Origin of the sequence: Alloalcanivorax marinus (assembly GCF_016906305.1) — a bacterium.
Lineage (GTDB): Bacteria > Pseudomonadota > Gammaproteobacteria > Pseudomonadales > Alcanivoracaceae > Alloalcanivorax > Alloalcanivorax marinus.
Genome location: NZ_JADDOL010000015.1, coordinates 57,672 through 109,633 on the forward strand (window position 1 = coordinate 57,672; position 51,962 = coordinate 109,633).

51 protein-coding genes are annotated in these 51,962 nt (G+C 66.8%); 25 read left to right on the forward strand and 26 right to left on the reverse strand.

The annotated features are described in order from the left end of the window. Positions 1-86 precede the first annotated feature (86 nt). The 4 genes from hemW to metX all read right to left on the reverse strand — a co-directional run bounded on the left by hemW (position 87) and on the right by metX (position 3,716). Positions 87-1,226: a radical SAM family heme chaperone HemW gene (hemW, locus tag IM760_RS13105; protein WP_204430030.1), complete on the reverse strand. Its 1,140-nt coding sequence runs from the start codon at positions 1,224-1,226 to the stop codon at positions 87-89. 85 nt (positions 1,227-1,311) lie between these two features. Beyond that, positions 1,312-1,917 carry an RdgB/HAM1 family non-canonical purine NTP pyrophosphatase gene (gene rdgB, locus IM760_RS13110; protein WP_204430037.1) on the reverse strand — a complete coding sequence of 202 codons (606 nt, stop codon included), beginning with the start codon at positions 1,915-1,917 and terminating at the stop codon, positions 1,312-1,314. 16 nt (positions 1,918-1,933) lie between these two features. Beyond that, positions 1,934-2,569, reverse strand: coding sequence for a methionine biosynthesis protein MetW (gene metW, locus IM760_RS13115; RefSeq protein ID WP_204430039.1), 636 nt, complete (start codon positions 2,567-2,569; stop codon positions 1,934-1,936). Then, a complete protein-coding gene (gene metX, locus IM760_RS13120) occupies positions 2,562-3,716 on the reverse strand; it encodes a homoserine O-succinyltransferase MetX (RefSeq protein WP_204430042.1) in 1,155 nt (384 codons plus the stop codon). The genes metW and metX overlap by 8 nt, the downstream gene beginning before the upstream one ends. Positions 3,717-3,886: 170 nt before the next feature. Here metX and IM760_RS13125 point away from each other — a divergent pair, with 170 nt between their 5' ends. After that, positions 3,887-4,459 (forward strand): type 1 glutamine amidotransferase domain-containing protein, encoded by a 573-nt coding sequence (locus IM760_RS13125; RefSeq protein ID WP_204430044.1) that lies wholly within the window; start codon positions 3,887-3,889, stop codon positions 4,457-4,459. Positions 4,460-4,505: 46 nt separating this feature from the next. On the opposite strand, the gene IM760_RS13130 is transcribed toward IM760_RS13125, so the two are convergent. After that, positions 4,506-5,021: a hypothetical protein gene (locus IM760_RS13130; RefSeq protein WP_204430046.1), complete on the reverse strand. Its 516-nt coding sequence runs from the start codon at positions 5,019-5,021 to the stop codon at positions 4,506-4,508. A 112-nt stretch (positions 5,022-5,133) separates the two neighbouring features. Here IM760_RS13130 and IM760_RS13135 point away from each other — a divergent pair, with 112 nt between their 5' ends. Further along, the gene (locus IM760_RS13135) at positions 5,134-6,465 is read left to right on the forward strand and encodes an MFS transporter (protein WP_204430048.1); all 1,332 of its coding nucleotides are present in this window, start codon (positions 5,134-5,136) and stop codon (positions 6,463-6,465) included. A gap of 1 nt (position 6,466) precedes the next feature. On the opposite strand, the gene IM760_RS13140 is transcribed toward IM760_RS13135, so the two are convergent. Beyond that, the gene (locus IM760_RS13140) at positions 6,467-7,060 is read right to left on the reverse strand and encodes an exopolysaccharide biosynthesis protein (RefSeq protein WP_338021400.1); all 594 of its coding nucleotides are present in this window, start codon (positions 7,058-7,060) and stop codon (positions 6,467-6,469) included. 151 nt (positions 7,061-7,211) lie between these two features. On the opposite strand from IM760_RS13140, the gene IM760_RS13145 reads away from it, so the two are divergent. Continuing rightward, the gene (locus IM760_RS13145; RefSeq protein WP_204430050.1) at positions 7,212-7,808 is read left to right on the forward strand and encodes an outer membrane beta-barrel protein; all 597 of its coding nucleotides are present in this window, start codon (positions 7,212-7,214) and stop codon (positions 7,806-7,808) included. 6 nt (positions 7,809-7,814) lie between these two features. Here IM760_RS13145 and trmB read toward each other — a convergent pair whose 3' ends face one another. The 11 genes from trmB to IM760_RS13200 form a co-directional block, all read right to left on the reverse strand. Then, positions 7,815-8,534 (reverse strand): tRNA (guanosine(46)-N7)-methyltransferase TrmB, encoded by a 720-nt coding sequence (gene trmB / locus IM760_RS13150; RefSeq protein WP_204430053.1) that lies wholly within the window; start codon positions 8,532-8,534, stop codon positions 7,815-7,817. A 25-nt stretch (positions 8,535-8,559) separates the two neighbouring features. Beyond that, positions 8,560-9,339, reverse strand: coding sequence for a thiazole synthase (locus IM760_RS13155; protein ID WP_204430062.1), 780 nt, complete (start codon positions 9,337-9,339; stop codon positions 8,560-8,562). 197 nt (positions 9,340-9,536) lie between these two features. Then, the gene (gene thiS / locus IM760_RS13160; RefSeq protein ID WP_204430065.1) at positions 9,537-9,737 is read right to left on the reverse strand and encodes a sulfur carrier protein ThiS; all 201 of its coding nucleotides are present in this window, start codon (positions 9,735-9,737) and stop codon (positions 9,537-9,539) included. Positions 9,738-9,781: 44 nt separating this feature from the next. Beyond that, positions 9,782-10,150, reverse strand: a complete 369-nt coding sequence (locus IM760_RS13165; RefSeq protein WP_204430067.1) for a DUF423 domain-containing protein — start codon at positions 10,148-10,150, stop codon at positions 9,782-9,784. Between the two features lie 144 nt (positions 10,151-10,294). After that, positions 10,295-11,161: an RNA polymerase sigma factor RpoH gene (rpoH, locus tag IM760_RS13170; RefSeq protein ID WP_204430069.1), complete on the reverse strand. Its 867-nt coding sequence runs from the start codon at positions 11,159-11,161 to the stop codon at positions 10,295-10,297. Positions 11,162-11,422: 261 nt separating this feature from the next. After that, on the reverse strand, positions 11,423-12,412 hold the full coding sequence (ftsX, locus tag IM760_RS13175) for a permease-like cell division protein FtsX (protein WP_204430071.1): 990 nt from the start codon (positions 12,410-12,412) through the stop codon (positions 11,423-11,425). Next, the gene (gene ftsE / locus IM760_RS13180; RefSeq protein ID WP_239549823.1) at positions 12,402-13,133 is read right to left on the reverse strand and encodes a cell division ATP-binding protein FtsE; all 732 of its coding nucleotides are present in this window, start codon (positions 13,131-13,133) and stop codon (positions 12,402-12,404) included. The genes ftsX and ftsE overlap by 11 nt, the downstream gene beginning before the upstream one ends. 168 nt (positions 13,134-13,301) lie before the next feature. Then, complete coding sequence (gene ftsY, locus IM760_RS13185) at positions 13,302-14,522, reverse strand: signal recognition particle-docking protein FtsY (protein WP_204430073.1); 1,221 nt, start codon at positions 14,520-14,522, stop codon at positions 13,302-13,304. Between the two features lie 112 nt (positions 14,523-14,634). Beyond that, on the reverse strand, positions 14,635-16,218 hold the full coding sequence (locus tag IM760_RS13190) for a DHA2 family efflux MFS transporter permease subunit (protein ID WP_204430082.1): 1,584 nt from the start codon (positions 16,216-16,218) through the stop codon (positions 14,635-14,637). Positions 16,219-16,244: 26 nt separating this feature from the next. Continuing rightward, positions 16,245-17,483, reverse strand: a complete 1,239-nt coding sequence (locus tag IM760_RS13195; protein ID WP_204430087.1) for an HlyD/EmrA/EmrK family protein — start codon at positions 17,481-17,483, stop codon at positions 16,245-16,247. Positions 17,484-17,499: 16 nt separating this feature from the next. After that, positions 17,500-19,023, reverse strand: coding sequence for an efflux transporter outer membrane subunit (locus IM760_RS13200; RefSeq protein WP_204430088.1), 1,524 nt, complete (start codon positions 19,021-19,023; stop codon positions 17,500-17,502). 101 nt (positions 19,024-19,124) lie between these two features. Between IM760_RS13200 and IM760_RS13205 the strand changes: the two genes are divergently transcribed. The 10 genes from IM760_RS13205 to IM760_RS13250 all read left to right on the forward strand — a co-directional run bounded on the left by IM760_RS13205 (position 19,125) and on the right by IM760_RS13250 (position 30,350). After that, positions 19,125-19,841 carry a CerR family C-terminal domain-containing protein gene (locus tag IM760_RS13205; protein WP_204430089.1) on the forward strand — a complete coding sequence of 239 codons (717 nt, stop codon included), beginning with the start codon at positions 19,125-19,127 and terminating at the stop codon, positions 19,839-19,841. Positions 19,842-20,006: 165 nt separating this feature from the next. Then, a complete protein-coding gene (locus tag IM760_RS13210) occupies positions 20,007-21,368 on the forward strand; it encodes a M16 family metallopeptidase (protein ID WP_204430091.1) in 1,362 nt (453 codons plus the stop codon). After that, positions 21,365-22,765 carry a M16 family metallopeptidase gene (locus tag IM760_RS13215; protein ID WP_204430093.1) on the forward strand — a complete coding sequence of 467 codons (1,401 nt, stop codon included), beginning with the start codon at positions 21,365-21,367 and terminating at the stop codon, positions 22,763-22,765. Before IM760_RS13210 ends, IM760_RS13215 begins: the two co-directional genes overlap by 4 nt. Further along, positions 22,740-23,327: a 16S rRNA (guanine(966)-N(2))-methyltransferase RsmD gene (gene rsmD, locus IM760_RS13220; protein ID WP_204430095.1), complete on the forward strand. Its 588-nt coding sequence runs from the start codon at positions 22,740-22,742 to the stop codon at positions 23,325-23,327. Before IM760_RS13215 ends, rsmD begins: the two co-directional genes overlap by 26 nt. Positions 23,328-23,448: 121 nt before the next feature. Further along, positions 23,449-24,441 carry a calcium/sodium antiporter gene (locus tag IM760_RS13225; protein WP_204430104.1) on the forward strand — a complete coding sequence of 331 codons (993 nt, stop codon included), beginning with the start codon at positions 23,449-23,451 and terminating at the stop codon, positions 24,439-24,441. Positions 24,442-24,479: 38 nt separating this feature from the next. Next, complete coding sequence (locus tag IM760_RS13230; RefSeq protein WP_204430106.1) at positions 24,480-25,574, forward strand: AI-2E family transporter; 1,095 nt, start codon at positions 24,480-24,482, stop codon at positions 25,572-25,574. A gap of 30 nt (positions 25,575-25,604) precedes the next feature. Beyond that, positions 25,605-26,396, forward strand: coding sequence for a hypothetical protein (locus IM760_RS13235; protein ID WP_204430108.1), 792 nt, complete (start codon positions 25,605-25,607; stop codon positions 26,394-26,396). Positions 26,397-26,472: 76 nt separating this feature from the next. Beyond that, a complete protein-coding gene (locus IM760_RS13240; RefSeq protein ID WP_204430110.1) occupies positions 26,473-27,579 on the forward strand; it encodes a patatin-like phospholipase family protein in 1,107 nt (368 codons plus the stop codon). 73 nt (positions 27,580-27,652) lie between these two features. Then, positions 27,653-28,912, forward strand: a complete 1,260-nt coding sequence (gene codB / locus IM760_RS13245; protein WP_204430112.1) for a cytosine permease — start codon at positions 27,653-27,655, stop codon at positions 28,910-28,912. A gap of 94 nt (positions 28,913-29,006) precedes the next feature. Next, positions 29,007-30,350, forward strand: a complete 1,344-nt coding sequence (locus IM760_RS13250) for an MATE family efflux transporter (RefSeq protein WP_420838125.1) — start codon at positions 29,007-29,009, stop codon at positions 30,348-30,350. A 26-nt stretch (positions 30,351-30,376) separates the two neighbouring features. On the opposite strand, the gene fghA is transcribed toward IM760_RS13250, so the two are convergent. Together fghA and IM760_RS13260 are read right to left on the reverse strand one after the other, a co-directional pair. Then, complete coding sequence (gene fghA, locus IM760_RS13255; RefSeq protein WP_275579297.1) at positions 30,377-31,234, reverse strand: S-formylglutathione hydrolase; 858 nt, start codon at positions 31,232-31,234, stop codon at positions 30,377-30,379. A 138-nt stretch (positions 31,235-31,372) separates the two neighbouring features. Then, on the reverse strand, positions 31,373-32,482 hold the full coding sequence (locus tag IM760_RS13260) for an S-(hydroxymethyl)glutathione dehydrogenase/class III alcohol dehydrogenase (protein WP_204430114.1): 1,110 nt from the start codon (positions 32,480-32,482) through the stop codon (positions 31,373-31,375). 105 nt (positions 32,483-32,587) lie between these two features. Here IM760_RS13260 and IM760_RS13265 point away from each other — a divergent pair, with 105 nt between their 5' ends. The 3 genes from IM760_RS13265 (at position 32,588) to IM760_RS13275 (ending at position 35,523) form a co-directional block, all read left to right on the forward strand. Beyond that, a complete protein-coding gene (locus IM760_RS13265) occupies positions 32,588-33,466 on the forward strand; it encodes a LysR family transcriptional regulator (RefSeq protein ID WP_204430116.1) in 879 nt (292 codons plus the stop codon). Positions 33,467-33,541: 75 nt separating this feature from the next. Beyond that, the gene (gene dkgB / locus IM760_RS13270; protein ID WP_204430118.1) at positions 33,542-34,351 is read left to right on the forward strand and encodes a 2,5-didehydrogluconate reductase DkgB; all 810 of its coding nucleotides are present in this window, start codon (positions 33,542-33,544) and stop codon (positions 34,349-34,351) included. Positions 34,352-34,491: 140 nt separating this feature from the next. After that, complete coding sequence (locus IM760_RS13275; protein ID WP_204430119.1) at positions 34,492-35,523, forward strand: AraC family transcriptional regulator; 1,032 nt, start codon at positions 34,492-34,494, stop codon at positions 35,521-35,523. A gap of 207 nt (positions 35,524-35,730) precedes the next feature. Here IM760_RS13275 and IM760_RS13280 read toward each other — a convergent pair whose 3' ends face one another. From IM760_RS13280 to IM760_RS13310, 7 genes are all read right to left on the reverse strand, one after another. After that, on the reverse strand, positions 35,731-36,624 hold the full coding sequence (locus IM760_RS13280; RefSeq protein WP_204430120.1) for an alpha/beta hydrolase: 894 nt from the start codon (positions 36,622-36,624) through the stop codon (positions 35,731-35,733). Positions 36,625-36,698: 74 nt separating this feature from the next. Continuing rightward, complete coding sequence (locus tag IM760_RS13285) at positions 36,699-37,643, reverse strand: DegV family protein (RefSeq protein WP_204430121.1); 945 nt, start codon at positions 37,641-37,643, stop codon at positions 36,699-36,701. A 103-nt stretch (positions 37,644-37,746) separates the two neighbouring features. Next, positions 37,747-38,574 (reverse strand): methylenetetrahydrofolate reductase [NAD(P)H], encoded by an 828-nt coding sequence (metF, locus tag IM760_RS13290; protein ID WP_204430122.1) that lies wholly within the window; start codon positions 38,572-38,574, stop codon positions 37,747-37,749. Positions 38,575-38,667: 93 nt separating this feature from the next. After that, positions 38,668-40,056 (reverse strand): adenosylhomocysteinase, encoded by a 1,389-nt coding sequence (ahcY, locus tag IM760_RS13295; RefSeq protein ID WP_204430123.1) that lies wholly within the window; start codon positions 40,054-40,056, stop codon positions 38,668-38,670. A gap of 56 nt (positions 40,057-40,112) precedes the next feature. Further along, a complete protein-coding gene (locus tag IM760_RS13300) occupies positions 40,113-40,457 on the reverse strand; it encodes a four helix bundle protein (protein WP_204430125.1) in 345 nt (114 codons plus the stop codon). An 81-nt stretch (positions 40,458-40,538) separates the two neighbouring features. Beyond that, positions 40,539-41,687, reverse strand: a complete 1,149-nt coding sequence (gene metK / locus IM760_RS13305) for a methionine adenosyltransferase (protein ID WP_204430126.1) — start codon at positions 41,685-41,687, stop codon at positions 40,539-40,541. 152 nt (positions 41,688-41,839) lie between these two features. Further along, positions 41,840-42,823, reverse strand: a complete 984-nt coding sequence (locus IM760_RS13310) for an ArsR/SmtB family transcription factor (RefSeq protein ID WP_204430129.1) — start codon at positions 42,821-42,823, stop codon at positions 41,840-41,842. Positions 42,824-42,992: 169 nt separating this feature from the next. Here IM760_RS13310 and tkt point away from each other — a divergent pair, with 169 nt between their 5' ends. The 9 genes from tkt to IM760_RS13355 all read left to right on the forward strand — a co-directional run bounded on the left by tkt (position 42,993) and on the right by IM760_RS13355 (position 51,876). Continuing rightward, complete coding sequence (tkt, locus tag IM760_RS13315; protein WP_204430130.1) at positions 42,993-44,999, forward strand: transketolase; 2,007 nt, start codon at positions 42,993-42,995, stop codon at positions 44,997-44,999. A 26-nt stretch (positions 45,000-45,025) separates the two neighbouring features. Then, positions 45,026-46,051, forward strand: a complete 1,026-nt coding sequence (locus tag IM760_RS13320) for a type I glyceraldehyde-3-phosphate dehydrogenase (RefSeq protein WP_338021401.1) — start codon at positions 45,026-45,028, stop codon at positions 46,049-46,051. Positions 46,052-46,155: 104 nt separating this feature from the next. After that, positions 46,156-47,319 carry a phosphoglycerate kinase gene (locus IM760_RS13325; RefSeq protein ID WP_204430132.1) on the forward strand — a complete coding sequence of 388 codons (1,164 nt, stop codon included), beginning with the start codon at positions 46,156-46,158 and terminating at the stop codon, positions 47,317-47,319. Positions 47,320-47,455: 136 nt separating this feature from the next. After that, complete coding sequence (gene fba, locus IM760_RS13330; protein WP_204430133.1) at positions 47,456-48,520, forward strand: class II fructose-bisphosphate aldolase; 1,065 nt, start codon at positions 47,456-47,458, stop codon at positions 48,518-48,520. A gap of 113 nt (positions 48,521-48,633) precedes the next feature. Then, the gene (locus tag IM760_RS13335; RefSeq protein ID WP_204430134.1) at positions 48,634-49,269 is read left to right on the forward strand and encodes a TetR/AcrR family transcriptional regulator; all 636 of its coding nucleotides are present in this window, start codon (positions 48,634-48,636) and stop codon (positions 49,267-49,269) included. Between the two features lie 162 nt (positions 49,270-49,431). Then, a complete protein-coding gene (locus tag IM760_RS13340; RefSeq protein ID WP_204430135.1) occupies positions 49,432-49,830 on the forward strand; it encodes a hypothetical protein in 399 nt (132 codons plus the stop codon). Positions 49,831-50,002: 172 nt separating this feature from the next. Further along, positions 50,003-50,956 carry an alpha/beta hydrolase gene (locus IM760_RS13345; RefSeq protein ID WP_204430137.1) on the forward strand — a complete coding sequence of 318 codons (954 nt, stop codon included), beginning with the start codon at positions 50,003-50,005 and terminating at the stop codon, positions 50,954-50,956. A gap of 22 nt (positions 50,957-50,978) precedes the next feature. Next, a complete protein-coding gene (locus IM760_RS13350; protein ID WP_204430139.1) occupies positions 50,979-51,278 on the forward strand; it encodes a hypothetical protein in 300 nt (99 codons plus the stop codon). Between the two features lie 262 nt (positions 51,279-51,540). Next, entirely contained in the window at positions 51,541-51,876 is a 336-nt protein-coding gene (locus IM760_RS13355) for a hypothetical protein (protein WP_204430141.1), read from the forward strand. Positions 51,877-51,962: the final 86 nt, after the last annotated feature.

The following is a 51,962-nucleotide window of genomic DNA, read 5'->3' on the forward strand; positions in this document are numbered from 1 at the left end:
GTGGGGGGACGTCGTTCCCTGGAGGTCGGTGTTATTCCCTTACAACGTAAAATCTGACCGCGAGCATACGACAGCGTGGCGGGATATTAAACCAGCCGTTCGAACAGACGTTCCAGAACGGTATCCAGATGGCGCAGGCCCAGCGCCGTGCACGCGGCCTGATCAACGTTCTCGACCAGCAACCCTTGCGCCCGGAATGGCGCCAGCGCGTCCTGAATGGTCGCCGCCGTCTCGCCGCTGCGGGCCGCCAGGGCGTCGACGCTCACACCGTCGAGCAACCGCAAACCGTTGAGCAGCGCCTCCTGAAGCGGCGCTTCGATGTCCGTTTCGTGACGGCGGGCCGTCGCCGGGTCGGCCAGGTAGTGGGCCGGCAGACGGGTTTTCTGATAGCGCAGCCGGCGGTCCGGCAGGGTCAGTTTGCCGTGGGCGCCGGCGCCGATGCCCAGATAATCCCCGAAGCGCCAATAATTCAGATTATGACGGCACGCCCTGCCGGGCCGGGCGAACGCCGATACTTCATAGCGCCGGAACCCGGCCTCGGCGAGCAGGGCGAAACCGGCCTCCTCGGTATCGGCCCGGTCATCGCCGTCGGGCTGCGTCGGCGGCGCCCGGTAAAAGGCGGTGTTGGGTTCGATGGTGAGCTCGTACCAGCTCAGATGGGTCGGTTCCAATGCCAGCGCGGCGCGCAGGTCGTCCAGGGCCTGGCCGGTGGTCTGGCCGGGCAGGGCATGCATCAGGTCCAGATTGAAATTGTCGAAGCCGGCGGCCCGCGCCTCCCGCACCGCCGCCCGGGCCTCGTCGGGACCGTGAATGCGCCCCAGTGCTTGCAGATGGGCCGGCTGAAAGCTCTGTACGCCGATGGACAGGCGGTTGATGCCGGCCTCGCGGAAGCCGGCGAAGCGGCCCGCCTCCAGGGTGCCGGGGTTGGCTTCCAGGGTGATTTCCGCGTCGTCGGCCAGGGGCAGGCGCTCACGCAGGCCGGCGAACAGGTCCCGGTAAAAGCGCGCGCTCATCAGGCTGGGCGTGCCGCCGCCGATAAACACCGTTTCCACCGGCCGGCCCGCTAATTGGAACCGGGCCAGGTCCTGGTCCAGGTCCGCCAGCAGCGCGTTCAGATACGCCGGCTCCGGCGGGTCCCCCTCGTGGGAATTGAAGTCGCAATAGGGACACTTGCGCACGCACCAGGGCACATGGATATAGAGGCTGAGTGGTGGTGCTGCGGCCATGGTGTTTCCGGGCTGAGTGCGGTGGTCGGCGCCGGTAGGAGCGATCGTTCGACCACGAAACGCGATCGCGGTCGAACGACCGCTCCTACGGGGTGGGTAGAAAAGCGTTCAGCCGGGCGATCAGTTCCGCCATGGCCCGGCCGCGATGGCTGATGCGATTTTTCTCCGCCGGGTCCAGCTCGGCGGCGGTCTTGCCCAGGTCCGGCAGCAGGAAGTAGGGGTCATAGCCGAAGCCGTGTTCGCCCCGGGGTTCCAGCACGATCTCGCCCTCCCAGCTGCCCTGGCAGATCAGCGGCGTGGGGTCCTCGGCGTGCCGCATCAGCACCAGCACCGCCTGGTAGCGGGCGGTGCGCGGGGCCTCCGGCAGGTCACCCAGCATCTCCACCAGCAAGGCGTTGTTCTTGGCGTCGCTGGCGTCGGCGCCGGAGAAGCGGGCGGAATAAATGCCCGGGGCGCCGTTGAGGGCGTCCACTTCCAGCCCGGAGTCGTCGGCGATGGCCGGCAGGCCGGTGACGCGGGCGGCGTTGCGCGCCTTGAGGATGGCGTTCTCCACGAAGGTGAGGCCGGTTTCCTCGGCCTCGGGCACGTCGAAATCGCTCTGCGGTACCACGTCATGGTCCAGCGGCGCGAGCAGGGCGCGCATCTCTTCGAGTTTCTTGCGGTTGCCGGAAGCCAGCACCAGGGTCGCCATGGTTCTCTCTCCGCGATCAGCGGGTGACACGGTAGACGGCGATCTCGCCGAACAGATTGGGCCAGGCCCGGGTCAGCGCGCCGCTGCGGTGGTGCCGGTTGACCACGGTGCGCTCGATGATACGAATATCGTTGCGCTGACAATGAACCTGGAAATCCTTCACCGTGCACAGGTGAATGTTGGGGGTGTCGTACCATTCGTAGGGCAGCGCCGAGGACACCGGCATGCGGCCCTTGAAGCCCAGATAGGCGCGCACCCGCCAATGGCCGAAATTGGGGAAGGTGATGATCGCCTCGCGGCCGACGCGCAGCATCTCATCGAGAATCGCGTCCGGGCGCAGCACCGCCTGCAGGGCCTGGGTCATGATCACGTAGTCGAAGCGCTCGCTCTGGAAATTACCCAGCCCTTTGTCCAGATCCTGCTCGATCACATTGACGCCTTTCTCGAAGCAGGCGGCGATATTGTCCTGGTCGATCTCCAGACCATAGCCGTTGACGTCGCGCTCCTCGCGCAAGGAGGCCAGCAGGGACCCGTCGCCGCAGCCCAGGTCGAGCACCGTGGCGCCGCGCGGAATCCAGTCGCTGATCAGGCGCAGGTCGTCCCGGCGGGCCGCCGCGCCGCGGGCATTGGCGTCAAGCAGAGCTTCAGGCATGGGCGCTCACCTCGTCCGCCACCCGGCCCAGATAGGCGCCGAACAGCTTGGTGTATTCCGGAATCGGCAGCAGGAAGGCGTCGTGGCCCTTGGGCGTGTCGATCTCCGCGTAGCTCACGTCGCGGCCGGCCTGCACCAGGGCGTTGACGATCTCGCGGCTGCGCTCCGGCGCGAACCGCCAGTCGGAGTTGAACGACATCACCAGGAACTTGCAGCGGGTCTGTTCCATGGCCTTTTCCAGGGAATGCTCGTAGTCCCGGGCCGGGTCGAAGTAGTCCAGCGCCTTGGTCATCAACAGATAGGTGTTGGCGTCGAAGTTGCGCGAGAAGGTCTCGCCCTGATGACGCAGATAGGATTCCACCTGGAACTCCACGTCGAAGCCGAAGTGGAAACGCCCGGAGCGCAGATCCCGCCCGAACTTCATGCGCATGGCATCGTCGCTCAGGTAGGTGATGTGGCCGACCATGCGCGCCAGGATCAGACCCTGGCGCGGGTAGGTGTCGTGCAGATAGTAGCGCCCGCCGTGAAAGTTCGGATCGGTGAGGATCGACTGCCTCGCCACTTCGTTGAAGGCGATGTTCTGCGCGGACAATTTGGGCGCGCCGGCGATCACCACGGAATGACGCAGGCGGTCCGGGAAGTCGATGGCCCACTGCATGGCCTGCATGCCGCCCAGGCTGCCGCCCACCACCGCCGCCCACTGGTGGACGCCCAGGGCGTCCGCCAGGCGGGTCTGGCTTTTCACCCAGTCCTTCACCGTCATCATCGGGAAATCCGGGCCCCACAGCTCGCCGGTCTCCGGATTGCGGGACAGCGGGCCGCTGGAGCCGTGGCAGCCGCCCAGATTGTTCGGGCACACCACGAAGAAGCGGTCGGTGTCGATGGGCTTGCCCGGGCCGATGCAGCTGTCCCACCAGCCGGGCCGCTTGTCGTCGGCGCCGTGATAGCCGGCGGCGTGGTGATGGCCGGACAGGGCGTGGCAGATCAGGATGGCGTTGGACGCCTCCGCGTTGAGGGTGCCGTAGGTTTCGTACACCAGATCGTAGGCGGGCAGTACGCGGCCGCATTCCAGCTCCAGCGGCTGGTCCACATGCAGGGTCTGGGGTTCGACCAGGCCCACGGAGTCCGGGGGAATCGATTCGGGCATTTCGGCTAACCATCCAAAGGTGGGCAAAGTCTATCGGCCACCCCCCGACCGTGCAACGCGGACGGCTTGTTCGGCGTGGTGCGTCTTTTGCAGTTTTTTAGGCGCCGTTGCCGTGCCGGCGCCCCGGAAAGGTCTAGCATGGGGCCTCATGCACGCAACAGGAGTACGTCATGAACACCCAAGCCTTGAACGGTAAGCGGGTGGCGATTCTCGCCACCGACGGTTTCGAGGAATCCGAATTGTCCGTGCCCAAGGCCTCCCTGGCCGGTCACGGTGTCGATGTGGACGTGGTGGCGCCGGAAGGGAAAGCCGACGGCATCCGCGCCTGGGCGGAAACCGACTGGGGCGACACCTACGAGGTGTCACGCACCCTGGATCAGGCCAAGGCCGCCGATTACCACGCCCTGGTGCTGCCCGGCGGCCTGTTCAATCCGGACGCCCTGCGGCTCGACGAGGACGCGCTCAAGTTCGTGCGCGCCTTCTTCGAAAGCGGCAAGCCGGTGGCGGCCATCTGCCACGCGCCCTGGATACTGATCAACGCCGGCGTGGTGGAAGGCCGCAAGATGACCTCCGTGCCGTCCGTGTCCCAGGACCTGAAAAACGCCGGCGCGCACTGGGAAGACAGCGAGGTGGTGGTGGACAACGGTCTGGTCACCAGCCGCACCCCCAAGGATCTGGACGCCTTCTGCAAGCGTCTGGAAGAAGAACTGGCCGAAGGCCGCCATTCCGGTCAGCACAGCTGAACCGGCCCGCCGGACCGGGGCCCTGCCCCGGCCCGCGCCCGGCCACTCAGAAGAACGGGCTGAAGGAGCGCTGGTCGTCCCGCCGCTCGGCCCGCACGCTGGTATCCAGGACGCGGTGAACGCGTTCGCGCTCCGGTTCCGAGTCCACGTCCACCATCAGCAGGTAGAAGCCACGGCGAATGTCCTTCAGATAGGGTTTCAGATGCCGGTTGTTCTGGGAGATGCCCCACATGCCGCCGGTCCAGGCGCCGTGGGCGCCGAAGAACAGCACGCACAGCACCACGCCGAGGAAGCCGATCTGCACGCCCCACGGATCGATGCCACTGAGCGCCCAACCCACCAGCAGGCCCAGCCCGCCGCCGACCAGCGCGCCATAGAAGCCATTGGTCATCAGATTGGTGTCTTCCCAGGGCGTGGTGGCGTGGACGCCCTCGGCCCGCAGCTGGCCGTTGTCGCGGGTCACCACATGGGTGCGGTTGTCGCCGATGCCGGCGCGTTTGAGACCATTCAGAGCAACCTTCACCTGATCCAGGCTGCGTACGAGGTAATACACTCTGTACATGGTGATATCCTCCTTGAGAGCCTCTGACCTCCTGGTTCCACGATGGTCCGGGGGGCGAAGGGGAACAAGGGGTTTTTCAAGGTTTTAAGAGGGAAGGATTCAAGGGGAAACGATGAGCAACCCGACGACCCGGGTGAGGGCCGGCGAGGACCACGCGCCTCTGTCCCGGCTGTATGCCCTGGTGGCCAACGATGAGGACGCGCGCACCTGTACCGACATCAGCGAGGAGGCCTGCCGGGAAGTGCCCGGCAACTTCTTCAAAATTATTCTGGCCAACCTGCTTTCCAAGATCGGCGACTTGCTGATCAATCCCAAAACGGTACTGGCCTGGCTGATCGGCGCGGTGGGCGCGCCCGCCGCCCTGGCCGGCGCCCTGGTGCCGATCCGCGAGTCCGGCTCGCTGATTCCGCAGCTGCTGATCGGCGCCTGGGTGCGCCGCCACCCGGTACGCAAGGGGTTCTGGGCCCTGGGGGCGGTGCTGCAGGGGCTGTGCGTGCTGGGCATGGCGCTGGCGGTCTGGCACTGGCGGGGCCTGGCCGCCGGGCTGGCGATTGTCGGCCTGCTGGTGATCTTCAGTCTGGGCCGGGGCTTCTGCTCGGTGGCCATGAAGGACGTGCAGGGCAAGTGCATTCCCAAGTCCCGCCGTGGCCGCCTGACCGGCCTGGCCTCCACCCTGTCCGGGCTGGCGACCCTGGCGGTGGGGGTGCTGCTGTTCGGCCGCGACCAGGAGCCGGGCCTGCTGTTCTATTCCGTGCTGCTGGCGGCGGCGGGGCTGGCCTGGTGGCTGGCGGCGGCGGTATTCGCCAGCGTCGACGAGTTCAAGGGCGAGACCGCCGGGGGCGGCCACGCCCTGCGGGAGGCCCTGGCCAGCCTCAATCTGCTGGTTACCGACGCGCCTTTCCGCGACTTCGTCATCACCCGGGCCCTGCTCATGGCCTCCGCCCTGGGCTCGCCGTTTCTGGTGGTGCTGGCCCAGAAACAGGGCCAGGGGGCGGCGCTGCTGGGCGGCTTTCTGGTGGCGTCCAGTCTGGCCAGCACCCTCAGCGCCAGTGTCTGGGGCTACATGGCCGACGCCTCCAGCCGCCAGGTGATGATGCGCGGCGGCGGCCTGGCGGCCCTGGTCTGTCTGGGGGTGGCGGCGGTGGCGCTGCTGGCGCCGGAGGCCGGGTGGCTGGCGGCGTTTTATCCGGTGGCTTTCTTCGTGCTGTCGGTGGCCCACTCCGGGGTGCGCATCGGCCGCAAGACCTACCTGGTGGACATGGCCGGCGGCACCAAGCGCACCGACTACACGGCGGTCAGCAACACGGTGATCGGCGTGCTGCTGCTGGTGGTGGGCGGCATCAGCACCGGCGTTTCGGTGGTCGGCGCCCAATGGGCGCTGGTGTTCCTGGGCCTCATGGGTGCCCTCGGCACCTTCTGGTCCTGGCGGCTGAAAGAGGTGTGATCTAGAAAATCGGCCAGAACCACACCGCCGCGGCCAGGGCGGCGATCATCGCCGCCAGCCCCAATACCGCCAGCACCCCGTCGTGGGCGGCCAGCGCCAGGGCGTACAGCAGAATGATCAGCGCCGGGATGGCGGCCGCGAACGGCACCAGTTCCAGGGGAATCATGGCCATCGCCAGCAGCAGACAGGCCAGCGCCCCCACCCGGTTGAAGGGCCACCGCGTCAGCCAGGCCAGCCGGGGTTTGAGCAGGCGGTCCAGGCGTTCGGTCCAGGGCCGGGCCTTGTCGACCATGGCGCGGAAGCGATCACGGTCGAAATCCACCCGCCGCAGCCGGGCCGGCAACCAGGGGACGCGACGGCCGACCACCAGCTGGCCGGCCACCAATACGATCAGAAGTGCGCACAGGGTGGGCACGCCGGGAAGGGCGCCGGTGGGCAGCACCACGATCAGCGCCGGCACCAGCAACAACGGCCCGAAACCGCGCCCCTGCATGGTGTCCACCAGCGTCACCAGCGATAACCGGCGGGTGTCCGGCCGGTCGGCCAGTTCCTGAAGAATGTCGGTAAGGCCCAGGGCCGGTTCGGAATCGCGCACGGGATCCTCCTTGATGCGCCGCCGCTGAGGCGATCCAGGGTGACGCAATCGCCCCCGCGACGGCCAGCGGCGGAACAGAGGATTTACCTTTTATAACGTTCTTGTGTAAATTCCAGCGCTCTTAATAAAAAACCATGTTGGAGGGATCCCAATGAAAAAATCACTTTTGCTTGCCACCACCGCCGCCCTGGCCTTCTCGCCGCTGGCGGTTCAGGCCGATACGGGTTTTCTGGTCGGGGCGTCCGTCGCCCGGGATCAGAGCAACGCGGACGACTTTTTCGAGGACGCGGTGAACAACGTGGCTGACGCCGACTCCGCGGACGCGGAAATGGGCGGGGATGTGTACGTGGGCCTGGCGGCCAACGAGATCTTCACCTTCCGGTTCGGTTACCGGAAATTCGGCGACGCGGAAGCCGATGTGCTGGGTGGCATCGGTAAGTTCGAGGTGGAGACCGACGGTTTCTACGTGGCCGCCGACGCCATGTTCCCCCTGACCCCGTCGTTCTACGTGGGCGGTACCCTGGGGATCCAGGACGCGGACATCACCTTCCGGGTGCGAGGGCCGGGCGGCTCCGACAGCATGGACGACGACGCCCGGGACTTTTTCTACGGCCTGCGGGCGGCCTGGCTGCTGAGCGAACAGGCCGGGGTGACCGCCTCCTACAGCCGTTACGCCTTCGAGGCGGACGATGTCAGCGAGGACCTGGAATACGACAGCCTGGCCGTGGGCCTGGAATACCGCTTCTAAAGCGTTCTAGGGGACCTTCTCGAAGAGCAGGTCCCAAACGCCGTGGCCCAGACCGGCGCCACGGCGTTCGAATTTGGTCTCCGGCCGCCACGCCGGCCGTTCCGCGAACCGCCCGGCCCCGGCCCGGTTTTCAAAACCGGACGCCCCGGCCATCACTTCCATCATGTGCTCGGCGTAGTTTTCCCAGTCCGTGGCCATGTGCAGCACCCCGCCGGGGCGCAGCTTGCGGCCCACCAGCGCCACCCAGTCCGGTTGCACGATGCGCCGTTTGTGGTGCTTCTTCTTGTGCCAGGGATCGGGAAAGTACAGCTGCACCCGCTCCAGGCTGCCGTCGGGAATGCACAGCTTGAGAATATCCACCGCGTCGTCGCAGTAGCTGCGCACATTGCCCAGCCCGCGCTGTTCGATCTCGATCAGCAGCGCGCCCACGCCGGGGCGGTGCACCTCGATGCCGATAAAATCCTTGTCCGGCTCCGCCTCGGCCATGGCCGCCAGGGAGGCGCCCATGCCGTAGCCGATCTCCAGCACCCGGGGCGCGTCCCGCCCGAACACCGCCACCGGGTCCAGCGGACCCTGGTCCCGCTCCAGGCCGAAACGCGGCCACAGGGTGTCCAGGGCGCGGCGCTGGCCGGCGGTGAGGCGGCCCTCGCGCAGCACGAAGCTGCGCACCCGGCGCATCACCTTGCCGGTTTCCGGGTCCTTGTCCTGGTGCAGAAAATCGAGCATGTCGTGCGAATCCTTGGTTCGAGGCTCAGGACACCAGGCCTTCGGAAGGCGAGGACGGGTTGGCGAAGGCGCGCTTGGGCATGCGCCCGGCCAGCAGGCCCTCGCGGCCGGCTTCGATGGCTTTTTTCATGGCGCTGGCCATCAGCACCGGGTTGCGGGCATGGGCGATGGCGGAGTTCATCAGGATGCCGTCGCAGCCCAGCTCCATGGCCAGGGTGGCGTCGCTGGGCGTGCCCACGCCGGCGTCGACGATGATCGGCACCTTGGCTTCTTCCATGATCAGCAGAAGGTTGTGCGGGTTGAGTACGCCGAGGCCGGAGCCGATCAGCGAGCCCAGCGGCATCACCGACACGCAGCCCATGTCTTCCAGCTCGCGGGCCACGATCGGGTCGTCGTTGGTGTAGACCATCACGTCGAAGCCGTCGTCCACCAGCTGTTGGGCAGCGCGCACGGTGTGGGCGATGTTCGGGTACAGGGTTTTCTGGTCGCCCAGCACTTCCAGTTTCACCAGCTTGTGGCCGTCCAGCAGTTCCCGGGCCAGCTTGCAGGTGCGCACCGCGTCCTCGGCGTTAAAGCAGCCGGCGGTATTGGGCAGGATGGTGTACTTGTCCGGGGTGACGAAGTCGAGCAGATTGGGCTCGCCGGGCTCCTGGCCCAGGTTGGTGCGGCGCACCGCCACGGTGACGATCTCCGCGCCGCTGGCCTCCACGGCCTGGCGGGTTTCCTCGAAGTCCTTGTATTTGCCGGTGCCGATCAGCAGCCGGGACTGGTAGGTTTTGCCTGCGATGTGAAGCGGGTCGGACATGGTGGTTTCCAGCGTTGGGTCGGTGATTCGGTGGTGTTCATTGTGGCGGGCGCGCGCCCGGTGTTCCCGGCGTTGTGGTTGTCCATTCTATCAGGCCGTGCCCGCCATCCCTGGCGCGGCGCCGTGCCAATCCGAGCGCCCGGCCCGGACTTCCTGTCCGGTCGTTCGCACGCTGCGAAGCGGTGCTTCGGTCGTGCTCACCCACCCCCGATGGCGTGCACGATTTCCACCACGTCGCCGTCGTAGAGGCGGTGCTGGCCGTGTTCGCTCTTGGGCACGATGTCCCGGTTCACCTCCACCGCCAGCCTGCGGCCCTGCAGCTGCAGTTGGGCCACCAGATCCGCGACGGTGGTGCCTTCCAGGGTCATGGGGTCGCCGTTGACGGTCAGGGAAGTCATGGTCGTGCTCGCTATCCGTGGGTGAAGGTCAGCGTGGGTGCGTGTCAGCCGTGGGCGCGCCACAGGGACCAGGCCAGCCACAGCCAGCCCACGATCAGGGCGGTGCCGCCCAGCGGTGTGATCGCGCCGAGCCATTTCTGGCCGCTCAGCACCAGCGCGTAAAGGCTGCCGCTGAACACCAGGGTGCCGGCGAACAGAATCCAGCCGGCGGTCACCGCGCCGGCGCCGGCCTGGCGCGCCAGCAGGCCCACCAGCAGCAGTGCCAGCGCGTGATAGAAATGATACTGGCTGGCGGTGCTCCAGACGTCGAGCATGGCCGCGTCGACGCGGTTTTTCAGCCCGTGGGCGCCGAACGCCCCGAGCGTGACCGCCAGGGCGCCATTCAGGGCACCCAGCACAAGCAGGTATTTCATGGTCACCGGTGTGTTGGTCCGTGGAGACCCGATTGTACTGGAAATCGGTCCACGACGGGCGCCCTTCAACCCCGGGTTCGCGGATAAAAAAAGCCCCGGCAGGGGGGCGCCAGGGCAAGGGGTAGTCGGCTTCGCGGTATCGCCTCAGGCGGCGATGGCGTTGCGAAGTTTCTTCAGCGCGTTGTTTTCAAGCTGGCGGATCCGCTCGGCGGAGACGCCATATTCATCGGCCAGTTCCTGCAGGGTGGCCTTCTGGTCGGCCAGCCAGCGACGCTCGAGAATGTCGCGGCTGCGTTCGTCCAGGGTCATGATCGCGGAACCCAGCTGGCGGGAGCTGCGTTCCTGGTAATCTTCCTCGGCGACCAGATCCGCCGGGTCGCTGTTGTCGCTGTGCAGGTAGGCCGCCGGCGACGGAATGGCGTTGTCCTCGTCGTCGTTGGTGGGGCCGTCGAAGCTGGCATCGAAGGCGCCGAGGCGGCCTTCCATTTCCTTCACCTGGGCCGGGGTCACGCCCAGATCGTCGGCCACCCGCTGCGCTTCCTCGGTGGTCAGACGGCCGAGGCGCTTTTTCTGGCCGCGCAGGTTGAAGAACAGCTTGCGCTGGGCCTTGGTGGTGGCGACTTTGACGATGCGCCAGTTCTTGATCACGTATTCGTGAATCTCGGCCTTGATCCAGTGCACCGCGAAGCTCACCAGGCGCACGCCTTTGTTCGGATCAAACCGTTTCACCGCCTTCATCAGGCCCACGTTGCCTTCCTGGATCAGGTCCCCCAGGGGCAGGCCGTAGCCGGTGTAACTGCGGGCGATGTGCACCACGAAGCGGAGGTGGGCCAGCACCATGTTACGGGCGGCGTCCAGGTCCTCTTCAAAATACAACCGCTCGGCCAGCTGACGTTCCTCGTCGACGCTGAGCACCGGCACCGAGTTGACCGCGCGGATGTAGGCATCCAGGTCGTCGCCCGGAACCGCCAGCGGCAACGCCTGGACCTGTTGCAGTTGTTGGGTGGTCATTTCCCTTCTCCCTGTTTGGAATGGGATGGATATTAGCACTCGGGTTATAGGAGTGCTAATAGCCGGAATAGTTCCCCGCCATTCGTTTTGCCAATGGTGGCGCCGGGACCAGCATCCACCGGCGAGGGCACGGTCGGGTTGACGCCCGTCAACCTGTACGCGTCAACGGTGGACTCTGGATCCCGGGAGGAATTCCCACTGTAGGGGAAAAGGGCGCGGGGAAAGGGTAAAGAAACGAAAAAGCCGCCCGGGCGGGCGGCCTCAGAATTGCGGCTCGATGTCTCCCAGGTGCCGGCTGACCGCCAGCCAGGCGCCGAGCAGGCCCAGGGTGCCGCTGAACAACGGCAACACCAGCACGGTGGACGGGTTCATGCCGGTAAGCGAGTGCTCACTCTCATAGAGGCGCAGCAGTTCGTCGATGGGGCCGCCCAGCCACCACAGGGCAACGCTGATCAGAATCAGCGCCAGCACGCCGCCGGCGAAGCCGACGCAGAAACCGCTGTACAGGAAAGGCCGGCGCACGAAGCCGTCGGTGCCGCCGACGATCTTGATCACCACGATCTCCTCCCGGCGGCTCTCGATGGCCAGCCGAACGGTGTTCACCACCACCAGCACCACCGCCAGGGCGAGCCCCAGGGTGAGCACGCTGATCATGCGGTCGCCCAGCTCGATGATGGCGTGCAGACGGCGCACCCAGGCCACGTCCAGCTGGGCGTTGTCCACCTCGGGCAGGTTGTCCAGGCGGCGTTGCAGGGCCTCCACCTGACCCGGCGCCACGTCCTTCGGATACACCACGATCAGCGGCGGCAGCGGGTTGTCCGGCAGCGCCTCCAGCACGTCGCCGAAACCGGACAGGGATTTGAATTCCTCCAGGGCCTGGCCCCGGGTGATCACCTCGGTGCGGGCCACCGTGTCGAAGCCGTCCCACTCCCGGGCCAGGGCGCGCTGGCGCTCCTCGGCGGTGTCCAGCTTCAGAAACACGGACAGGTGGGCCTGGCCGTCCCAGCCCTTGGTGATGGCGCGGGCGTTGTCCATCAGCACCGCCAGCCCGGCGGGCAGCGCCAGGGCGATGGCGATCACCAGCACCGTCATCAGCGCGGCGGTGGGCGCCCGGGCCATGCGGCCCAGGGCGTCCCACAGGGAATCCCGGTGATGCTGGCGCCAGGCGGTAAGGCGGTCGCCCACGGAGGTGCGCGCGCTGCGCGCGCCGGCGGGGCGGCGCTGACGGGGTGGGCGGGTGTTACGGGCCACGGCGGTCCTCCCGGGGGCGGGCGTAAAGGGCCAGGTCCTGGTCGCGCTGGGACACCCCTTCCTCGCCGTCGTGAATCAGGCGGCCCTCGCGCAGGGTCAGCAGGCGGTGCCGGTAGCGGGCGATCAGCGACAGGTCGTGGGTGGCGATCAGCACCGCCACGCCGACCCGGGCGAAGTCATGGAACAGGTCCATGATCTCGGCGCTGAGCGCCGGGTCCAGGTTGCCGGTGGGCTCGTCGGCGAGCAGCAGCGGCGGCTTGTTGACCACCGCCCGGGCGATGCCGATGCGCTGCTGTTCACCGCCGGAAAGCATGATCGGGTTGAGCTTTTCCTTGTCCAGCAGACCGACCTTGTCCAGGGCGGCGCGCACCCGCTTGCCGATGTCGGCGCGGGCAAAGCCGGCGATCACCAGCGGCAGGGCCACGTTGTCGAACACACTGCGGTCGAACAGCAGCTGATGGTTCTGGTGCACCATGCCGATCTTGCGGCGCAGGAAGGGAATATGGCGGCTGCCCACGCCGGTCAGGTTCTGGCCTTCCACGAACACCTGACCCTGGGTGGGGCGCTCGATCATCATGATCAGCTTCAGCAAGGTGGACTTGCCCGCCCCGGAGTGCCCGGTCAGGAAGGTCAGTTGCCCGGCGGGTAGCTCGAAGCTGATCTGCCGCAGGGCGTCCTTGCCGTTCGGGTAGCGTTTGCCGACCCGGTCGAATTTGATCATGTAGGTCCTTTGGACAGTTGAAAGTTACAAGTTAAAAGTTACAACGCGAGGCAATGACGTAGCGCTCTCAAACGTTTCGGCTCCGCGCCGCGAGCGGGCGCGGGCACAGGCTTTCCGACCCGGTCGCCATCCCCCGCGCCTTGTAACTTTTAACTTTCAACTTGTAACTCACCCGGCCACATCCTCGAACAGCGCCTGCACGAACTCCTCGGCGTTGAAGGGGCGCAGGTCCTCCAGCCGTTCGCCCACGCCGATAAAGCGGATCGGCAGGCCGGTGCGTTTGGCCAGAGCGAACAGGATACCGCCTTTGGCGGTGCCGTCGAGCTTGGTCAGCACCAGGCCGGTGACGCCGGCGGTGTCGCGGAATTCCTGGGCCTGGTTGATGGCGTTCTGGCCGGTGCCGGCATCCAGCACCAGCAGCACCTCATGGGGCGCCTCCGGGGACAGCTTCTTCATCACACGGGTCACCTTGGAGAGCTCCTCCATCAGGTTGCCGCGGGTGTGCAGGCGCCCGGCGGTGTCGGCGATCAGCACGTCGGCGCCCCGGGACTGGGCCGCCTGCACCGCGTCATAGACCACGCTGGCGGAGTCGGCGCCGGTATGCTGGGCCACCACCGGAATGTCGTTGCGTTCACCCCATACCTGCAATTGCTCCACGGCGGCGGCGCGGAAGGTATCGCCGGCGGCCAGCATCACGCTGCGGCCCTCGGCCTTGAAGCGGCAGGCCAGCTTGCCGATGGTGGTGGTCTTGCCGACCCCGTTCACGCCCACCATCAGAATCACGTAGGGCTTCTTCGAGGTGTCGATTTCCAGCGGGCGGTCCACCGGCACCAGCAGATTGCGCAGTTCTTCCTGCAGGGCTTCATAGAGGGCGTCGGCGTCCACCAGTTCCTGGCGGCCGACCCGTTCGGTGAGATTGCCGATGATGGTGTCGGTGGCTTCCACGCCCACGTCCGCCACCAGCAGCTGGGTTTCGATCTCCTCGAAGATCTCGTCGTCGATCTCCTTGGCGCCCACCAGCAGGTCCGCCAGGCCCTTGCCCAGGTTCTTGCTGGTCTTGCTCATGCCCTGCTTCATGCGCGACCAGAAGCCGCCGCCTTCGCCGGCGGGCTCCGGAGCGGGGGCCGCCGCCGGCTGCTCGGCCGGCGCCGGCGGGGTGGCCGGTTCGGCGCGCACGGGTTCGGGCGGGGCCGGCTCGGAGGGCGCGGGCTCGGCGGGGGCCGGTTCCGGTGACCCGGGTTGCGCCGGCGTGTCGCTATCGGGCTCCGAGCGGTCGCTGGACGGCGCCGGCTCCGGCTTGTCCTCGGGCTTGCGCCGGAACATGCGCGAGAAGAAGCCGCCTTTCTGCGCTTCTTCGTTGCGATCGTCGTCGCGGGCGTCGTCGTTCATCGGGTCGGATCCTGTGGGGTCGAATGCGGGGCGGTCGGTATCCTACCACCGCCGGGCGGCGCGAAAAAACGCCGCGCGCACGGCACGGCCGGCCGGCGCGCGGTACGAACGGTCAGTGCGCCCCGGCCGGCGCCCCCTGGCCGGCCACGCCACGGCGGATAATGAACACCAGCGGCACCATGCACAGGAAAAGAATCGCCATGAATTTGAACACGTCCAGGTAGCCCAGCATGCTGGCCTGGTTGAGCAGGTCCTGATACAGCATACCGTGGCTGGCCAGGTCGCCGGCGCCGGTGGCCTGGCCGATTTGATGAATCTGGTCCTGGTAGGCCGGGTTGTAGGGCGTGATCTCCTCCGCCAGCCGCGACTGATGGAACTGGCTGCGCCGGGCCAGCAGGGTGGTGGCCAGCGAGATGCCGATGCTGCCGCCCAGGTTACGGGCCAGATTGATGATCGCCGAGGCGTCGTTGGATTTCTCCATGGGCAGGCCGTCGTAGGCGGCGGTGCTGATCGGAATGAACAGGAAACCCAGCGCCGAGGCCTGCAGCACCCGGGCCAGCATGATGGTGTTGTAGTCCGCCTCCAGACTGAAGCCGGTCATGGTGTACAGCCCGATGCCGCTGACCAGGAAGCCGAAGCCGATCAGGTAGCGGGTCTGCACCTTGCCCACCAGCCGCCCCACCAGAGGCATCAGGCAGATGATGGCGATGCCGCCGGGGGTCAGTACCAGGCCCGCCTGGGTGGCGGTGTAGCCCATCAGTTCCTGCACATAGAGCGGCAGCACCGCGGTGCTGGCCAGCAGCACGAAGCCCAGGATCATCATGAACAGGTTGGCCACCGCGAAGTTGCGGTTGCGGAACAGGTGCACATCGACGATCGGGTCCTTGTCGTACCACTCCCAGATCAGGAAGGCGATCAGCCCCACCGCCGCCAGGCAGGTCATGGCCAGAATAAAGCCGGAGTGCCACCAGTCGTCCTGCTGGCCCCGGTCGAGCATGATCTGCAGGGCGCCCAGGCCCACCACCAGCAGGCTGAAGCCGATCAGGTCCACCCGGGGCCGTTTGCCACCGCGCTTGTGGCGCGCTTCCTTCATGTAATCCGGGTCGCGGATCAGCGCCTGCACCAGGGGAATCAGAATCAGCCCCACCGGCAGGTTGATCAGAAACACCCAGCGCCAGGAGAAATGGTCGGTGATCCAGCCGCCCAGGGTGGGCCCGATGGCCGGCGCGAACACCACGGCGATGCCGTACATGGCGAAGGCCATGCCGCGCTTGGCCGGCGGAAAGGCGTCCGACAGGATCGCCTGGGACACCGGCTGCAGGCCGCCGCCGGTGATGCCCTGCAAGCAGCGGAACAGGATCAGCGTGCCCAGGGTGGGCGCCAGCCCGCAGGCCAGGGAGGTGAGCGTGAAGCCGGCGATGCAGATCATGAAGAAGCGCTTGCGGCCGAGTACGTTGGACAGCCAGCCGCTGATCGGCAGCACCACCGCGTTGGTCACGGTGTAGGAAGTAAGCACCCAGGTGGCTTCATCCTGGGTGGCGGACAGCCCGCCGGCGATGTGCAGCAGGGCCACGTTGGCGATGGAGATGTCGAGCACCTCCATGAAGGCGGCGATGGCCACCACCGGGGCGATCACCCAGGGGCTCACGTTCTTGCGCGCCCCCGGGGTGCCGGCGCGGGCGGAATCAACGGCCATGACGGTTCTCCTCGTGGGCGCCGGACTCAGGAGGCGCGGTCATCGCCGCCCCGGTTGGCGGCCACGATCTCGGCGATCAGCGCGTCCACCTCGCTCTGGTCGCGCCGGTACACGCCGGTTTCGAAGCGGGCGCCGGACACCGGCGCCTCGGCCAGGGTGCGGCCGTCCCGGTCGCGGGTTTCCACGGTGACTTCCATGGACAGTCCCACCCGCAGCGGGAAATCGCGCAGGTCGTCGCCGTCCAGGCGGATGCGCACCGGCACCCGCTGCACCACCTTGATCCAGTTGCCGGTGGCGTTCTGCGCCGGCAGCAGCGCGAAGGCATTGCCGGTGCCGGCGGCCAGCCCGGCCACCTTGCCGTGGTAGACGTGGTCGTCGCCGTACAGGTCGGCGGTCAGTTCCACCGGCTGGCCGATGCGCACGTGGGTGAGCTCGGTTTCCTTGTAGTTGGCGTCCACCCACACCTGGTCCAGGGGCACCACCGCCATCAGCTTGCCGCCGGGCTGCACCTCCTGGCCCACCTGTACGCCGCGCTGGGCCACGTAGCCGTCGGTGGGCGCCAGAATGCGGGTGCGCTGCAGGCGCAGCCAGGCCTGGCGCAGCTCCGCTTCCGCGCGCAGCACCTGGGGATGATCCTCCAGGGTGGTGCCGGCCACCGCGGCGCGGCTGGCGGCCAGTTGATGGAGGGCTTCCTGATAGGAGGCGCGGGCGGTTTCCAGCTCGGTCTCCGCGTGCTGGAAGTCCTGAGTGGAGATTCCGCGCACCTGCTTGAGCTCCCGGGCCCGCTGATAGTCGCGGCGGGCCTGCTCCAGGGAGGCCTTGCGCAGGGTCACGGTGGCGTCCAGCTGGTCGGCCTGGTCGAACAGCCGGCGCACCTCGCGCACGGTCTGCGCCAGGTTGGCCTTGGCCTGTGCCAGGGCCACGCGGGCGTCGGTGTCATCCAGGGTGACCAGCAGATCGCCGGCGGCCACCCGGTCGGTGTCCTCGGCGTGGATCGACACCACGGTGCCGTTCACCTGGGGCGAGACGCTGACCACGTTGCCGCCCACGTAGGCGTCCTCGGTGGTGATGTGGAAGCGGCCCCACAGCAGCCAGTAGGCCAGGTAGCCGGCGGCGGCGATCACCACCACCAGAGCGAGAATCAGGAGCAGGCGTTTGCGTTTGCCGCCGTTATTGTCGTCGGGGTTGTCATTGTTGGCGGGGCTGTCGCCGGACGGTTGAGGCGCGGTGTGGTCCGGGTGGGTGGAGGTGTCGTGCTCGGCCATGAAAGGTCTCCGGCGTTCAGGGGGCGGTCGGCGCGGCGGCCGTCCGGTCGTTCCGTTCGGGGGTGGCGCTCCACCAGCCGCCGCCCAGGGCGTGGTAGAGCGCGGCGGTGTCCACGTAGCGCTGGCGCACCGCGTCGATGCGCGACAACAGCGCCTGGTTGTAGCGTTGCTCGGCGCTGAGCACGTCCAGATAGCCGGCGGCGCCGGCCCGGTACTGCTTGCGCACCAGCGCCAGGCTGTCGCGGTTGGCTTCCAGGGAGTGGTCGCGGGCGCTGAGGCCTTCGGCGTCGCGCTGGATCGCGTCGAGCACGTCGGCCACCTGCACGAAGGCGCCCAGCACGGTGTCCCGGTAACGGGCGTATTCCGCTTCCCAGGCGGCCTGGGCGGCCTTTTTATTGGCGCGCAGGGTGCCGCCATGGAACAGCGGCGCGGTGAGATCGGCGCCCAGGCTCCAGACCTTGGCGGCGGGCTCGAACAGGGCGTCGCCGTGGTTGGCCACGGAGCCCAGGCTGGCGGTGAGATTCAGGTTGGGATAGAGGCGCGCGGTGGCCAGGCCCACCTGGGCGTTGGCGGCGTGCAGTTGTTCTTCCGCCGCCAGGATGTCGGGGCGCTGGCGCACCAGTTCCGAGGGCAGGCTGACCGGCAACTCCGCCGGCAGATTCAGGTCCGCCAGTGACAGCGGCGGTGCCCGGAAGGTGGCCGGGTCGGCGCCCACCAGCCGGGCCAGGGCATGCTCGGTGGTGGCCAGATCGTGGCGCAGGGTGGGCAGTTGCGCCTGGCTGTCGGCCAGCTGCGCGCGGGCGCGCAACACGTCGGCAAAGGCCACCGAGCCGGCCTGTTCCTGCTCGCTCAGCAGCTGCGCCTGGTCTCGCTGCAGGCGCACGATGGCCTCGCTGGCGGCGAGCCGGTCGCGCAGGGCGGCCAGCCGCACCGTGGTCACCACCACATTGTCCACCAGGGTCAGCATGCTGCCGCGCAGCAGGTTTTGCGCGTACGCCACCTGGGCCGCCTGGGCTTCGGTCTCCCGGTCCGAGGCGCCGAACAGGTCCAGGTCGTAGCTCAACGCCAAGCGCGCCTCGTAGAGGTTGAAGACGTTGTTGAACATGGGGTTGTCCTGGCCGATCTGCGCGCCGTTGGAGCGCTGGCGGGTGGCACCGCCGGACAGGTCCAGGTCGGGCAGGTCCGAGCCGGACACCGCCTCCAGTTGATGGGCGGCCTGGCGCAGGCTGGCCTGACTGGCGCGCAGCGACGGGCTGTTCTCCATCGCCTGGCGGATCAGCGCGTCCAGCGCCGGGGATCCGAACAGCCGGTACCAGTCGGCGGCGATGGGTGCGCTCTCGTTGAACCGCTGGGCGCCGCCGCCGGGGCCGTCGGTGCGGGCGGTCTCGCCGGCCGGCGCGCGCACCTGGTAATCGTCGGCCAGCTCGTCCGCCGGCGATTGGAAGTCCGGGCCCACCGCGCAGGCGCCCAGCGTCAGCGCCAGCAGCGCGACCAGCGTCGGGCGCCGCCAGCGGCGAACGGGGATAAGGGATCGGGGCATGGAACGCCTCCCAATGAAGTCGGGCAACATTCTTGAACAGTCCAATGACAAAATCAATCGATTGAATTAATATTGGCCTTTTCACGCCACCGGAACCGAGCATGGCCAAGCCCGGCACCGGGCCCGCCCCGGGCCCTGAATCCGTCCCCTCCGCGGGGTCTGCCCGCGGCGAATCCGCGCGCAGCGAAGCCACCCGCAAGCGGCTGGTCGACGCCGGCCTGCGCCTGTTCAGCCGCCAGGGCTTCGACGCGGTCAGTACCCGGGCCCTGGCGAATGCCGCCAAGGCCAACCAGGCCGCCATTCCTTACCACTTTCAATCCAAGGAAGGGCTCTACCGGGCGGTGGCCTGGCGCATCGTGGAAACCGTGCGTCCGGCCATGGAGCCCGCCGTGCTGGAGGTGCGCGCCCGTCACGCCGGCGGCGTCACCGACCTGGCCCGGGCCCGCGAGGACGTAGCGTTGCTGGTGGGTGCCCTGCTCGAGAAGATCCTCACTCAGCGTGACAAATACGAGGTCGGCTACTTTCTGTTGCGCGAACAGATGCAGCCCACCGCCGCCATGGACATCCTCTACGACGAACTGATCCTGCCGGTGCACGAACTGCTGGCGCGTTTGGTGGGGCCGCTGCGCGGCAAGCCGGAAACCGACCCGGATGTGATCATCGAAGTGCAGGCGTTGTACGGCGAGGCCATCGTCTTCGGCGTGCACCGCACCACCCTGATCCGTCGCCTGGGGGTGAAGCGCCTGGACGACGATCACCTGGCGCGCATCACCCGGGTGGTGCGTGAAACCCTGTTGCGTCAGTTCCCTTTGTCTTGAGCCGCGGGCGCTTTCTCTAAGCCACCGACCTCTAAGCCACCGACGCCGGAACCTTACCGGCGTGCGGTCAGTCCTACCGGGTTATGGCCGCCGACGGCTCGCGTTGGCGGGGGCTAACCATCATAATCGCCGGTTCCCTGACCCCGGTCGTTCAGAGGAAAGCGCATGAAAAAACTGTGGATCGCCCTGGCATTGAGCCTGGTCGCGATGGCCGCGCGGGCCGACCTGCCCACCCATGAATTTCAGCTCGACAATGGCTTGAAGGTACTGGTGCGCGAGGACCACCGCGCGCCGGTGATCACCGTGATGATCTGGTTCAAGGCCGGCAGCATCGACGAGGCGCCCTACGAAACCGGCGTCGCCCATCTGCTCGAGCACATGATGTTCCGCAACAGCAAGCACCTGGCCCCGGGGGAATTCGCCCGGCTGGTGGCGCGCTATGGCGGCGCCAACAACGCCTTCACCAGCTACGATTACACCGCCTATTTCCAGCAGTACGAGGCGTCGCGCCTGCCGCTGGCCCTGGAGCTGGAAGCCGAGCGGCTCAAGAATCTGCGCATCGAGGACGACGATTTTTATCGCGAGCTGCAGGTGGTGATGGAAGAGCGCCGCCAGCGCACCGACGACCAGCCGTTCGCCCTGGCCCAGGAGAAATTCCAGGCGGTGGCGCGGCCCGGCACCGGTTACGCCCACCCGATCATCGGCTGGCGCGATCAACTGGCCCAGCTCAAGCCGGAGCAAGCGCGCAGCTGGTACCAGCGCTTCTACGTGCCTGGCAACGCCACCCTGGTGATCGCCGGTGATGTGACCGAAGCCCGGGCGCGGCCGCTGGTGGAAAAATTCTTCGGCGACATGCCCGCCGGAGAAATGCCGCCCCGTCCCAAGCCGACCCTGAATCCGCCCGCCGGCGAACGCCGCATGACCCTGCACCTGCCGGTGCGGGTGCCGGCGCTGTTCATGCAATACAACGTGCCGTCGCTGACCACCGCCGAGGACCCGGCCACCTTCTACGCCCTGACCATGCTGGCCGGGGTGCTGGACGGTGGTCTCAGCGCCCGGGTGGAAAGCCACCTGGTGCGCGGCCAGCGCCTGGCCGCCGGCGCCGGCGCCAGTTACGACGGCCTGCAGCGCGGCAACGGTACCTTCAGTTTCTCCGCCTCGCCCAACCCGGGCGTCAGTCTGGAGCAGCTCGAACAGGGCTTCCTGGCGGTTGTGAGCAAGATCGCCGAACAGCCGCCCAGCGCCGAGGAAATGGACCGGGTGCGCGCCGGTGTGCTGGCCGGGCAGGTGTTCCAGCGCGATTCGGTGATGGGCCAGGCCATGGAACTGGGCCGCCTGTCGGTGCTGGGCGTGGACTGGCGCCTGGCCGAACGCTTCGACGAAAACCTGGAGAAAGTCACCCCGGAGCAGGTGCAACAGGCCGCCCGCGACTGGCTGGTGGCCGAGCGCGGCGCCGTGGCCCGGGTGTTCCCGCCGGACGCGCCCGCCGAGGCGCCGCAATCCACTCGCCAGGAGGCGTCGCAATGATCGTCTGGAAACCCTTCGCCGCCGCTCTGTGCGCCCTGGCCCTGGCCGGCTGCGCCAGCTTTCCCACTACCGCCGCCCGGGTCGATCAGGCCAAGCCGGCGGCCCCGGAACTGACCATTCAGTCCTGGACCACCGCGCAGGGCGCGAAAGTCCTGTTCGTGCCCTCCGACGCCCTGCCCATGCTGGACGTGCGCCTGGTGATGAACGCCGGCGGCGCCCGCGACGGCGACCAGCCGGGGCTGGCGTCCATGACCAGCGCGCTGCTCGGCGAAGGCGCCGAGGGCCTGAGCGTGGACGACATCGCCCGGGGCTTCGAGGACCGGGGCGCCAGCTTCTCCACCGGCAGCTACCAGGACATGGGCGTGATCAGCCTGCGCACCCTGTCGCGGCCGGAATGGCGGGACGACGCGGTGAACCTGCTGGCCCGGGTGATCGGCGCCCCCAGTTTTCCCCAGGGCGCCCTGGACCGGGTTCGCACCCGCGCCCTGCAGGGGCTGAAGATGGATCGCCAGGTGCCCGGGCCCCAGGTGGAAAAAGCCTTTCAGCGGGTAGTGTTCGGTGACCACCCCTACGGCCACGCGGACGACGGCACCCTGGAGAGCCTGCCGGGCATCACCCGCGACGACGTGAGCCGCTTCTACCAGCGCTATTACGCCGCCGGCAACGCGGTCATCGCCCTGGTCGGCGACGTCCGCCGCGAGCAGGCGGAAGCCATCGCCGCGCGTCTCAGCGAGGCGCTGCCGGAAGGCGGCCCGGCGACGCCGCTGCCCCGCGCCGAACGCCTCACCGAGCGCACCGTGGAGCACATCGACTTCCCTTCCAACCAGACCCACATTCTGATCGGTAACCAGGCCACCTGGCGGGGCAACCCGGACCATGTGGCGCTGTACGTGGGCAACTACATCCTCGGCGGCGGCGGTTTCGCCTCCCTGCTCACCCAGCAGGTGCGCGAGGAGCACGGCTATGTGTACGGCGTGTCCAGTTACTTCCAGCCGATGGCCGGCGGCGGACCGTTCCGCCTGCAGCTGCAGACCGCCAACGACAACGCCGACCAGGCCCTGGCGCTGACCATGGGCATCCTGCGCGACTTCATCGCCGACGGCCCCACCCAGGAACAGCTGGACAACGCCAAGGCCAACATTCTTGGCCGCCGGGCACTGGAAACCGCCGACAACAGCGATATCATCGGCCAGCTTGGCGCCATCGGTTTCTACGACCTGCCGCTGGATTACCTCCAGCGCTTCAACGAGCAGGTCGAAGCGGTCACGGTGGCGGACATTCGCAACGCGTTTCAGCGTGCCCTGGACGCCGACAAGCTGGCCATCGTCAGCATCGGCCCGCGCGCGCCGGACGTGCCGCAAGGCGCACAGGATGAAATCCAGGGGCAAAACCAGTAAGGGCCAGGTTCGCATCATCGGTGGCGAGCACCGCGGGCACCGGCTGCACTTCGTGGATCAGCGCGGCGACCTGCGGCCGTCCTCGGACCGCATGCGGGAAACCCTGTTCAACTGGCTGCAGGCGGACGTGCCCGGCGCCCGGGTGCTGGACCTGTTCGCCGGCTCCGGCGCCCTGGGCGCCGAGGCCCTCAGCCGGGGCGCGCAACGGGCGGTGCTGGTGGAGCGCAAACGCGAGCGCTGCGCCGACCTGAGCCGGCAGTTGGAGCCGCTGTTCGGCGAACGCCTGCGGGTGCAGTGCGCCGACGCGCTCAAATGGCTGCCGCGTTGCGCGGAACGGTTTGACCTGGTGTTCATCGACCCGCCCTATGATCTGGGGCTGGCGGCGCCGGCCTGCGCGGCCCTGGAAGACCTGGGCCTGCTCGCCGACGACGCCCTGATCTACGTGGAGTCCCGCCGTCAGGCGGACGCCCCGGCGGCGCCGGAAAGCTGGGAGCTGATACGGGAAAAAGACGGCGGCGACGTGCGTGCGCGGCTGTATAGAAAGCAAACGACGACAAGTTAAAAGTTGAAAGTTAAAAGTTAAAACGCGGGTAACGCCGTGCCGGGTCACTGCCGTGCTCGCGTCCGAAGCCGCCCTTTTAACTTTTAACTTTAAACTTTGAACTGTTTTTTGGAGGTCCATCTTGAGTCTTGCCATAGGCGCGGTGATCGTCGGCCTGGTGTTGCTGATCTGGAGTGCCGATCGTTTCGTGGACGGGGCGTCCGCCACCGCCCGCCACGCCGGTATGCCGACCCTGCTGATCGGCATGCTGGTGATCGGCTTCGGTACCTCCGCGCCGGAGATGGTGGTGTCGGCGCTGGCCTCGCTGGACGGCAATCCCGGGTTGGCGTTGGGCAATGCCTATGGCTCCAACATCACCAATATCGCTTTGATTCTCGGGCTCACCGCCGTGATCAGCCCGATCGCGGTGCACTCCACGGTGCTGCGCCGGGAGTTGCCGGTGCTGGCGGTGATCACTCTGGTGTCCGGCTACCAGCTGCTGGATGGCCAGGTGAGCTTCCGTGACGCCCTGGTGCTGTTGGCGGTGTTCGCCGGGCTGATGGGCTGGTCCGTTTACCAGGGCATGAGCGGCAAGGGCGACCCCCTGGGTGGCGAGGTGGGAGCCGGGCAGGAAGCTGAGCCCATGCCCCTGGGCAAGGCCCTGTTCTGGCTGCTGCTGGGGCTGGTGCTGCTGGTGGTCAGTTCGCGGCTGCTGGTGTGGGGCGCGGTGACCATCGCCACCTCCCTGGGGGTCAGTGATCTGATCATCGGCCTCACCGTGGTGGCGGTGGGCACCTCCCTGCCGGAACTGGCCTCCAGCCTGGCGGCGATTCGCAAGAACGAACACGATCTGGCGCTGGGCAATGTGCTAGGCTCGAACCTGTTCAACACCCTGGCGGTGGTGGGCATTGCCGGCGCCATCACGCCGGTGCCCACGGAGCCCGCGTTGCTGTATCGGGACTGGGTGGTGATGGCGGTCCTGACCCTGGCCCTGTTTGTGTTTGGCTACGGCTTCCGGGGCGCCGGCAGCGGCCGCATCAACCGCCTGGAAGGCGGCGTGCTGGTGGCCGCCTATCTGGGCTACACCGGTTATCTGATTTTCACCCTGGTGGTGGCCGCCGGCGCGGCCGCCTGAGCGGTTGCGCAAGCCGGCCGCGCGGATAAGGAGAACCAATGCGTTCGCCGCTTGAACAAAAGTCCTTCCTGGCCTTGTTGCTGGTGGTGAGCATCGGCTTCCTGTGGCTGCTGAAGCCGTTCTTCGCGCCGATTTTCTGGGCCTGCGCGGCGGCGCTGATTTTCTTCCCGATGCAGAAGAAACTGCTGACCAAATGGCCCGGCCGGCACAGCCTGGCGGCCCTGGCCACCCTGCTGGTATGCACGGTGCTGGTGGTGATTCCGGTGCTGGCGGTGGCGACTTCCTTCGTCACCGAGGGCGTGGCCACCTACCAGAAACTGCAGCAAGGCAATCTGGACCCGCAGAAATACATCGACACCTTCCGCACCGGTTTCCCCTCCGCTTACCACCTGCTGGAACGGGCCGGCGTGGAATTCGGCAACCTGGGCCAGCAACTGATCGAAGGCATCAAGAGCGCCGGCCAGTTTCTCGGCAAGCGTGCCCTGGCGGTGGGCCAGAACACCTTCCAGTTCTTCATCGACCTGGGCCTGATGCTCTACCTCACCTTCTTCCTGCTGCGCGACGGCCCCAAGCTGGTGAACATGCTGATCCGGGCGCTGCCCCTGGGCGATGACCGGGAGCGGCTGCTGTTCAAGAAATTCGCGGAAATCACCCGCGCCACCATCAAGGGCAATCTGGTGGTGGCGGCGGTGCAGGGCTTTCTTGGCGGCCTGATTTTCTGGTTTCTCGGCATCCCGGCGGCGGTGCTGTGGGGCGTGGCCATGGCGTTGCTGTCCCTGATTCCGGCGGTGGGCGCCAGCCTGATCTGGCTGCCGGTGGCGCTCTATCTGTATGCCGTGGGCGAGATCGGCGACGCGGTGATTCTGACCCTGTTCGGTGCCCTGGTGATCGGCCTGGTGGACAATCTTCTGCGCCCAATTCTGGTTGGCCGGGATACCAAATTGCCCGATTATGTGGTGCTCTATTCGACGCTGGGCGGCCTGGCGCTGTTCGGCATCACCGGGTTCGCCCTGGGCCCGCTGATGGCCGGCCTGTTCGTGGCGTTCTGGCAGATCTTCATCCAGGAATTCAACACGGAACCGCCGCCGGACCAGGCCGGTCCCAATGAACAACAGCCCAATGAACAACAGTAAGAACAGGGACGCAATCCCGGGAGAACAACCATGAATCTGTTCTATGTCATGCCCATCGTGGTGGCGGCCGCCGTGGCCAGCAGCTGCGGCGACGACGAGGACGGCGGCTTCGGGGGCTCACTGCGTTCCGACGCCTCGGTGTTCTATTACAACCAGATCACCAGTAATGGCGCCGACGACCAGAGCACCCTGACCGCCGATGTCACCCTCTCCGGGGACGACAGTGATAGCGTATCCGGCGTGGGCTATTCCCGGGATGATGAAGGCCCGGAGTTGCGGGTTCGTATCGACGAGGGCAACGACAACGACGACAACAGCGTTTCCCTGGAGGGCGTGAACGGCAGCGGCGGCCGCCTGTTCCGTGCCCGGGTGAACCTGGCCAACAACAGTAACTACACCGCAGTGTCCTACGGCGATACCAGCTTTAATTCCACCGGGGTGGCGATTTTCGAGCAGGACGGCAGCGACGTGGATTCCGGCGCGCGCTTCCGGGTTATCAACACGGTGAACCCGGAAGATTTCAATGCCACCGGTTTTTCTCTGCGTTACAACGATGCGGGCACCGGTACATACTTTGCCACCGGTTTGCGTTTGGGGCAGGCCACCGAATATCAGAGCACCAATGCCGGCAGCCTCAATCTGGTGGTGGCGCGGACCGGCGTCAATCCGGAGGAGCGGTTCGCCCGGGTGGATTGCTCACTCAGCGGTTCCCGCACCTATGATGTGATCCTGGCCTCCGAGGACCCGTTGAATCCGCCGCTCAGCGAGAACGAGGCGGACGGCGCCCTGGTGCTCTATTGTCATCCCCAAGAACGAAATTGAGCGCAACAATTCCCGTCATTGTGTTTCCCGCGCCAGCGGTTAGCATGGCCCGGATCCGTTAGCCGGGGGAAAAGTCTTGCCCGCCATCCATACCCGTGAGCCGGCGCTGGTGCTGCGCGCCGGCGCCCAGGCGCGCCAGCACCTGCTTGACCATGGCCTGCGCGCCGACGACGTGGACATCGTGCCCGGCGCCGCCGGCGGCCCCAAGGCGGTGGGCCTGGCCGGCCTGGACCGGGCCGTGTTCGGTGACTTCCTGCCCCGGGCGCCGCGCCCGCGCACCCTGATCGGCGCCTCCATCGGCAGCTGGCGGTTCGCCGCCGTGGCCGGGGCCCGGGATGGGCGCGATGCCGCCCACCGCCTGGCGCGGCTGGCCGATCTCTATACCTCCCAGCGGTTTCCCAAGGGCGTCACGCCCCGGGAGGTGTCCCGCCGTTGCGAAAAGATGCTGGCGGACCTGCTCGCCGACAGCGACGACCGCATCCTCACCAACCCGGACTACCGGCTGGTGGTGGTGGTGATCCGCAGCCGCCGCCTGATCAGCGGCGACCGGCCCCTGGGTCTGGGCCTGGGGCTGGCCGGGGTGATCGGCGGCAACCTGCTCAGCCGCCGGACCCTGGCCGCCTTCATGGAGCGCGGGCTGGCCTACACCGGCGAGCCGGAACTGCCCCTGGACGCCCTGCGCGACTTCGCCACCCATGCCATTCCTCTGGACGTGCAGAACCTGCGCGCCCTGCTACTGGCCAGCGCCGCCATTCCCATGGTGCTGGAAGGGGTGCGCGACATTCCCGGCGCGCCGCCGGGGGTCTACCGGGACGGCGGCCTGCTCGACTACCACCTGGATCTGCCCTACCGCAGCGACGGCCTGGTGCTCTATCCGCATTTCACCGACCGGGTGATCCCGGGCTGGTTCGACAAGCCGCTGCGCTGGCGCAACGGCGACCCGGGCCGGCTGGCGCGCACCCTGCTGGTGGCGCCGTCGGCGGACTATCTGGCCCGGCTGCCCCACGGCAAGCTGCCGGACCGCACCGATTTCAAGCGGTACCAGGGCGACGACCCGGGCCGCGAGCGCACCTGGCGCCGGGCCATCGACGAGAGCCGCCGGCTGGGTGACGAATTTCTCGAACTGGTGGAAAAGGGCGTGGCTGACCGGCTTCGGCCGCTGGCCGGTGACCGGCGCCGCTGAGACGCATCTGGCCCGGAGGTTGCATCGTCGGCCACCTTCGACCTGTTGTTTTCCAAGAACCCTGGAGCCCGCTATGTCTTCCTCCGACGACGATTACCCGCTGAGCGCGGTGCCGGCGTCCCAGCGCAAGGGCCTGCTGTCCACCTCGGTGGTGCTGCTCGGCTTTACCTTTTTCACCGCCACCATGTGGGCCGGCGGCAACCTGGGCACGGCGTTCTCGTTCCCGGATCTGCTGCTGGTGATCCTGGTCGGCAACCTGCTGCTGGGCGCCTACGCGGCGGCATTGGCCTTTATCGCCTGCCGCAGCGGCCTGAACACCGTGCTGATGGGGCGCTATTGCTTCGGTGAGAAGGGCAGCAAGCTGTCCGACTGCCTGCTCGGCTTCACCCAGATCGGCTGGTACGCCTGGGGCACCGCCACCATCGCCATCGCCCTGGTGCGGATGACGCCGCTGCCGGCCTGGCTGGAGCTGCCGCTGATGGTGGTCTTCGGGTTCGGCTTCTGCCTCACCGCCCTGGTCGGCTACCGGGGGCTGGACTGGCTGTCCCGGTTCGCGGTGCCGGCCATGCTGCTGTTCATCGGTGTCAGCCTCTATCAGGGGCTGGTGGACGTGGGCGGCCTGACCGCCCTGAGCGAGCGCGCCGGCGGAGGCGACATGGGCTTCGCCGCCGCCATCACCGTGGTGATCGGCACCTTCGTCAGCGGCGGCACCATGGCCACCAACTGGAGCCGCTTCGCCCGCAGCGGGCGGGTGGCGGTGATCGCGACCCTGGCGGCGTTCTTTCTCGGCAACGGCCTGATGGTGCTGGTGGGCGCCGTGGGCACGCTGATCTATCAGCAATCCGACATCGTCGACGTGATGATCACCCAGGGCTTCCTGGTGCTGGCCCTGCTGATGCTGTTTCTCAACATCTGGACCACCCAGGACAACACCATCTACAACTTCTCGGTGGCCGGCTGCAATCTGCTGCGCACCGAGCGGCGCCGGCTGGTGACCCTGTCCGGGGCGGCCATCGGCACCCTGCTGGCGGTGTTCGGCATGTACGACCTGCTGGTGCCGTTCCTGATTTTGCTGGGCACCTTTCTGCCGCCCCTGGGCGGCGTGATCATGGCCGACTTCTGGGTGCGCTTCCGCGGCCGCTATCCGGATCTGGAACGGACCGAGCTGCCGGCGTTCCAGTGGTCCGGATTGTGTGCCTACGGTCTCGGCGCCCTGGCCGCCTGGGCCTCGCCGGTGCTGCCGCCAGTGGTGGGCGTGGCGGTGGCGTTCGCCGCCCACGCGCTGCTGTCCCGGTGGTGGCCGGCCCGCGACCCCTTGGCCGAGTCGCGCTGAGCCCGTCCACCCGGATTATCCAGGGTAAGGGTGTGCTACCCTGGCGCACCCTTTTCACCCGGGGCCGGTTGCCCGTTGGCGCGCCGGTCCGCCGATGGCAATGCGAGCCGTGCAGTCCGACAACTCTTCCCTGACCCGTCAAATCTGGCAGCAGACCTGGCCCATGACCCTGGGCGTGATGTCGCTGCTGGGCTTCAATCTGGTGGACAGCGTGTTCGTGGCCCGGTTGGGCACCGAGCCCCTGGCCGCTCAGTCGTTTACCTTCCCGTTGGTGTTTCTCACCATCGGCGTGCAGGTGGGCATGGGCATCGCCATCGCGGCACTGATCTCGCGGGCCATCGGCGCCGGCCAGGAACACCGGGCCGGGCGGCTGGGCGTGCTGGTGCTCACCGGCGGCGGCGCGGTGATGGCGGTGCTGCTGTTTCTGCTGTGGGCCCTGCAGGACCCGGCCTTCGCGCTGCTCGGCGCCAGTGAGCGCATCCGCGAGGTGATCCGGCCGTTCTGGAACGTGCAGGTGCTCGCCTCCTGGACCGGCGCCATGGCCTACTTCGGCTACAGCCTGTTCCGCGCCCACGGCAACACCCGCTTCCCCGGCTCCATGATGGTGATCACCAGCCTGGTGAACCTGGTGCTGGACCCGCTGCTGATCTTCGGCCTGGGCCCGGTGCCGGCCCTGGGCCTGGAAGGGGCGGCCTGGGCCTCGCTGGCGGCGTTCGCCATCGGCGGCGTGATCACCGCGGTGTATCTGCGCGGCCGCGGCTGGCTGGAGCGGGACGGCGTGCTGGCGGAGGTGCGGGCCTCCGCCGGGCCCTTCGCGCACATCGCCGGGCCGGCCATGGTCAGCCAGTTGATGCCGCCGCTGGCGGCCATGCTGGCCACCGGTCTGGTGGCGCGGCTGGGCGAATCGGCGGTGGCCGCCTGGGGGCTGACCAGTCGTTTGGAAAGCTTCTCCATCGTGCTGGTGCTGGGCATGACCATGGCGCTGCCGCCCTGGCTGGGCCGCTGCTACGGCGCCGGGCGCTGGCAGGAGGTGCAGCGGGTGATGGCCGCCGCCGCGCGCATGGTGGTGATCTGGCAGGTGGTGTTGGGCCTGCTGGCGGCCCTGTTCGCCGCGCCGCTGGCGGCGCTGCTGGTGGAGAGCCCGGCGGTGCGCGAAGCGCTCACCCAACTGATCCGCTTTCTGCCGCCCAGCTACGGGCTGCTGGGGGTGTGCATGCTGGTGGTGTCGGCCAGCAATGCCCTGGGCTGGCCGTGGCGAGCCATGATGATTTCCTTCCTGCGGCTGTTCGCCTGCTATTTGCCGCTGCTGTGGCTGGGCGCCTGGCTGGGCGGCCTCACCGGCCTGGCCATCGGCGCCGGTTGCGGCAATCTGCTGGCCGGCGTGATGGCCTGGACGTTCTATAAGAAGGGCCTGCGCCGGCATCTGCCGGCGGCCTGATCGCGGCCGAACGACCGCGATGCCATTCAGGCGCTGCGCAGGTGATGCGCGTGGTAGCGCAGGTGGTCGTCGATAAAGCTGGCGATAAAGAAATAGGAGTGGTCGTAACCCGGCCGCATCTGCAGGGTCAGGCCGATGCCGGCGTCCTGGCAGGCCGCTTCCAGGGCCTCCGGACGCAGCTGGCCGTCCTGGTAGAAGTTGTCCGCGTCGCCCTGGTCCACCTTGATCTCGTCCACCCGGGCCCCGGCGGCGATCAGCTCGCAGGCATCCCATGCCTTCCAGCTTTCCCGGTCGTCGCCCAGGTAGCCGCCGAACGCCTTCTCGCCCCAGGGGCATTGGGTGGGGTTGGCGATGGGCGCGAACGCGGACACCGAGGTATAACGGTCCGGATTCTTGAGCGCGCAGATCAGAGCGCCGTGGCCGCCCATGGAATGCCCGCTGATCGCCTCGCGGCCATTCAGCGGGAAGTGTTCGCGCACCAACGCCGGCAACTCCTCGGTGACGTAGTCGTACATCCGGTAGTGCTTGTTCCAGGGCGCCTGTTCCGCGTTCAGGTAGAAGCCGGCGCCGGAGCCGAAATCGTAGCTGTCGTGCTCGCCGGGCAGGTCGGTGCCGCGCGGGCTGGTGTCCGGGCACACGAACGCCAGCCCCAGCTCCGCCGCCACCCGCTGGGCGCCGGCCTTCTGGGTGAAGTTCTCGTCGGTGCAGGTCAGGCCGGACAGCCACCACAGCAGCGGCACGTCCCGTTCCTCCGCCGCCGCCGGCAGGAAAATGGCGAACACCATCTCGCAGCCCAGCACCTTGCTGTGGTGCTTGTAGCGCTTGAGCCAGCCGCCAAAAGATTTGTTGGCCGAGACGAGTTCCAGTTGATCAGACGTTGTCATGGCGGATCCTTTTGTCGTGTTCGATGGGCGGGCGGCGGCCTTTGGCCGCGATACAGGATGAAGGATACAGGGTGGAGGGATGGCACCGTGCCGGCCCCTGTATCCTTCATCCTGTATCGCAGCCACAGGCTGCTGGTCTCAGTACAGAATGACGGAGCGGATGCTTTTGCCTTCGTGCATCAGATCGAACGCCTTGTTGATGTCATCCAACGGCATGGTGTGGGTGACGAATTCGTCGATCTTGATCTCGCCCTTCATGTAACGATCCACGTAGCCGGGCAGCTCGGTGCGGCCCTTCACGCCGCCGAAGGCGGAGCCTTTCCAGACCCGGCCGGTGACCAGCTGGAACGGGCGGGTGGAGATTTCCTCGCCGGCGCCGGCCACGCCGATGATGATGGATTCGCCCCAGCCCTTGTGGCAGCACTCCAGAGCGGAGCGCATCACGTTGACGTTGCCGATGCACTCGAAGGAATAGTCCACGCCGCCATCGGTGAGCTCGACGATCACTTCCTGGATCGAATTGCTGTATTTGGTGGGGTTGATGAAGTCGGTGGCGCCGAACTGGCGGGCCATCTTCTCTTTGTCGTCGTTGATGTCGATGGCGATGATGCGCTCCGCCTTGGCCATCACCGCGCCCTGGATCACCGACAGGCCGATGCCGCCCATGCCGAACACCGCCACCGTGGAGCCGGGCTCCACCTTGGCGGTGTTGAGCACCGCGCCGATGCCGGTGGTGACACCGCAGCCGAGCAGGCAGATCTTGTCCAGCGGCGCTTCCTTGCTGACCTTGGCCAGGGACACTTCCGGCACCACGGTGTACTCGGAGAAGGTGCTGGTGCCCATATAGTGGTGCAGCATCTTGCCGTTATGGGAGAAGCGGCTGGTGCTGTCGGGCATCAGGCCCTGGCCCTGGGTGGCGCGCACCGCGGAGCACAGGTTGGTTTTGCCGGACAGGCAGAACTTGCACTTGCCGCACTCGGCGGTGTACAGCGGGATCACGTGGTCGCCGGGCTTGACGCTGGTGACGCCCTCGCCCACTTCCTGCACGATGCCCGCGCCCTCATGGCCGAAAATGGACGGGAACAGCCCTTCAGGGTCCTTGCCGGACAGGGTGTAGGCGTCGGTGTGGCAGACGCCGGTGGCGACGATTTGCACCAGCACTTCACCGGCCTTGGGGCCGGCCACGTCCACTTCCTCGATGACCAGCGGCTTGCCCGCTTCCCAGGCTACGGCGGCTCTTGATTTCATGGTGTTCTCCGTTTGTGTCTATATCGCGTTGGTGCCCATGGTAGAGCAGCGCCGGGCCCCGGATTAAGGCATCATGGCGCAATAGATTATTGCTCAGGAGCAACAATGCAGCATTGGGACCGGATCGAGGCCTTCGTGGAGGTGGTACGGCACGAATCCTTCGCCGGCGCCGCCCGCGCCCTGGGTGTCTCCAGTTCCCATGTGAGCCGGCTGGTGGCGCGGCTGGAAACGGAGCTGGGCACCCAGCTGCTCTACCGCACCACCCGGCGGCTGGGCCTCACCGACGCCGGCGCGGTCTATTACGAGCACTGCGCCCAGCTGTTCGACGGCTTCCAGGAAGCGCTCACCGCCATCAGCGACTATCAACAGCAGCCCAAGGGCGTGCTTAAGCTGACCTGCGCCACCACCTTCGGCGAGAAATTCATCGCCCCGGTGGTCAACGATTTCCTGGTTGCCCACCCACAGCTGTCGGTACGCATGGACTTCACCAACCGCCGGGTGGACATCGTCGACGAAGGCTTCGACGTGGCGATCCGCACCGGCGCCCTGCCCGATTCCACGTTGATCGCCCGCAAGCTCTGCCCGCGCCGGGAATACGTGGTGGGCTCGCCGGCCTACTTCGAGCGCCACCCGCGCCCACACACCCTGGGGGAACTGGTCGGCCACAACTGCCTGCTCGGGTCCACCGAGCACTGGGCGTTCGACATCGACGGCCAGCACCGCGCCTGGCGGGTGCAGGGCAACTGGCGGGCCAACTCCGGGCTGGCGCTGCTGGACGCCGCCGCCAAGGGGCTGGGGCTGGTGCAATTGCCGGATTATTACGTGGCGCCGGGCCTGGCGGACGGCAGCCTGGTGTCGGTGCTGGACCAGTACGGCTGTGGCCATACCGCCGTCTGGGTGGTCTATCCGCGCCACCGGCATCTGTCGCCGAAGGTGCGGCAGTTCGTGGACTTTCTGGTGGCGGCCATGGCGGATCGCGGCTGACGCTGGCGGGCCTTGAAAGCCGCTTCACCCGCCGTCAGGTACAACGGTGTTGATGGATTACGGCAAGGAGAGATCATGGCTAAGGCGAACATTCCGGCCCTGGGGCTGGGCACCTTCCGGCTCAAGGGCGAGGAGCTGATGGGCAGCATCCACACCGCCCTGGACCTGGGCTATCGGCACATCGATACCGCCCAGATGTACGACAACGAGGAAACCGTGGGCGCCGCCCTGGACGCCCACGACGTGCCTCGGGATGAGGTGTTTCTCACCACCAAGATCTGGCACGACCGGCTGCGCCATGACGACCTGCTGAAAAGCCTGCAGCAAAGCGTCAACCGGCTGCGCACCGACGCCGTGGATCTGGCCCTGATCCACTGGCCCAGCCCCGACGACGAAGTGCCCATGGACGAATACATCGGTGCCCTGGCGGAAGCCAAGGCGAGCGGTCTGGCGCGCCATGTCGGCGTGTCCAACTTCACCGTGGACCAGCTGGAAAAGGCCCTCAGCGTGCCCGGCGGCGAGCACATCGTCACCAACCAGATCGAGGTGCACCCGTTCCTGACCAACCGCAAGGTGGTGGACGCGGTGAAACGCGCCAACCTGACCGTCACCGCCTACATGCCGTTGGCGGTGGGCAAGGTGATGGAGGACGACACCCTGAAACGGCTGGCCGGCAAGTACGACGTGACCCCGGCTCAGTTGGTGCTGGCCTGGCTGCACCAGAAGGACATCGTGGTGATCCCGTCGTCCACCCAGGAAGCGCACCTGAAGGCCAACAAGGCGGCCCTGGACCTGACCCTGGACGACGACGACATCGCCACCATCGAAAGCCTGGACCGGGGTGAGCGCATCGCCGATCCGGACTTCGCGCCCGCCTGGGACTGAGCCCGCGCGGGTAACCCGCTCCGCATCGACCTCCCTGGCCGGGTTCACGCAAAAAGTGTGAACCCGGTCCAAAACTTGTGCGCGGGCCCACGCCGTGGTACCTGTTTTTGCCTATGTCCGGGTTTTCAGGAGACCACGGGATGGCGACCCCCACGGATCGCGCCGCTACCTTGCCCCACGACCTGTTTCGCGCCGACCAGCTGCCCGAGGCGGACCGTTTTCCGGTCTGGCGGGAGAGCGTGCGCCCGCTGTTCGATTCCCTGCCGGCCACGCCGGAACGGTTCGACGCCTGGGTGGAAAGCTACGACCTGCGCGAAGTGTTCATGGCCCGCTGCGGCTTTTCGCCGCTCACCTTCCAGCGCCGTGCCGGTGACACCGCCGACGGCGGCGACCACTGGCTGGTGCAGCTCTATCTGCAGGGCGGTTACCTCGGTCACAACGGCGGTCGTCCGGTGCGGGTCGGGCGCGGCGACATCGGTCTGCTGGACCTGGGGCGCGCCCTGGAGACCCGGGCGCCGGCCTCCCAGGTGCTGTCGGTGGTGATCCCGCGGGACGTATTCCGTGCCCTGGTGCCCACCGCCACGCCCCGGCACGGCACGGTGCTGGCCGCCGGCCGCCCGGTGACCACCATCCTGACCCACCACCTGACCACGGTCTGGAACAGCCTGCCCGAACTGACCGTGGAGGACCTGGAGGGGGTCAACCGCACCCTGGTGGGCGCGGTGGCCGGAGCCTTCGCCGGCGCCGGCGCGGGGGAAGCGTCCCGGGAGGCGCTGGCCCGGGCCGGCCTGGACGCCATGCTCGCCTGGATTCGCGATCACCTGGACCAGGACCTGACGCCGGAGCGGCTGTGCCGCCGGTTCGGCTGCTCGCGCACCACGCTCTATCGCCTGTTCCAACCCCTGGGCGGCGTCGCCGCCTACGTGCGCGAACAGCGTCTGCTGCGCTGCTACCGGGACCTGCGCCGCGCGGCGGTGACCGGTGAAAAGGTGGTGGACGTGGCGGTGCGCTGGGGGTTCGACAGCCAGAGCCACTTCTGCCGGCTGTTCCGGCGCGCCTTCGCCATGACCCCCAGCGACGTGATCGACCAGGCCCTGGCGCAGCCCGCCGACGGGGTCGACCTGGCCGGGCTGGCCAGCCCCGCCTTCCATCACTGGCTGCGTCACCTTTGATCGGGACGCACGGACAACGGATTCGGGACGGTCGGGCAAGCGTCGTTGCCGGCGCCTGATGCAAAATGATGCGGTGACTGTTTTTGAGCCTGCAAGGGTTGTGAGCAACGCTCTCTGATGGACGGTCACCGGCGCCGGCACCGCTTAACCGTCGCGTCGCCCACCGGGGGGGAGGGCGGCGGGGCGGGCGGCCGGACCGATCGCCGCTCAGTCCGCCCCGGGCGCCGACAGGTGGCGCTCCAGGAACCGCAGCCCCGCCTTCTCCGCGCCGCCGCCGAACAGGAAGGTGGCCACATGGCCCCGCCCTTTCAGCAGATACAATTCCGTGTCCACGCCGTTGGCCCGCAGGGCGTTATAAAAATCCACCGCGTGATCCTCCGGCACGGTGCGGTCCCAGGTGCCGTGATACAGAAATACCGGCGGCGTGTTCGGCGTCACCGAGGTCACCGGCGAGGCGTCGGCGTGGACCGCCGGGATCGCCTCGCGCTCGCCGCCCAGAAATTGCGGCACCAGCTCGCCGCCCTTGAATTTGCGCAGGTCGCTGGGCGTGCCACCGGCCACCACCGCCTTCGGCCGCGTCACCGGGCCGCCGTAGGGCGGGTTCAACGGGTTGTCCGGATCGCTGGCCACGGTGGCCAGCAGCGCCACCAGGTGGGCGCCGGAGGAATAGCCCCAGGCGCCCACCCGGGCCCGGTCGATGCCGTACTCGTCGGCGTGCACGTGCAGCCAGCGCATGGCCATTTGCAGGTCCTGCAGCTGCGCCGGAAAGGTGTAGGCCGGGGCAAAGCGGTATTCGATGTTCACCGCCACCAGGCCGTGCTCCGCCAGCCAGCGGGACAGGTCCGCCATGTCCGCCGGCGAGCGCCGCGCCCAGCCGCCGCCGTGCACCACCAGCACCGCCGGATAGCGGCCCTCGGCCCGGGGGCGGTAGACGCTGGCGTGCAGGGCCCGGGGCCAGTCGTCCGGGGTATAGACGCGGTCGCGGATCTCGGTGATCGGGCCGCTGTCGGGCAGCGCCGCCGGCTCACCGGCGGGGGCGCCGAGATGACGGACACAGCCGCCCAGAGCCAGTAGCAACAGAGCGGGGAGAAGCAGACGCATGGCGTTATCCTTGGCGTTTCCGGCCGTGGGCAAAACGCCATGCTGGCCCGGCCCGGATCAAGGCCGGGTGACGGTCAATCCAGGAAGGTGGGGTCGTCCACGATCATGCCCAGGCTGAGCGCCCCCGGGCCGATGTTCACCGCGCCGGTGAGCCCCATGGTGCTGAGCAGCAGCGCCACGTCGTGGTCGCGGGCCGCCGCCGCCAGTTTGTCGAAGCCGGGCATCTGGCGAATGCGGCTTTCATCGCCGGCGTAGCTGACGCAGATCACCGGCGCGGTGAGGCCGCGCTCGATGCAGCGCACCGCGTGGCGGAAGATCGCCTCCACCCCGGCGTCGAAGCCGCGCATCTTGGCCACCGGAAAGGTTTCGTCCTGACGCGCGCACAGCACCGGCTTGATGTCCAGGGCGTTGCCGAGAATGGCGCCGGCCCAGCTCACGCTTTTGTCGCCGCGCTTCTTGGCCCGTTTGTGCAGGTAGTAGATGTCGGGCACCACCGCGTAGCCGGTGGCCTGGCTGGCCAGCACCTCCACGCTCTGGCGAATCTCGGTGATCTTCATGCCGGACTCGATCAGGCGCACGGTTTCCGCCGCCAGGGCGCCCTGGCCGGCGAACAGCGTCTGGCTGTCGGTGACGCGCAGGGCGAACGGGCCTTCCACGCCGGCGCGTTTGCGGATCGGCTTGTACTCGCGGAGGATGGCGTGGGACGCCTCGGTGGCGTTGGCGAAAATCGGGCTGCGGCTTTTCGGCACGGTCTGCACCAGGGCGTAGTCGAAATCCAGCACCACCCGCTCCAGGAAAAGCGCCTTGATCTGCTCCATGGTGAACGGCACGGATTCGGCGTCGTGGGCTTTTTCCGCCACTTCGGTGGCATAGAACTGGCGGGTGCGCTGTGGGTCCCGGTCGTCGACGATCACCTGATCGCCCAGCCGGATCGAGACCGGCAATACCAACAAACCGTATTCGTCGATAAAGGACTTGGGCAGGTCGCAGCCGGAGTCCACCACCAGGCCGATTCGCATCGTTATTATCCCCCGAGGTGTTTGAATTGAGTCTAACCAAAAACCGGGGGGCTGCAACTGACTTGCGGCAAACGCACGGCGCGCCGAAGCGCGCCGTCGGAGATCAAAGACCCAGGTTGTCGAGCACGCGCAGGATCGGCGTGGCCTGGTTCATGGTGTAGAAGTGCAGGCCCGGCGCGCCCATGGCCAGCAGCCGCTCGCACAGGCGGGTGACCACTTCCTCGCCGAACGCCTTCACCGCCGCTTCGTCGTCCTGCAGGTCGGTGAGGCGGCCGCGCAGCCAGCGTGGAATGTCGGCGCCGCAGTTGTCCGAAAAGCGGAACAGGTTGGCCACGTTGAGGATCGGCATGATGCCCGGGTAGACCGGCGCGTCACAGCCGCGCCGACGCAGCTCGTCCATGTAATAGCCGTAGGCGTCGGCGTTGTAGAAATACTGGGTGATGCCGCTGTCGGCGCCGGCCGCCACTTTTCGTTTGAAGTGGTCGATGTCGTCGCCGAAGCTGCGCGACTGCGGATGGTTCTCCGGGTAGGCGGCCACTTCCAGATGAAAGTGATCGCCGGTCTCGGCGCGGATCAGCGCCACCAGGTCGTCGGCGTACTTCACTTCGCTTTGCGCGTAGCCCATGCCGGAGGGCAGGTCGCCGCGCAGGGCGACGATGCGGGTCACGCCCTTTTCCTTGTAGCCGTTCACCAGTTCCATGATCTCGTCACGGCTCTGGCCGATGCAGCTCAGGTGCGGGGCGGTGTCCGGGTGCTGCTCGCGCAGCAGGTCCACCATCTGTTTGGTGTAATCCCGGGTGGAGCCGCCGGCGCCGAAGGTGCAGGAAAAGAACTCCGGTTTCTTGACCAGCAGTTTTTGCTGGGTGTTCAGCAGTTTCTCCCGGCCCTGTTCGGTTTTGGGCGGAAAGAATTCGAAGCTGATGCGTTTCATAGAAGACTCGCTTCGCGAGGCGTGCACGCCAGCACGCAACACGCTGGCACGCTCTGTTGGCGTGTAGGCGTGTCAGCGTGGCGCGTGCAAGCGTTAGTATTTGTAGTGGTCGGGCTTGAACGGGCCGTCGGTGCCCACGCCGATGTAGTCGGCCTGGTCCTGGGTCAGTTTGGTGATCACGCCACCGAAGCCCTGCACCATGTACTTGGCCACTTCCTCGTCGAGATGCTTGGGCAGCACTTCCACCTTGAGCATCTTTTCCTTCACCGTGTCGGAATGGCCGGCGAAGCCCTGATCGAACAGGTACATCTGCGCCAGCACCTGGTTGGCGAAGGAGCCGTCCATGATGCGGCTGGGGTGGCCGGTGGCGTTGCCCAGGTTGACCAGGCGGCCCTCGGAGAGCAGCAGCAGGAAGTCGGCGTTCTTCTTGTCGCGCCACACTTTATGCACCTGCGGTTTCACCTCTTCCCATTCCCAGGTCTTGCGCATGAAGGCGGTGTCCACTTCGTTGTCGAAGTGGCCGATGTTGCAGACCACGGCGCCTTTTTTCAGCGCCTTGAGCATATTGGCGTCGCACACGTTCAGGTTGCCGGTGGTGGTCACCAGCAGGTCGGTGTTGCCCAGCAGCACCTTGTCGATGGACGCTTCGCTGCCATCATTGATGCCGTCCTTGTAGGCGCTCACCACCTCGAAGCCGTCCATGCAGGCTTGCATGGCGCAGATCGGATCGATCTCGGTGATCTTCACGATCATGCCTTCCTGGCGCAGGGACTGGGCGGAACCCTTGCCCACGTCGCCGTAGCCCACCACCAGCGCTTTCTTGCCGGACAGCAGGTGGTCGGTGGCGCGTTTGATGGCGTCGTTGAGCGAGTGACGGCAACCGTACTTGTTGTCGTTCTTGCTCTTGGTGACCGAGTCGTTCACGTTCACCGCCGGCACTTTCAGGGTGCCTTTCTTGAGCATGTCGTAGAGACGGTGCACGCCGGTGGTGGTTTCCTCGGTGATGCCGTGGATGTTGTCCAGCATTTCCGGGTAGGTGTCGTGGATGTAGGCGGTCAGGTCGCCGCCGTCGTCCAGGATCATGTTGGCGTCCCACAGCTTGCCGTCGCCGTCGCGGCAGGTCTGCTCGATGCACCACATGTACTCTTCCTCGGTCTCGCCCTTCCAGGCGAACACCGGCACGCCGGCGGCGGCGATGGCGGCGGCGGCATGGTCCTGGGTGGAGAAGATGTTGCAGGAGGACCAGCGCACTTCCGCGCCCAGCGCCTTGAGGGTTTCGATCAGCACCGCGGTCTGGATGGTCATGTGGATGCAGCCGATGATGCGGGCGCCTTTCAGCGGCTGCTCGGCGCGGTATTTTTCCCGGATCGCCATCAGCGCCGGCATTTCGGTTTCCGCGATCTCGATTTCCGAACGGCCCCATTTGGCCAGGGAAATGTCCGCGACTTTGTAGTCCTGCAACGCGTCTGCTTTTGCGTTCATTGCTTTCTCCGCTTGCACGCAACACGCTTGCACGCATCACGCTAATAAAAACATCGTCAGCTTAACCGGCGGATCAATGCCGCGAGTTGAGCAAACACCTTGTCGATGGGCTCTCGAAGTAAGCTGATATCGAGATACCCGAGCTCTGAAGCAATCAGAGCCTGCGTTTCCAGTTCGAAAAGCGAACCTCTGGCGATATGGAGAAAGCGACGCAGATCCGCATCACTTCCCCGTCCATACCCTTCCGCGATATTGGAAGGGATGCTCAGCGCGGCGCGCTGCATTTGTTGAGTCAGTACGAATCTTTCCTCAAGAGGAAAGGTTCTCGTGATCTCGTGAGTGGCCAGAACCAGCGTAATGGCTGATTGCCACACTCGAAGCTCCTTATAACGTCGATGCATGGCTCCTCCCTGAGCCTTGTTTTGATCTTTTCTGGCGTGCGCCCCGAAGGGGCGGCGTGCCGCGTGTCGCGTGCTAGCGGTTTACAATGCCGCCTTCAGCGCCTCGGCCTTGTCGGTGTTTTCCCAGCTGAAGCCTTCCCGGCCGAAGTGGCCGTAGCTGGCGGTGGGCCGGTAGATCGGCCGGCGCAGGTCGAGCATCTCGATGATGCCGCGCGGGCGCAGGTCGAAGTGCTCACGCACCAGGGCGGCGATCTGGTCGTCGGGCAGCTTGCCGGTGCCGAAGGTGTTCACCGAAATGGAAGTGGGTTCGGCCACGCCGATGGCATAGCTCACCTGGATTTCGCACTTGCTGGCCAGGCCGGCGGCGACGATGTTCTTGGCCACGTAGCGGCCGGCGTAGGCCGCGGAGCGGTCCACCTTGGAGGGGTCCTTGCCGGAGAAGGCGCCGCCGCCGTGGCGGGCCATGCCGCCGTAGGTGTCGACGATGATCTTGCGGCCGGTGAGACCGCAGTCGCCCATCGGGCCGCCGATCACGAAATTGCCGGTGGGGTTGATGTGGTAGAGCGTCTTGTCGTGCAGCCACTCGGCGGGCAGCACCGGTTTGATGATCTCTTCCATCACCGCTTCACGCAGCTCAGGCAGCTTGATGTCCGGGGAATGCTGGGTGGACAGCACCACCGCTTCCACCGCCACCGGCTTGCCGTTTTCGTAGCGCAGGGTGACCTGGCTCTTGGCGTCCGGGCGCAGCCAGTTGAGGCGGCCGTTCTTGCGCAGCTCCGCCTGGCGTTCCACCAGCCGGTGGGAGAAATAGATCGGAGCCGGCATCAGGGTGTCGGTCTCGTCGGTGGCGTAGCCGAACATCAGGCCCTGGTCCCCGGCGCCCTGTTCCTTGTTGTCCGCTTCGTCCACGCCCATGGCGATGTCCGCGGACTGTTTGCCGATGCCGTTGAGCACCGCGCAGCTGGCGCCGTCGAAGCCCACGTCGGAGCTGTCGTAGCCGATGTCCAGGATCACCTTGCGGACGATGTCTTCCAGTTCCACATAGGTGTTGGTCCGGACTTCGCCGGCGACGATCGCCATGCCGGTTTTGACCAGCGTTTCCACCGCCACGCGGGCGTGGGGGTCGTCGGCGATGATGGCGTCCAGCACCGCGTCCGAGATCTGGTCGGCCATTTTGTCCGGATGGCCTTCGGAGACCGACTCGGAGGTAAAGATGGAATACTCACTCATAAAGGGGTCTCCCGTGATTCGATTGAGCGTTTTTGACCTTGTGGCCACGAGTTGCAAGTTGAAAGTTAAAAGTTGAAAGGGCGGCTTCGAGCGCGGGCACGGCACAGGGCTGGCAAGGCGTCGCTCGCGTTTTAACTTTTAACTTGTAACTTTCAACTGCTCTTTTCAAAACTTCTTACCTGCACCTGAAAACCATTGCGCATGGCCAGAAACAGGCTCTCGCGCAGGCTCAGACCGGCCCGGCCGGCCCAGGCCACCAGATCGGCTTCGTCGAAGCCGAGCCAGAAATCGCCGCAGGCGTCCACCGCCCAGCGTTGATCGTGACGGCATAAATCAGTGACCACCAGCACGCCGCCCTCGTTCAGCTGAGTCGCCGCCGCCTTGAGGGCGCTGGCCGGCGAGGGCAGGTGGTGCAGCACCATATTGAGTACCACCGCGTCCACCGCCGGTAGGCGCTCGCCGTCCTGGGGCCACTCGCCGGCCACCAGGGTCACATTGTCCAATTGCGCCTCGCGCACCCGGCGCCGGGCCAGGGCCAGCATGGCCTCGCTGTTGTCCAGCGCCAGCACCTGCTCGAAACGGGCCGCCAGCGGTGTCAGAAAGCGGCCGTCGCCGGGGCCGATCTCCAGGGCGCGCCGCGCCGGAGCGCCGGCCAGGGCCCGGTCGAGCAGCTCGCAGGCCTGCTCGGCGTACTGATCGTAGTCGGCGATCAGCTCCTGCTGACGCGGCAGATCGTCCGCGTGGCGGGCGAAAAACGCCCGGCTCTGCGCCGCCCGCTGGGCCTGCACCCCGGCCAGTCGCTCGGCGGTGCCGGTATCCAGCAGCGTCTCGTCCAACTCCTCGAACAAGGCGCCGTGCAGCTTTTCGGTGGGCGCCTGGGGCGGCGGCAGCCGCCGCCGGTAGAAAATCGAGTTGCCCTCGCGACGCTTCTCCACCAGCCCGGCCTGGGCCAGCACCTTGAGGTGATGGCTCATGCCGGACTGCTTGATGGCCATGATCTCGCCCAGCTCCAGCACGCCGAAGCTGTTCTGCCCCAGCACTCGCAGCACCTCCAGACGCAACGGATCGCCGGCCGCCTTGAGGAAGGCGGCCAGGGTGTCCAGGGGCTGTTCCAGCGGTGCCGCATCGGTGGTCATAAAGCGCGAGTCTAATGGAAGCGGAAGTCTGCATCAAAGTTTATTGATATAGGTATGGTCGCAGCGTGAGGGCCGCCTGGAACGGCCAGGGTTTGCCCCCATCCCGGGCTTCGGCGACAATAGCGCCCCCTTTTCCCAGCGCTGTTCAAAAATCATCCAGGAGACGTGCATGTCCTCTGCTCCCGCTGCCCGTGATCTCGCCAACGCCATCCGTGCCCTCAGCATGGACGCGGTTCAGAAAGCCAACAGTGGCCACCCCGGTGCGCCCATGGGTATGGCGGACATCGCCGAGGTCCTCTGGCGCGGGTTCCTGAAGCACAACCCGGCCAACCCGCAGTGGGCCGACCGGGACCGCTTCGTGCTGTCCAACGGCCACGGCTCCATGCTGCTCTACAGCCTGCTGCACCTGACCGGTTACGACGTCAGTCTGGACGACATCAAGAATTTCCGTCAGCTCGGCAGCCCCACCGCCGGCCACCCGGAATACGGCGACGCGCCGGGCATCGAGACCACCACCGGCCCGCTGGGCCAGGGCTTCGCCAACGCCGTGGGCATGGCCCTGGCGGAAAAGATGCTGGCCGCCCAGTTCAACCGCGACGGCCATGAGATCGTCGATCACAACACCTTCTGCTTCCTGGGTGACGGTTGCATGATGGAGGGCATCTCCCACGAAGCGGCGTCCCTGGCCGGCACCCTGGGCCTGGGCAAGCTGGTGGCCTTCTACGACGACAACGGCATCTCCATCGACGGCGAGGTGGAAGGCTGGTTCACCGACGATACCGTGGCCCGCTTCCGGGCCTACGGCTGGCACGTGATCCCCAATGTGGACGGCCACAGCCCCCAGGAAGTGAAACTGGCGGTGGAGAACGCGCTGAAGAAGAGCGATCAGCCGACCCTGATCTGCTGCAAAACCGTGATCGGCTTCGGCAGCCCCAACAAGCAGGGCAAGGAAGAGTCCCACGGCGCCGCCCTGGGCGAAGAGGAAATCACCTTGACCCGGGATGCCCTGGGCTGGCACCACGGCCCCTTCGAGGTGCCGGACGATATCTACCAGGCCTGGAATGCCCGCGCCGCCGGCGCCCAGGCGGAGGCCGACTGGCAGGCCCGCTTCGAGGCCTACCGCGCCGAGCACCCGGAGCTGGCCGACGAGTTCCTGCGCCGCCTGGCCGGTGAGCTGCCGGCCACCTTCGAGCAGCAGGCCGACGATTTCATCGCCCAATGCCAGCAGGCCATGGACAAGGTGGCCACCCGCAAGGCCAGCGAACAGGCCCTCAACGCCTACGGCCCCGGTCTGCCGGAACTGACCGGCGGCTCCGCCGACCTGGGCGGTTCCAACAACACCGTGTGGAAAGGCTGTAAATCGATCACCGCCGGTGACGCCAACGGCAACTATATCCATTACGGCGTGCGCGAGTTCGGCATGACCGCGATCATGAACGGCCTGTGCCTGCACGGCGGCGTGCGCCCCTATGGCGGCACCTTCCTGACCTTCATGGAATACGCTCGCAACGCGGTGCGCATGGCGGCGCTGATGCACCAGCCGAACATTCTGGTCTACACCCACGACTCCATCGGCCTGGGCGAGGACGGCCCCACCCACCAGCCCATCGAGCAGATCGCCAACCTGCGCATGACGCCGAACCTGAGCACCTGGCGGCCCTGCGACACGGTGGAAACCGCGGTGGCCTGGAAACACGCCATCCAGCGTGACGACGGCCCCACGGCGCTGATCTTCTCCCGCCAGGGCCTGCCCTGCCAGGAGCGCGACGATGCCGTGCTCGGCAATGTGGCCAAGGGCGGCTATACCCTGCTGCAGACCGGCGAGGGCCAGCCGGAGGCGATCATCATCGCCACCGGCTCCGAGGTGGAGCTGGCGGTGGACGCCGCCCGCGCTCTCGGCGAGCAGGGCCGTAACGTGCGGGTGGTGTCCATGCCCAGCGTCGACGCCTTCCTGTCGCAAAGCGCCGACTACCAGGAGCAGGTGCTGCCCTCCGCGGTGCGTGCCCGGGTGGCGGTGGAAGCGGCCATCGTCGATTACTGGTACCGCTTCGTGGGCCTGGACGGCAAGGTGGTCGGCATGCACGGCTACGGCGCCTCGGCGCCCGCCGGTGACCTCTACAAGCACTTCAACATCACCGCCGAGGCCGTGCAGCAGGCGGTGGACAGTCTCCTCTGAACCGCACCGCGGAGGCGGGGCCCATGATCAACGTGGCAATCAACGGCTACGGCCGTATCGGCCGGTCGTTCGTGCGTGCCCTGGCCGAGCGCGAGGCCGCCGGCGAGCGGCCGCCGTTTCGCCTGGTGGCGATCAACGACCCGGGCCGCGCCGAGGACCTGCTGTACCTGACCCGCTATGACACCACCCACGGTCGCCTGGCGGCGCCGGTGACCCTGGAGGACGGCTGCCTGCGCATCGGCGGGCAGGCGCCCCGGCTGTTCAGCGAGAGGCGCCCGGAAGACCTGCCCTGGGGCGAGCTGGGCGTGGACCTGGTGCTGGAATGCTCCGGCCATTTCCGTGGCCATGCCGACGCCGGCCGCCACCTGAGCGCCGGCGCCGGCCGGGTGATCATCGGCGCGGTGCCCTTCGACCGGGCCGACCAGACCATCGTCTACGGCGTCAATCACCGGGACCTGGACCAGGGCAGCCGGGTGCTGTCGGCGGCCTCCTGCACCACCCATTGCGTCGCGCCGTTGCTGGCGGCCCTGGACCGGGAGTTCGGCGTGCGCCAGGCGCTGATGAAGGAAATCCACGCCTATACCTCGGACCAGACCCTGCTCGACCACGTGCACCGGGACCCGCGCCGGGGCCGGGCCGGGGCGCAGAACATCATTCCCACCACCAGCAGCGCCATCAAGGCGGTGCAGGCGGTGCTGCCGGCGCTGGCGGGCCGCATCGACGGTCACTCCATTCGCGTGCCCACGCTCAACGTGGCGATGGTGGAGCTGACCCTGCTGCTGGAGCGCACCCCGACCCCCGGCGACCTGAACCCCTGGCTGCGGGGCCTGTCCCAGGAACAACCGGAACTGATTGGTTACAATGACGAGCCGCTGGTCAGCGTGGACTTCAACCATCGGCCGGAATCCGCCGTGATCGACGCCACCCAGACCCGGGTGCAGGGCGACATGGTGCAGGTGGTGGCTTGGTACGACAACGAGTGGGGGTACGCCAACCGCCTGCTCGATTGGGTGGCTTATATTGCCGCTGGCACGCAACACGCTTCACGCTGACACGCGGGAGCGCCGCCGGTGGCACGGGTAAAGTTTTGGCGTGCAAGCGTGCAAGCGTGTTACGTGGAGCGTGCCAGCGTTTTTCCAACGAGGTAAGAGGAATCATGAATTTCAAACGCATGACCGACCTGGATCTGCAAGGGAAACGGGTGCTGATCCGCGAAGACCTGAACGTGCCGGTCAAGGACGGCAAGGTGACCAGCGATGCCCGCATCCGCGCCTCGTTGCCGACCATCGAGCAGGCGCTGAACGCCGGCGCCCGGGTCATGCTGCTCTCCCACCTGGGCCGCCCCACCGAGGGTGAGTACGAAGAGCAGTACTCGCTGAAGCCGGTGGCCGAGCACCTGAGCGAACTGCTGGGCCGCCCGGTGCCCCTGGTCAAGGACTGGCTCGACGGCGTGGACGTGGAGCCGGGCCAGGTGGTGCTGTGCGAGAACGTGCGCTTTATCAAGGGCGAGAAGAAGGACGACGAGGCGCTGGCCAAAAAGATGGCCGCCCTGTGCGACGTCTACGTGATGGACGCCTTCGGCACCGCCCACCGCGCCCAGGCCTCCACCCACGGCGTGGCCCGGTTCGCGCCGGTGGCCGCGGCCGGCCCGCTGCTGGCCAATGAGCTGGACGCGCTCAGCAAGGCGCTGCTGGAACCGGCCAAGCCGCTGGTGGCCATCGTTGGCGGCTCCAAGGTGTCCACCAAGCTGGAGGTGCTGGACGCCCTGGCTGACAAGGTGGACCAGTTGATCGTCGGCGGCGGCATCGCCAACACCTTCCTGGCCGCCGCCGGCCATCCGGTGGGCAAGTCGCTGTGCGAGCACGACCTGATCCCGGCGGCGAAAAAGCTGGCCGAGAAGGTCCACATTCCGCTGCCGGTGGATGTGGTGGTGGCCAAGGAATTCGCGGAATCCGCCGAAGCCACCACCAAGGCGGTGAACGAGGTGGCCGACGACGACCTGATTCTGGACGTGGGCCCGCAGACCGCCCATGTGTTCGCGGCCCTGATGAAGGAAGCCCGCACCATCGTCTGGAACGGCCCGGTGGGCGTGTTCGAATTCGACCAGTTCGGTGAAGGCACCAAGGAACTGGCGGAAGCCATCGCCGACAGCGAGGCGTTTTCCATCGCCGGCGGCGGCGATACCCTGGCGGCGGTGGACAAGTACGGCATCGCCGACCGCATCAGCTACATCTCCACCGGCGGCGGCGCCTTCCTGGAATTCGTGGAAGGCAAGACCCTGCCGGCGGTGGCGGTCCTCGAGGAACGGGCGAAAGACTAGACGCTTGCACGCACCACGCTAACACGCACCACGCAAAGCGTGCCGGCGTGAAGCGTGACGCGTGCAAGCGACAACGTAATGGACGCAGTCAAAGCGGTGCGTACCACCGCAAACGGTTAATCGGAGGGAAAACACCATGGCACTGATCAGCATGCGTCAATTGCTGGACCACGCCGCCGAGCGAGGCTACGGCGTGCCGGCGTTCAACGTGAACAACCTGGAACAGATGCGCGCCATCATGGAGGCCGCCGACCAGACCAATTCCCCGGTGATCGTGCAGGCCAGCGCCGGCGCCCGCAAATACGCCGGCGCGCCTTTCCTGCGCCATCTGATCCTGGCCGCCGTGGAGGAGTTTCCGCATATTCCAGTGGTGATGCACCAGGACCACGGCACCAGCCCCTCGGTGTGTCAGCGCTCCATCCAGCTGGGCTTCTCCTCGGTGATGATGGACGGCTCCCTGGGCGAGGACGGCAAAACCCCCACCGAGTACGACTACAACGTGGAAGTGACCCGCCGCACCGTGGAAATGGCGCACGCCTGCGGCGTGTCCGTGGAAGGCGAGCTGGGCTGTCTGGGCTCCCTGGAATCCGGCCAGGCCGGTGAGGAAGACGGCATCGGCGCCTCCGGCACCCTGACCCACGAACAGATGCTCACCGACCCGGAAGAAGCGGCGGAGTTCGTCAAGGCTACCAAGGTGGACGCCCTGGCCATCGCCATCGGCACCAGCCACGGCGCCTACAAGTTTACCCGGCCGCCCACCGGCGACATCCTCGCCATCGAGCAGATCAAGGCGATCCACGCGCGCATCCCGGACACCCACCTGGTGATGCACGGCTCGTCCTCGGTGCCCCAGGACTGGCTGAAGATCATCAACGAGTACGGCGGCGAGATCCCGGAAACCTACGGCGTGCCCGTGGAAGAGATCCAGGAAGGCATCAAGCACGGCGTGCGCAAGGTCAACATCGACACCGACCTGCGGTTGGCCTCCACCGGCGCCATCCGCCGCTTCCTGGCCAACAACACCGCCGAGTTCGACCCGCGCAAATACCTGAAGGAATCGGTGGCCGCCATGCGCGACATCTGCGTGGCCCGTTACGAGGCCTTTGGCACCGCCGGCAACGCGGACAAGATCAAGCCGATCAATCTGGAAGAGATGTTCCAGCGCTACGAAACCGGCGAACTGGACCCCCGCGTCAAGTAAATCCCCGCCCCACCCGACAAGACCGGGCCGGCTACCGCCGGCCCGGTCTTGTTATTACTCCGCTGATCTGTAACTCTTTGCCCCCGACCACGGCGGACCCCAGGAGTAACAGCATGAGCGGAACGACGGACAAAGCCGGCGCCGACACCCCCGGCCAGCGCGGCCCCGTGGACCACGAACGCCGCGAGCAGATCCTGGCGGTGGCCGACGACCTGTTCAAGGCACACGGTTACCGCAAGACCTCGGTCACCGACATCGCCCGGGAGATCGGCGTGTCGGGGGCCTATCTGTACAAGTTCTTCAACTCCAAGCAGGCCATTGGCGAGGCGGTGTGCGCCCGTGCCCTGGCGTCCATGGACGACGCCCTGCGCGCGGTGGTGGAGCGCGACCAGCCCGCCACCCGGCGGCTCCGTGATCTGCTGCAGACGCTGCTGCAGGAGGGTCTGCGGCTGTTCCTGAAGGAGCGGCGCCTGCACGACATCGTGGTGGTGTCCATTGAAAACCAGTGGGCGGTCACCGAGGAGCACAACCAGGTGGTGTACGACGCCATTCAGCGCATCGTGTCCGATGGTCGCGAAAGCGGTGAGTTCGAACGCAAGACCCCCCTCGACGAAGTGTGCACCGCGATCCGCGTCACCGCCGCCGCCTACGCCCACCCGGTGCTGCTGAGCCGGCTCGGCAACACCGACGAGATGGAAGCCAAACTGTCCGCGGTCACCAATCTGATCCTGCGCAGCCTGGCGCCCTGAGCCGATACCGGGCGGCTATGGCGGCGATAGTTTTTACCTCGAAGGTTATAAGTTGACAGAACTGTAACTTGTAACCATACTGGCACCATCAAGCGTGGGAGGCCAGACACAGAGCGGTCCCGCCACGCGAAGGGAAACTCCCGAATTTGCGAGGTAAGGACCATGAAGAAAGCACTGATGATTCCGTTCGCCGTTGCCGCCCTGAGCGCCGCCCCCCTGAGCTTCGCCCAGGCCAACGACTACCTGGCCCAGCGCCAGAACCTGGACAGCCCGGCGCACATCCAGGCCATCGCCCGGCAGGCCATAGCCCAGGGCGAACAGGCCCGCGCCAATAGTCAGATCCAGGGCCACACCCAGGGCCAGGGCCGCGATTACCTGGCCGAGCGCCAGGACCTGGACCAGGGTGCCGCCATCGTTGACGCCTACCGCGACCTTCAGGCCCAGCAGGCCGTGGTGAAAGCGGAAGGCAACCCGGAAGGCACCCGCGCCGACTACCTGGATGAGCGCCGCAGCCTGGACAACCAGGATCACATCCAGCGGGTGCTGTTCGGTCAAAGCTGATTCGAGTGCGCTGATTCGAATTGCGACTTCGAGGCGGATTGCGCCTCCGGGTTTTACCCCCCCCCTCGCCCCGGCCCCCCGCCGGGGCTTTTTTTATGAATCACGGGCCGCCCTTTTTCTTCCAGGCGTCGTGCGCCTATGATCAGGGTCCGATGGATTGACTGAAGCCACCATGCCGTTTCCTTTTACCCGCGACGAAATCCTGCAGCACTGGCAGCCCCTTAACTGGGAAGCCTTCGACCCCCTGGATGAAAGTTCGCGGCGCTATGCCCGCTATTACGGCATCGATTTCGACGCCCGCCTGCCGGAACTGCAGCACGGGTTCGGTTACTTCGAGGCCGCCGGCCATACCATCAGCGTGCACGCCTGGCGGCCGCCGGCGCCGCGCGGCACGGTGCTGATCTGCCACGGCTACTTCGACCACGTGGGCCTGTACCGCCACGTGATCGGCCATGTGCTGCAACTGGGCTACGCGGTGCTGGCCTACGACCTGCCGGGGCACGGCCTGAGTTCCGGCCCACGCGCCGCCATCGACGACTTCCGCATCTACCGGGAGGTGCTGGAGCAGTGCCTGTCCCTGGCGGCCAACCACTTTCCCCGTCCCTGGAACGTGATCGGGCAGAGCACCGGCGGGGCCATCGTCATGGATTACCTGGTCCACCACGGGTTCGACCGGGACGACAATCCGTTCGCCAACATCATTCTGCTGGCGCCCTTGGTGCGGCCGTTCAAATGGGGCACCGCCCGCTGGCTGCACACCCTGGTGAAGCCCTTCGCGCGCTCCATCAAGCGGGTGTTCACGGTCAACTCCGGCGATCCGGATTTCCTCGATTTCCTGGAGAACAAGGATCCATTGCAGGACCGGCGCTTGCCGGCGCTCTGGGTCACCGCGCTGAAGCGCTGGCTGCCCGGCTTCGAAGCGGCGGACCGGGTCAAGATTTCCCCGGTGGTGATTCAGGGCGACCAGGACGAAACCGTGGACTGGCGCTATAACCTGAAGGTGATCCGTGCCAAATTCGAGGACCCGGACATTCATATGCTGCCCGGCGCGCGTCACCATCTGGCCAACGAGCGGGATGAATTCCGGCGCAAGATTTTCGCCATCATCGACCGTTACCTGGGCTGAACCGCCCACGGGAGGGAGCGCCATGAAAACCATCACCGGAACCGCCCTGGCCGCCGCCTTGCTGGCCGCCTTCACGCTGTGGGCGCCGGCCCTGGCCGTCGCCGACGACGCCCTCGACGACAATGTGCGCCAGCGCCAGCAGTTCGATCGGGAGCGGGTGGAGGACCTGCGCGAGCGCACCCGCGACCAGACCCGGGAGCACCGCCAGATCATGCGCGAGCGCATCGACCGCATCGATCAGGACGCCCGCCAGCGCAACGACCGGCTTCGCGAACAGTCACAGCGGCCGTTTGCTGCCCCGGGCTCTGTAAAAGAACATTAATTTCGGTGGGCCGGGAGCCCGCTTTCACTTAAAAATTGCGTATTCCGCACCATGTTATGCGATACATTGTCATGGCCCGGTCACTTATACTGAACCGGGCACGACAAACATCGTGACACCGCCGTGCAGTAGCCGAGGGAACGACGAACCGCCTTCGGAATATCGGAAGGAACTATTCAGGCTTCTGAAAGCCGAGGCTAAGGAGAGGACCATGAAAAAGACTTTGCTTGTATCCGCTATCTTGTCCGTTTCCGGTGCGCTGATGGCACCGGCCGCTCTGGCGCAGAACACCAACATCGACCGCCAGGAACACATCAGCAAGGAATACCAGAAGGCCATGGAGAATGAGCGCCAGGCCGAGGAAATGAACAAGGCGGGCGATCCGGAATACCGCCAGGAGCGCAAGAACATCGACTCGCAGGAAAACATCAGCGAGGAGTACCGCAAGGCCATGGAAAACGAGCGTGAGGCCGCCGAGCGCAAGGGTTCCGGCATGCAGAACGAGGCCCGCCAGCACCTGGAAGAGCGCAAGAACATCGACTCCCAGGAGCACATCAGCGAGGAATATCGCAAAACCATGCAGAACGAGAAGAAATAACCTTTCTTCTCCACCTGAAAGGGGCCCCGCGGGGCACTGCTGTCCCACAGTTGAAGGGACATAAAGAAAAAGCCTGAACCACCCGG

Bases quoted from the DNA above. Each gene is read 5' to 3' on its own strand.
- IM760_RS13235 (WP_204430108.1), top strand. From the start codon at position 25,605: ATGAATCTGTTCTATGTCATGCCCATCGTGGTGGCGGCCGCCGTGGCC.
- trmB (WP_204430053.1), bottom strand. From the start codon at position 8,534: ATGCTCGATTTTCTGCACCAGGACAAGGACCCGGAAACCGGCAAGGTG.
- IM760_RS13155 (WP_204430062.1), bottom strand. From the start codon at position 9,339: ATGTCCGACCCGCTTCACATCGCAGGCAAAACCTACCAGTCCCGGCTG.
- tkt (WP_204430130.1), top strand. From the start codon at position 42,993: ATGTCCTCTGCTCCCGCTGCCCGTGATCTCGCCAACGCCATCCGTGCC.
- IM760_RS13125 (WP_204430044.1), top strand. From the start codon at position 3,887: ATGAACACCCAAGCCTTGAACGGTAAGCGGGTGGCGATTCTCGCCACC.
- IM760_RS13325 (WP_204430132.1), top strand. From the start codon at position 46,156: ATGAATTTCAAACGCATGACCGACCTGGATCTGCAAGGGAAACGGGTG.
- ftsY (WP_204430073.1), bottom strand. From the start codon at position 14,522: ATGAACGACGACGCCCGCGACGACGATCGCAACGAAGAAGCGCAGAAA.
- IM760_RS13145 (WP_204430050.1), top strand. From the start codon at position 7,212: ATGAAAAAATCACTTTTGCTTGCCACCACCGCCGCCCTGGCCTTCTCG.
- IM760_RS13210 (WP_204430091.1), top strand. From the start codon at position 20,007: ATGAAAAAACTGTGGATCGCCCTGGCATTGAGCCTGGTCGCGATGGCC.
- metK (WP_204430126.1), bottom strand. From the start codon at position 41,687: ATGAGTGAGTATTCCATCTTTACCTCCGAGTCGGTCTCCGAAGGCCAT.
- IM760_RS13215 (WP_204430093.1), top strand. From the start codon at position 21,365: ATGATCGTCTGGAAACCCTTCGCCGCCGCTCTGTGCGCCCTGGCCCTG.
- IM760_RS13355 (WP_204430141.1), top strand. From the start codon at position 51,541: ATGGCACCGGCCGCTCTGGCGCAGAACACCAACATCGACCGCCAGGAA.
- IM760_RS13350 (WP_204430139.1), top strand. From the start codon at position 50,979: ATGAAAACCATCACCGGAACCGCCCTGGCCGCCGCCTTGCTGGCCGCC.
- ftsE (WP_239549823.1), bottom strand. From the start codon at position 13,133: ATGATCAAATTCGACCGGGTCGGCAAACGCTACCCGAACGGCAAGGAC.
- metF (WP_204430122.1), bottom strand. From the start codon at position 38,574: ATGAAACGCATCAGCTTCGAATTCTTTCCGCCCAAAACCGAACAGGGC.
- IM760_RS13275 (WP_204430119.1), top strand. From the start codon at position 34,492: ATGGCGACCCCCACGGATCGCGCCGCTACCTTGCCCCACGACCTGTTT.
- IM760_RS13230 (WP_204430106.1), top strand. From the start codon at position 24,480: ATGCGTTCGCCGCTTGAACAAAAGTCCTTCCTGGCCTTGTTGCTGGTG.
- IM760_RS13190 (WP_204430082.1), bottom strand. From the start codon at position 16,218: ATGGCCGTTGATTCCGCCCGCGCCGGCACCCCGGGGGCGCGCAAGAAC.
- IM760_RS13265 (WP_204430116.1), top strand. From the start codon at position 32,588: ATGCAGCATTGGGACCGGATCGAGGCCTTCGTGGAGGTGGTACGGCAC.
- metX (WP_204430042.1), bottom strand. From the start codon at position 3,716: ATGCCCGAATCGATTCCCCCGGACTCCGTGGGCCTGGTCGAACCCCAG.
- ahcY (WP_204430123.1), bottom strand. From the start codon at position 40,056: ATGAACGCAAAAGCAGACGCGTTGCAGGACTACAAAGTCGCGGACATT.
- IM760_RS13260 (WP_204430114.1), bottom strand. From the start codon at position 32,482: ATGAAATCAAGAGCCGCCGTAGCCTGGGAAGCGGGCAAGCCGCTGGTC.
- rsmD (WP_204430095.1), top strand. From the start codon at position 22,740: ATGAAATCCAGGGGCAAAACCAGTAAGGGCCAGGTTCGCATCATCGGT.
- IM760_RS13335 (WP_204430134.1), top strand. From the start codon at position 48,634: ATGAGCGGAACGACGGACAAAGCCGGCGCCGACACCCCCGGCCAGCGC.
- metW (WP_204430039.1), bottom strand. From the start codon at position 2,569: ATGCCTGAAGCTCTGCTTGACGCCAATGCCCGCGGCGCGGCGGCCCGC.
- IM760_RS13345 (WP_204430137.1), top strand. From the start codon at position 50,003: ATGCCGTTTCCTTTTACCCGCGACGAAATCCTGCAGCACTGGCAGCCC.
- dkgB (WP_204430118.1), top strand. From the start codon at position 33,542: ATGGCTAAGGCGAACATTCCGGCCCTGGGGCTGGGCACCTTCCGGCTC.
- rdgB (WP_204430037.1), bottom strand. From the start codon at position 1,917: ATGGCGACCCTGGTGCTGGCTTCCGGCAACCGCAAGAAACTCGAAGAG.
- thiS (WP_204430065.1), bottom strand. From the start codon at position 9,737: ATGACTTCCCTGACCGTCAACGGCGACCCCATGACCCTGGAAGGCACC.
- IM760_RS13195 (WP_204430087.1), bottom strand. From the start codon at position 17,483: ATGGCCGAGCACGACACCTCCACCCACCCGGACCACACCGCGCCTCAA.
- IM760_RS13340 (WP_204430135.1), top strand. From the start codon at position 49,432: ATGAAGAAAGCACTGATGATTCCGTTCGCCGTTGCCGCCCTGAGCGCC.
- IM760_RS13165 (WP_204430067.1), bottom strand. From the start codon at position 10,150: ATGAAATACCTGCTTGTGCTGGGTGCCCTGAATGGCGCCCTGGCGGTC.
- hemW (WP_204430030.1), bottom strand. From the start codon at position 1,226: ATGGCCGCAGCACCACCACTCAGCCTCTATATCCATGTGCCCTGGTGC.
- rpoH (WP_204430069.1), bottom strand. From the start codon at position 11,161: ATGACCACCCAACAACTGCAACAGGTCCAGGCGTTGCCGCTGGCGGTT.
- IM760_RS13300 (WP_204430125.1), bottom strand. From the start codon at position 40,457: ATGCATCGACGTTATAAGGAGCTTCGAGTGTGGCAATCAGCCATTACG.
- IM760_RS13200 (WP_204430088.1), bottom strand. From the start codon at position 19,023: ATGCCCCGATCCCTTATCCCCGTTCGCCGCTGGCGGCGCCCGACGCTG.
- IM760_RS13285 (WP_204430121.1), bottom strand. From the start codon at position 37,643: ATGCGAATCGGCCTGGTGGTGGACTCCGGCTGCGACCTGCCCAAGTCC.
- IM760_RS13130 (WP_204430046.1), bottom strand. From the start codon at position 5,021: ATGTACAGAGTGTATTACCTCGTACGCAGCCTGGATCAGGTGAAGGTT.
- fghA (WP_275579297.1), bottom strand. From the start codon at position 31,234: ATGACAACGTCTGATCAACTGGAACTCGTCTCGGCCAACAAATCTTTT.
- IM760_RS13205 (WP_204430089.1), top strand. From the start codon at position 19,125: ATGGCCAAGCCCGGCACCGGGCCCGCCCCGGGCCCTGAATCCGTCCCC.
- fba (WP_204430133.1), top strand. From the start codon at position 47,456: ATGGCACTGATCAGCATGCGTCAATTGCTGGACCACGCCGCCGAGCGA.
- codB (WP_204430112.1), top strand. From the start codon at position 27,653: ATGTCTTCCTCCGACGACGATTACCCGCTGAGCGCGGTGCCGGCGTCC.
- IM760_RS13280 (WP_204430120.1), bottom strand. From the start codon at position 36,624: ATGCGTCTGCTTCTCCCCGCTCTGTTGCTACTGGCTCTGGGCGGCTGT.
- IM760_RS13310 (WP_204430129.1), bottom strand. From the start codon at position 42,823: ATGACCACCGATGCGGCACCGCTGGAACAGCCCCTGGACACCCTGGCC.
- IM760_RS13135 (WP_204430048.1), top strand. From the start codon at position 5,134: ATGAGCAACCCGACGACCCGGGTGAGGGCCGGCGAGGACCACGCGCCT.
- IM760_RS13250 (WP_420838125.1), top strand. From the start codon at position 29,007: ATGGCAATGCGAGCCGTGCAGTCCGACAACTCTTCCCTGACCCGTCAA.